This is a genomic window from Ruegeria sp. CJ6, from assembly GCF_056536665.1.
Map to the genome: position 1 here is coordinate 1 of NZ_JBQFQB010000002.1, position 57,352 is coordinate 57,352.

A 57,352-nucleotide genomic window follows, 5' to 3' on the forward strand; every position below is an offset into this window, starting at 1 on the left:
CAAATCCTGCTCCCGCAACCAACTTTAGAAAATCCCAGAGCAGCCCGCGCAGACTACAATTGATCACCCCGATCAATTGCTTAACGATCAAGCACTTTATAGCGTCACGCCCTTAAATCGACGCGTGAGGAAGAATGGGAGAATAGGGATGACCCTGAATCTATCGCTCTACGTGCTTCTGATCCCAACCCATTAATGGCGCGATATTGGTATTCTTCACCAAGCGTTCCGATCGCTTAAGGCCAATGCCGCGTTCAAACGCAGTCTGTTGGCGTGAAAGCCCTATGATCAGCTTGATCCGTCTCGCAGCAGAGACGAATCAATCCGTGCGCTTCATTCCCATATTCAATCTCCTTTGCGGCAAAATGCCTTGAAAGGAGCGGCATCAACCAATCACACGTCCTAGTTTGTTCAAACCTGTAAAAGCAGTTTTGCGACGTCCAATAGTCCTGCCTGCCCAAAAAGCTCATCAGTGCTCGGTGCAGTATATGAGTTCATGGCATCTGGCTGCAAAGATGACCCTGCATCTAACCAATACCAGTGGTCTAGATTTAGTTTATTGGTATCAGCCGAAAAACCTTCGAAAATGTTCTTGACGTCAACACCTGACACCTTTGAAGTCGACTTACGCTGCATCATCGCGATTGCTCCGGCGACCAAGGCAGCAGCACCCGATGTGCCTCCAAATTCAGCATATAATCCCGAAGGATCGTCGCGCGCACTTTCTCGTTTCTTCACAGGGCCAGCGAATGTTCCTTCCACGTAGCCCCGCGGTCCTGGAACATCCAAGGAAAGCAACCGCTGTGAGGCAAATGAAATTTCAGGGATATCATCATAAGGTGGTTCGCGCTTTTTGTGCACGTTCTCTACCCAGAAGTCGCCTGCTGAAGCAGCGCGACGGTCCAAACGGATTTGGTACCGGTTATATACTTCTCCGTCATCTGAAGGTGCGACTACGGTCAGATCACCCGAGTAGTTGGAATAACCCGATCGGTAGCCGTTGTAATTGACGGCGCCTACTGAAATGACACCGTTTGCGGGATTGGATGACAAACTAGCCGGGTAAATCAGTTCACTCCTGCCCTCATTACCTGCGGCGCATACAACAGGCGTCTGCTTGCTTACCCATTCTATGACTTTCTCAAGTAGAGCCCAGGATTTTTGGATATCCAAAATATCTTCATGAACTTCTCCCGCCTTGCTTTTGTGAAGGCGGGTCTCTTCATCATCGTCAAAAGAGGTTGGATAGCCGGGCCAATACGAAGGGTCAGCGGCATCGCGCGGAAATAGAATGACATCCACACCTTTCGCTTCTGCATAAAGAAAGGCCGCTATCAGTTCTTCAGGGCTAGGAGATATTGAAGTTGTGATAGGAACTACTTTGCTTAGCGGGTCTACGCCAAAGTAAGGGGCAATATTACCCGCATTGCCGAACTGATCCAATTCATAACTGGTACCGCTCGTCAGGCCGGCACATCCAGTCCCGTGAGCGGCATACCGATCATCATAGGCATCGACGTAACGCTTGACGCCAAAACCGTTACTAATTCTGTTAATTATCTCGGTTTCTTCGGGGTCGAGACCAGGTATGACCAAAGCGCTGATTCCGGTCAAATGTTGTTCTGGTAGCTCGCGGTGTCTGTTTGTTGCAGGATATGCCGATAACTCCTCGTACTTTGCTCCATATGGGTGACTCGCTAAATCAATTGCGTCATTCCAAATAACTTGATCTGGAGGGGGAAGGGGGGCCTCTGGCGCTTCTAAGTTTGGATGATGCCGGGCCACCCCCATATCAATGAGGCCAATTTTTACATCCCGTCCTGCAAAATCCCATTCGACACCAGTTATCGTCGGGCAAACCTCACCAGATGAGGTGCCAGTTGGTACGGAAATCGCATTGATCGCCACCAGATGCCAAAGATAGTAGTAACGTTTATATAACTCATCGCCAACAGGCATTGGCTCACCTCCCCTTTGTAGCTATCCCAGCCATTCGTCCTGGGCTTCATCCATCAGTTCATCGAGAGCTTCTGTTAGATAAACCACTGTTTTCTTTGCGAGACTTCGTCCTGCAGCTGTATCACTTGGGTAGTGTAGACCTGCCCATTCTCGGTTCTCGGCAATACGCTGGGCGCGATGGAAAAGCGCTATCGTTCCCGGATGCTCTGGAACCAGCCGAGAGAACAGCTCTGCAATCGCGAATGATTGATAAGAATGGTTGGATGGATATGCAGCGTGATAGGGTACGGGGATGTAAGGACGGATAAGCGGCTGCACGATGTTTGGTCGAGGTCGGCTGAACCTATTCTTGTAAGTAAGGCCGATCTCGTTGGTGATTTCCAGCAGGATGACCATCAAGGCCTTCGTCGCATCAAATCCGCCCTGCTCGTCAATCCCTAAAGGGGTCAGGTAATCGTCAATTCCGAACTGCGCTTGCGCAACAATTTCGTCGCGACGGCGCACTTGATCTGGCTGTTTCAGTTGCTCCTGAAGCTCCAGCAGATGAGTGGTTTCGTTCAGGCTTTCATCGGGTCCTGGAGGTGGTAGAAGATCAATATTCTCCCAGATTTTCCCGAGAATACTTGTATCAATAGGAATGCCAATTTTACAGAGATCACGCATTTCGCGCCACCCAAATGAGGCATCGCTCCCACCGAAATCGAACTCAGTGCGGTTTCTGTTTCTATTTCGATTCCTATTTCTGTTTCTATTTCGATTCCTGTTTCTATTGCGGTTTCTATTTCTGTTGCGGTTCAGGGCAAAGGATGAAGACTGACCCATCGCGATTACAGCGGCTCCGAGTGCAGACCGGCTTCCAATTTCTGTGGCAACCGAATTAGCTACTTGTTCGTTCCGCTGAAGACGATCTACCAGAGTCATCTCATCAAAAAACAAATTCAATTTTTCAAGTGTTGGATCATCAATTATGTCGTCCTTGATCTCACGAATCGCATTGATGTACGCCCAGAATGTTTGCTGCTGTTCGTCATAGATTAGCGATACAAGTTCATCCCTATTTCGCTCAGGATTGTCCTCTGCGCCCAAGTTCGCCAGCTTTAAAACTTTACACGAAATCAATTCCCCACGCCGAACGAGCATACCGAAGTTGTTGAGAAAACTAACGTAATTCAATGAATCCCCCTCCCTTGATCGAAATACTAAATTTGTTTTGGTAGCCCGATACGGCTCAGACCATCCTCCATAAGTTTTGCGCTGAAGCGGGTTGGAACCGGAAACCAGTCTTCTCGAATACTTGTGAGAGACATGTCTGGCTCCAATTCGACAAGTCGATGTAACGCTTTCTCACCTTTGGTGTGATCGCCCAAGTGACCGTAAGATGCCGCCAGATAGCGCATAACTGCTTTAAACTGTGGTTGTACCGCCATTACGTTTTCGCCAAATTTGACGGCTTGTTCGAAGTCGCCATTTACCAACGAAGCTACGCAGCTTGCGCCGTCGAATAGATGACGATAAGGGCTGTGCCGTCCGATAACCCTAGCTTTGTTCGCGGCCTCCACTGCAAGCCTCGGACGATCGGTATAGCAATAGAGCATCGCAGCAGAATCCCAACACATTGCACGATATGGGCTCAGCTCCAGGGCTCTGTCAGAAAGGTCCTGAGCAATCGAAAACTCGCGGAACACGTAGGAATAGACGTGAGCGACAAGCCCTAAAACGGTCCCGTTATCTGCGTCAGCTTCGACTGCTCGCCTCGCAAGCTCTCGTGCTCTTTCTTCAAGCTCAATGTCCCACGTTCCGTAACGTTCGCCGATTTGGAACGTCGTAAAATATGCTAGCCAGGCCAAGTAAACAGGCTTGGGGTCGATTTCGTAGGCTGCCAATATGTCTGCCTGCAAATGGTCCAAACCGGGTCCGGACATTGTTAGCAAGTGATGGACTGCGGAGATCGCCGTCTTTGCAGCATGATGGGCAGCGGGGTCGCGCATATGACGCCCGTTCACCAATGCCGTGAGGAGCGCATCGGTAGCGTAGCTTACAAAAGCTGCAACGCTGGAGGTTGAGAGCCCAAGAAAGTCGCCCTGATCAGCCACCACATTCTGATTCCAAATAACTTTCCGGTCCTCGGGGCGCATTGCAGTGACAGAAACTTGAAGCATGCTTTCGCAGGCTGACGCTCTGCACTGAAGAAACAAGTCGGGACCAACACCGTGACTGGGGCTAGAGTTGTATGGCCCGGGCACGTTCGGGGTGCGATAGTCCTGAACAATCAGGGCCTCGGTTTCCGAAAGAGATTTTGATAGCTGCTCTGCGACGATATTTGCTACGAAAGAGGCTTTTTCCGATCCCGCTCCCACATCTGAGGCTAGAAGGCCAATTACGAAATTTGTTCTCGTAGTTTCTACCCATGATGCATTAGGCGTTGGCTGAGTTGTGAGATCGGTTTTACTTACTAGACTAGTACCATCTTGGTTGATGCATCGAACCGCAGACCGTTGATGCTGGAGCCAATCCATGAAAGCAGCACTGCGGCATTTGAAACCCTCCAACAGCCTATTGTTTGATGGTTCTGCTGTTGGCTCTGTTACGTCTATTTCCAACTCTTGTTGATTGAGGTAAATGAGATCTTTGTCGCGAACTAGACTGATTAGGGTTGCCAAACCGGTGTGTTCATTGGTGGCGTCGACGAGCCGCTCCAATAAAGCAGACCTTTCAGAAGTAGACTGGTCCTCCCAAATAATTTCGCCAGCCCGATGCGCTGAAAAAACACCTTGAGAGCAAGCTAAGAGCGAGAGAAGCATTGTCTGCTCGTTGCTTAGGTCCAGCAAAGTGTTTTGGGAGCCCCAATACTTCGGATACCCAATCAATTCGAGACGGGCCTTTGTCAGCGACCCTTGGTCCGAAACTCTGATCACCTTGAATAACTCGAGAGAGTTTCCCAGATTTTTTAGTGTTGGGTAGCCGATGGAGACAAACCGAAAGTCGTTTCCACCCCGAAGCGAATTTCGGACCGCACTGGAGACCAGGACGTCACCGGCCGATCCAGCACTTTCGATACGGGCCGCAGTGTTCACGGTGTTCCCTATGATTTGGCGGTCTATTTCAAATGTATCACCAACATGTACACCGATCCTGAACCCGCGATCATAGTTTCCGACTTGTTCAGAAAGAGTTTCCTGTACCCTCAACGAGGCTTCTACCGCGACTGAAACACTTCTGAATGTCGCGCAAAAACCATCACCAGCAATACCCGTGACTTCACCTCCAAGTGCGACCACTACTTCACTGGCTAGATTCAGATCCGCGCGAATAGTGGATAGGGTTCGCATTTCAGTTTCGCGAACCGCTAACGAGTACCCACATGCATCAATGAACACGATGGCCATTAGGCGGGCTTCGGGTGTTTTAGTCTTGGAAAACTTTGTCTGGTCTACCCCATATCTTGACCTCAAAGTAAATAGATTAAATGTTTCTAATGCCTAAAATTCGACACCCTGATCGATTGTTTTAAATAAAAATAACCCCACAGCTAGGGTCAGTAGTACACTAATCTCAGTAACTCGTCGACATTAAACGCGCTCGACATTTGCAATTGAGAACGCAGGTATTTGTTAAGTTCCAGATATAAATAAATAAATTTAGTGGTGGGTGATATGAACTGATACTTTCCGGTCATTGGTAGGTGTTAAAGAGGGAAAGCTTCCGCATTACTTCATAAGTGCTTGATTCCGGTGAATAAGAATGAAACGCACCGTCGCAGCGCGAGATAAGGATGCACATTAAGAGGTCAAAGAGTGAATGCCACTTGAATATCGACAAAAGGCGTTTCTTGACATCTTGTCATTGGCTTCAATTTTTGCATCAACACGTACCAAGACTTCAAGCGCTGCTAATTCATCTTTCTCTATGACAACACAACGGTAAAACCCAAGCGTCGTGTTATAATTGAATTAGATCTTTGGATTTCTACCAATTGAAGCATTGTACTATATTTCGTCAAAATGGATGCTTATCAGTTGAAGTATATTGAACTAACCTAGAACTCCCTCGTTTTTGTTTACAACAAATTTTGCTCCCAAGGTTTGATGACTTGACCCGTTCTCTGGAACGAAGGATGCGCGATGGGCACAGATGGGGAAGCAAGATGCATTCCAGTTTAAAGTGTCAGTTCAGTAGCTCGGGAAGTGCCCATCCAGTGTTGGCCGTGCTATTTGGTTGAAGCTTGATGAGGCTATCCCTCATCCAATGAGAGGTATCGTAGTTTCTGCTGAGAAGGACACCATGCAGCGATGGTCCGCTTATCGAGCCATCTTCATAGGTGGAGAGAGTGACGTCATAGAGTTATCTTTCGAATTCAAACTCTCATCACTGAGCACCTTCGAAGTGCAGGGTTCTCAGTGGCCCCGAGAATCTTTCCGAAACATCTTGTTTCCAATTCACGAACTAAGAGTTTCGAATTTAGCCGTGGACACATTTTTGCCATAATGCCATCCTGCCACAGAGGGCGGCATGTCTTTATTTTTAGCACTTTCTAGTTTTTCCAACTGGATTTGAGGGGGTTACCTAGTTCGATATGCCGCCCCACGAGCAATCTTCTGATCGTCCAATGAATGAAGCGCATTCTCGGTGGCGTTGATACAATGCGCGTTCAAACCTTTTGTATCGCGCATCTGGGTGTAGTTATGGTGTACCTCGACAGCGCCATTAGTTTCTATGGGCGCAGTTTCAGGTATCTTTCCATTGATCGTTGCACGCCGAATGATGTGCAATCGGCGATGCAGAGGTGCAACAGGTCAAGATAGAAATGCCATCAAAACGACCCCAACTAACGTCCTGAGAGCGGTATCTGAGCAAGTAAGCGCTACCTGGATAGCAAGTTTCCGCAACGTAAACATAAGCTCACTTTTCGCCTTTCAAGACTTGCTCTATGCCGGGTGCAGCATTCCGGTGGGGGCCGATATGAAACTCAGTGCGTTGGAAATCCTTTGCGTCATTTTGGCAAGTGTTGTGGCAGTGGCTGGTTTTGCCGGAGCCGTGAATGCGCTTGTTTCAGCGATCTAATGTAGCACCGCAAAGCTGTAGGGCCTTTAAGCGCATGTTGTCGCGCTCGTGACAACTGTTCTCTAGGGGTGCCGAAGGCTTTACGATAAGGTTATGAAATTAAACAATTAAAGAAATACCATACACTTCTTTGTCGTCCATCGGTGACGCCGTCGTCGCGCAAAGTGAACAGGTCTAAAGCCCGCTTCGTCCAAATCTCGCGATAGCGGTATTAGATTGAAAGCGTCGCCTCGTATTCCATCTAGCAGAGGGGTTGGCGAGGGGGTCGAGCCAACCCCTCTGAAGGGGATACACGGATCAGTGAAAGTGGTCCGTTGAGCTCAGGTTATGCGATGCGTGTAGGCCCGTATATTGGGGGTTCCCCGTAGTTGGGAAAATTAATCTTTCAGACACATTCCGGACATCTCGCCCAGATACCAAAACGATACGGCGCGCCTAGAAGATGTCTGATGATTTCTTGAGGGGGTACGAGTTTGGCGCGTCGTACCTTGACCCTCATTCAGTTTCCCAAAGCATTATATGAGGTTGATGACGGTGCCCTGTTTCAGGGATGCATCTGCTGCATCGGCCAGAACCTGCGCGCGCAGCCCATCGATGATACCGGGCGCAAGCTGTCCTGATCCGGACACGGCGGCAACGAAGTGGGCCATCTCGGCCTGATAGGCGCCCTCATAGCGTTCAAGAAAGAAATGCTGTGCGGGGGCTTTGCGGAAACCTGACGGAGTCGCGACTTCAACGGCGTTTTCCAGCATGTTTTCAGCCCTCAACATGCCTTTTTCACCATGCACCTCGATGCGCTGATCATAGCCATAGCTGGCGCGGCGCGAGTTGGAGATCTGGCAAATCTTGCCACTGGCTGTCGTCAGGGTTACGGCTGCGGTGTCGACGTCTCCGGCTTTGCCGATCTCGGGATCGACGAGCGATGATCCAACAGCGTAAACGATGATAGGTTCTTCGCCCAGCAAGAAACGTGCCATATCCAAGTCATGAATCATCATATCGCGGAACAACCCACCCGAGCTTTCGATATAGCTGATCGGTGGCGGCGAGGGGTCGCGGGACAGAATGGTAACAATTTCGACCGCGCCGATCTCACCTTCGGCGATGCGGGATTGAATATTGGCAAAGCTCGGATCAAAGCGGCGGTTGAAGGCCGTCATGAAGGGCACGCCGGTGGCTTCGACCACCTTGATGCAATCGCGGATGCGGTCAGCGGACATGTCCACCGGCTTTTCGCAGAAGATCGCTTTGCCGGCATTCGCCGCTTTATGGATCAGATCGTAGTGGGTGTCGGTCGGAGTACCGATGACGACAGCATCGACATCTTTGCTTTCGATCAGTTCGTCCGCCGACAGGATCTGTGCGCCAGTTTTGTCGGCCAGCATCTGAGCCGGTTCTGTGAATGCGTCCGCCACTGCGCTCACCCGTGCGCCATCAATCTGCCCGATCGAGCGCGCATGAACCTGACCGATCCGCCCGCATCCCAATAGCCCAATATTCAGCATGTCATGCCCCTTTGAACGCTTTCAGTACTCGGCGCGTCGCCTCGACCACCGGTTCATGTGTATCTTTCAGTATTTGAACGCGGTCGAACCTGTCCGGATCGGCATTCACGGCCGTTCGCAGGGCATTCCCAAAGGCCATTCGCAGCTCGGTCCCGATGTTAAATTTGCAGATTTTCGATCCGCGCGCCAGCGCAGCACGTTGCGCAACCGGCACGCCCGAGCCGCCATGGATCACCAGAGGTATCTCGGTCACGGCTTCGATGGCGCGGATACGGGTCTCGTCCAGACCGCCCTCTTTGTTCTGCTGCAAGTGGACGTTGCCGACCGAGATCGCCATTGCATCCACGCTGGTCTCTCGGGCGAATTGCGCGGCTTCCGCCGGGTCGGTTCCGTCCGAACCTTCACCACCCGAATAGCCGACAAAACCGATTTCACCCTCGCAGGAGACACCAGCGGCATGGGCCATCTCGGCAATTGCAGTGGTCTCGGCGATATTCTGTTCCAAAGGCTTGCGTGAGCCGTCAAACATGACAGAGGTGAAGCCGCTGTCGATGGCGATGTGGCATTCGTCATGGGTGTAGCCATGGTCCAGATGCGCCACGACGGGCACGCTGGCACATTCGGCCAGATGGCGGAACATCTTGCCCAGAACCGGCAGCGGCGTGTGTTCGCGGCATGATGGGCCGGCTTGCAGGATGATCGGTACGCCTTCGGCTTCGGCAGCGGCCACGTAGGCACGCATATCCTCCCAGCCCAGCGTCACCAACCCGGCCACAGCATAGCCGTCGCGCAGCGCGGGTTGCAGCACGTCCGATAATGTCACAAGGCTCATTTGAACTTGGCCACCATGTCCATAATGCCCGGGATCGTATGCAGCTGGGCTGCATGGGTCGGTTGGAAATACTGCTTCAGCGAGCGCTGACTGAGCCCGCCGAGGATGGTGAAATAGTACATTTCATACCCCGGCAAAACTGCGCAGGGGTGATAGCCCTTGTCCAGCAGGATCGTCGAGCCATCCATGATGTGATAGGCATCACCCGGCTTGTTGTCTTCGCGCTGCAGCATCTGGACGCCAGAACCATAGTTGGGCCGGAAGCGGAAATTATAGGTTTCGTCATGGCGGGTTTCGATCATTTCGCCATCGTCGCTTTTGCGGTCGGTGTCATGTTTGTGGCTGGGAAAGCCAGACCAGCCGCCCTGACCCACGGTATAAAGTTCAGACACCAGCAAGCGGCCGACCTTGTCGTGATGGTTCGCGCCCAGAATGTGTTTGATTTTTCGATGGGTTTTGGTGTCGTCCGATCCATACTGCACCAGATCCAGTTCGGGTACGCGGACATCAAAGGGTTCAAGCACACGGTCGAATTTTGCGCCCGCGATGAAGGTTTCGGTTTCATCCGTCATGCAGGTTATTCGAACCTTGGCGCCGACGGGAACGTATACGCCCTCGGGCTCGCCATCCCAGACGTCGATGGCGCGGTTGCCAAGGTTGGTATAGATCGCGCCGTCCACATCGACATCCACGGTACCGGTGGCGGGCACGATGCAGGTCTCATAGCCCGGTACGGCATATTCGAACACCTCGCCCTTTTTCAGTTTGACGATGTTGAAATAGTTTAGCGGCACCAGATCATGGTCGGCATCGACGATAGGTTTGTTCTGGTTGTCATGGGGCGCGATATGCATCTGCGGCTCCTTTCAGGTATCGGTTGGGCCCGGGTGTTGGGCCAGAAATTCGTCAAGTTCGGGCGTCGTCGGCATGGCCCCGGCGCAGCCGGGTTTCGACACGACGATCGACGCGCAGGCCGAACCGCGCAGCACCGCATCGCGCAGGTCATGCCCCGCAGCGATCGAGGCCAGCAGTCCGGCCAGAAAACTGTCGCCTGCGCCGTTGGGCTTCACGGCGGTAACGGGGTAGATGCCGGTGCGGACCTCTTGCCCGTCTGCCAGCGTAATGGCCCCCTCATGGCCCATCTTGTAGATCACCATCTTGCCGTTGGCCGCCAATTCGCGGGCCTTGTCTAAACCTTTTTCGATGCCGCCCGCCATAAAGCCGAACTCTTCATCATTGCCAACGATCAGATCGCTTTCATTCCCTGCGCGGGTCAGAACCTCTGAGGCGACTTCGGGTGATGGCCAACTATAGGGGCGGTAATCGATGTCGAAGATCACCGGCAGACCTGAGGCGCGCGCATTTTCAAATGCGCGGAAGGTGGCCGAGCGTGAGGGTTCCGCAGCAAACACCGTGCCCGCCGTGATCAGGGCTGAGAAGGCGCTGTAGTCGACCTCATCCATATCCGCCTCGTTCACCTCAAAATCAGCGGCACCGTTGCGGTAGATAACGTTCTGGAAATCTTCGATACAACTTTCGTAGACAGCCAAGGACGTACGCGCCTCGCCACCCACAGCTCGGACATATCTCGTTTCAACGCCATAGTCGCGCAGCCGGTTCACACAGAACCGCCCCACGGCATCATCCGAGACCGAGGTGACCAGCGCCGCTTGCGATCCCAGCTTCACCAGTCCGGCGCAGATATTGGCGCTTGATCCGCCCAGATCGGCGCGAAACAACTGTGCGTCTTCGCTTTTGGTTCCGACCGGATCCGCAAACATGTCCATTCCGGCCCTGCCGAACACGGCAAAGCGGTTACCTTTTATACCTTCAATCAGAGTCACGTGCGCCCCTCGGTATTGCCTGCCCGCGCGGCATCCAGCACCTCGGGGTAGGGATAATTCAGGCCCAGCAACTGCCGCAGATCGGGACTTGCCTGATCAAGGAAATCCTGCGGTAGCGCAGCGGGCATATCTTCCATCGGTTTAACCCATTTGGGCAGATACTGGATCAGGATCGCGCTGCGGTCGTGATCCGCTTTGTTCGGCATCGCGCAATGCCACGTTACGCCATAGAACAGAGCAACATCGCCAGGCTCACCGGTCATCTGCTCGCATTTGTCATAGAACTTGTCTTCGGGCGTGGGATAACGAAGCTCTTTCTGCGATCCGGGTACATAGCCGGTCGCGCCGCTTTCCTTGGTGAACGGGTCCAGCAAAACCGAGACCTGTGCATTCATCGGAAATGATCCATTCAGACCGACGGGATGCGTTTCGGGGCTGTGAAAGTCCCAATAGGGATAGTCGACATGCGGCTCCTGCCCCGGCCCGCCCGGCAGGATGCGATTGGCAGCGATCGAGCCCATGATGAACTCGGTCCCCAGAAACTTGCGGAGGATCTTCATCAGAACCGGATGCGCAGCCATGCGTGAAAACACGTCGCCCTTGGCCAACAGATTCCAGACCCGCCGCTGCAGGTTCAGTTTGCCAACCTCTTCCGCAGCGCCTTGGAAATGGGTCACTTTCTCGGCCGCTGTTTCGGATTCGGCCATGACGATGGCACGTGCCTCGGCGATCACTTCAGGGGTGAAAAGGCCCGAGATTGCGACGACTCCATCACCGTTCAGCAATTCATCCACAATGACGTCTGGGTCAGCCGTTTCTGCCTTGAACCGTTTCATCAGATGCCCTTGCGTTGTTTTTCGCGGGTCGATTCCCATTCGACATGGGCATCACGAACCCTCTCGTCAGCCGAAGTGTGGGGTGTTCCAACCTCCCACCATGCATGGCCTTCAGTGGTCCAGCCTTCATAGGCGTCCACGTCCATCACAATCACATAAGTCTTGTCGCTGGCCTTGGCGCGCTTGAACGCTTCGGCCAGTTCTGCCGGGTTCGCGACCTTTTCGCTGGTGGCCCCCATCGAGGCCGCGTGGGCCGCGAAATCAACGCCAAAGGCTTCGGGGATGGTGGGGCAGTCTTCCAGCAGGTTGTTGAAGCTTTCGTTGCCTGTGTTGTTCTGCAGCTTGTTGATGACTGCAAAACCGCCATTGTCCAGCACCAGAACAATCATCTTTTTGCGGCTCAGAACCGAGGAATAGATGTCCGAGTTCAGCATCAGATATGAGCCATCACCGCAAAACGTAATCGTGTCCTTATCCGGCTCACGCTCAGATTGGGCAATGCGCGCGCCCCAAGCGCCTGCGATCTCATAGCCCATGCAGGAGAATCCGAACTCAACATCAACGGTGCCAATATCCAGCGTGCGCCAGTTGGCGGTGACTTCAGCGGGCAGACCTCCGGCAGCGGCGACCACGCGGTCACGCGAGTCACAGAGTTCGTTCACAACGCCGATGGCCTGAGCATAGGAATTTGGACGGTTCCCGTAAGACACATTCTCAGCCACGTAGGCATCCCAATTGCGGCGCTCGTCTTGCGCCAGTGAAACCCAATCGGATGCAGCCGTGTAGTCAATTGCCTGTGTTAGAGCCTGAATTGAAAGCTTGGCATCCCCAACAACTGGTAAGGACATGTGCTTACCCGCATCATGCCGCGCAGCATTGATCGAGATGAACTGAGCGTCTTTGGCAAAGGCGGTCCACGATCCGGTGGTAAAATCCTGCAGCCGCGTGCCAACAGCGACGATCACATCGGCTTGCTCCGCAATTGCGTTGGCACTGTCCGATCCAGTGACGCCGATCGGGCCAATGTTCAGCGGGTGGGTCGCCAGCATATTGGCGCGGCCCGCGATGGTTTCGACGACCGGGATCTGAAGCTTTTCGGCGAATTCGGTCAGCTCGGTCACGGCTTTGGAATACTGCACGCCCCCACCCGCGATGATCATCGGGCGTTTCGCGCTTGCCAACGCGGTAGCGGCATCGGCGATTTCATCCGCATCGGGAGATTGGCGACGAATGCGATGCACTTTTTTCTCAAAGAACTTCACCGGGTAATCATAGGTCCAACCCTGCACATCCTGTGGCAACCCGAGGAACGCCGGCCCGCAATCGCCCGGGTCCAGCATTGTCGCTATAGCGGCGGGCAGAGATTGAATGACCTGTGCCGGATGCGTGATGCGATCCCAATAGCGGCTGACCGGTTTGAAGGCGTCATTCACACCAAACGTCGGGTCATAGTAGTTCTCCATCTGCTGCAGAACCGGATCCGGTAAGCGGGTGATGAACGTGTCCCCGCACAACATCAGCATTGGCAGCCGGTTCGCATGGGCCAGTCCAGCAGCAGTCAACAGATTCGCAGTGCCGGGGCCTGCGCTAGCGGTGCAGAACATGAATCGCTGACGCAGCCATTGCTTGGCATAGCCCGCGGCGGCGAACCCCATGCTCTGTTCATTCTGCCCGCGATACAACGGCAGCTCATCCCGGACAGTATTCAGTGCCTCGCCCAGGCAGGTCACATTGCCATGACCAAAAATCCCGAAGCCCCCACCACATAGGCGATATTCCTGACCATCGATCTCGATGAACTGGTGCGACAGCCAGCGAATGATCGCCTGCGCCGTTGTCAGGTAAACAGTGTCGTGTTGCGCGGACATGTCTGCGGGCTCCTTTAGGAAAATTATGATGCAGTGCCGAATGCAGCTTGCGAGAGTCCTATTCTCACGATACAAGTTTTGCAACCGGTTGCAAATGGTTTTCAAGAAAAAGCGAGGGAGGACGTCGGAATGGCAGAGATCGGCATTGGCATTCTAGGCGGCGGATATATGGGCAAGGCCCATGCGGTCGCCATGTCCTCGGTTGGGGCGGTGTTCAACACGGCCTTGCGACCACGGTTAGAGATGGTGTGCGCCTCGTCACCGGAAAGCGCTGAGCGGTATCGTCAGGCCTATGGATTCGCGCGCTCGACGAATGACTGGCGTGTGTTGGTGAACGACCCGAAGGTCGAGGCCGTTGTGATCGCCACGCCTCCGGAAACACATCGCGAGATCGCTCAGGCAGCGTTTGCGCTGGGCAAACCTGTGCTGTGTGAAAAGCCTTTGGGCGCGTCGCTGGAGGATGGTGCGGCGATGTCAGCAGCGGCCGAGGCCTCGGGCTTGGCCAACATGGTTGGTTTTAACTATATCCGCACCCCGGCCAGCCAATACGCTCGCGCTCTGATAGCCGAAGGAGAGATCGGCGACATCACATGGTTTCGGGGTGAGCATACCGAAGATTTCTACGCGCACCCTCAAGCCCCGGCAACCTGGCGTACAACAGGAATGTCGAACGGAACGATGGGTGATCTTGCGCCTCATATGATCAATGCCGCACTGGCTTTGATCGGCCCGATTTCACGCGTGATGGCCGAGGTCGAAACCGTGCACAATAGCCGCCCGGGTGGCGAAGTTGACAATGACGACCACGCTCAGATGATGGTGCGGTTCGCGAACGGAGCAATGGGATCGATCTATATCAGTCGAATCGCGACTGGGCGCAAGATGGGCTATGCCTATGAGATCAGTGGCACCAAGGGTGCGATCCGCTTTGATCAGGAAGACCAGAACGTTTTGTGGCTCTACCGTATGGAGGGTCCCGAAGCTGAGCGTGGCTTTCGTAAGATCCTGACCGGCCCTGCGCACCCGGACTATGAGCCGTTCTGTCAAGGGCCGGGCCATGGCACGGGCTATCAGGATCAGATCATCATCGAGGCGCGAGATTTCCTGCGCGCGATCGAGACAGGTAAACCGGTCTGGCCGACCTTCCACGACGGGCATGAGGTCAACCGGGTCGTCGCTGCGGCATTGGCATCGTCAGCGGATGAAAGCTGGAAAAATATCGAAGATTTCTGAGCATCGGAGACAAGACAAGATGAGCATCAGAATTGGCAATGCGCCCTGTTCCTGGGGCGTGGAATTTGCGCAGGACCCGCGCAATCCGCATTGGAAAACCGTTCTCAGCGAATGCGCTGCGGCCGGGTATAAGGGTATCGAATTGGGCCCGGTGGGCTTCATGCCCGAAGACCCTGCGGTGCTGGCCGATGCGCTGGCCGAGCATGATCTTGAACTGATCGGCGGCGTTGTGTTCCGCAACTATCACGACCCCGACGCGTGGGAAGACGTGCTGGACGCCACCCACCGCACCGCTCGCGCATTGAAAGCGCATGGGGCGAAGCACATGGTGCTGATCGATGCGATCTCACCCCGCCGCGCGCCAACCGCTGGTCGCGCCGATGAGGCTGAGCAGATGGACAAGGCCGAGTGGACGGCGTTCCGGGATCGGATTTCTGAAAGCGCGCGGATCGGGTCCGAGGAATACGGGCTGACCGTTGGGATGCACGCTCATGCTGCGGGCTTCATGGACTTTGAACCTGAACTTATCCGTTTGCTGGACGAGGTCGATGAAAGCCTTCTTAAAATTTGCTTCGATACGGGGCATCACTCTTATGCCGGGTTCGATCCGGTCGGCTTCATGAAGCGCTACGTTGATCGGATCTCGTACATGCACTTCAAGGATATCTCTCCGACAGTGAAAGCGGATGTAATTGCCAATCGGACGGGCTTCTATGATGCTTGCGGGCAGGGGATTTTCTGCAATCTGGGCGACGGCGACGTGGACTTTCCGACCGTTCGCCAGGTGCTGCTGGACGCTGGTTTCACAGGATGGTGCACGGTCGAGCAGGATTGCGACCCAACGCTCGACCCTGATCCTGTAGGGGACGCGCGGAAGAATCGTGAATACCTTGAATCAATTGGTTTCAGTTAAGGAGGTCCAGACCATGACCAAGCTGAAATGGGGCATGATCGGAGGCGGCGAAGGTAGCCAGATCGGACCGGCGCACCGGTTGGGGGCGCTGGCGGACGGGCATTTCCAATTCACCGCCGGAGCGCTGGATCACAGGCCTGACATTGGTCGCGAATACGCCCAACGATTGGGTATCGCGGCAGACCGAGCCTACGGCGACTGGACCGAGATGCTGGAAGGTGAGCGCGGGCGCGAGGATCGGATTGATCTGGTCACTGTAGCCACTCCAAATGCGACGCATTTCGAGATCACCAAAGCGTACCTTGAGGCCGGGTTCAACGTGCTGTGCGAAAAGCCCATGACCATGACGGTGGAAGAGGGCGAAGAGATTGTCAAAGTCGCCGAGAAATCAGGGAAGATTTGCGCGGTAAACTACTGTTACTCGGCTTATCCGATGGTGCGTCAGGCTCGCGCGATGGTGCGCGCAGGTGAGATCGGCAAAATCCGTCTGGTCGTTACCAATTTCAGTCACGGCCATCACGGAGACGCCACTGATGCTGACAATCCACGCGTGCGCTGGCGCTATGATCCTGCGATGGCGGGTGTTTCCGGGCAGTTCGCTGATTGCGGTATCCACGCGATGCACATGGCCGGATTCATTGCGGATGATGAGGTTGAGACCCTGTCTGCAGATTTTGCTTCAACCATTGGCAGCCGTGAACTTGAAGATGATGCCATGGTCAACTTCCGCACGACAAAAGGCGCTGTTGGCCGGTTGTGGACCTCTTCGGTCGCCATCGGTCGGCAGCACGGGTTCGACATTCAGGTGTTCGGAGAAACCGGCGGTCTTCGATGGGCGTCGGAGCAGCCGAACCAGCTTATCTACACGCCTGTTGGTGGTCGCCTGCAGATCATAGAAAAAGGCGAAGGCGGGCTGCATGAAGACGCGCAACGACTCAGCCGGGTGGCGATTGCGCATCCCGAAGGGTTCCCGTTGGCGGTTGCGAATATCTATTGCGATCTCGCAGATGCAATTGCCGGGGAAACCCGCGACGGCTTGCCCAATGCGGCAGACGGCGTGCGGTCGATGGCGGCTGTGCATACAGCGGTCGAGTCGGCGAAACAGGGCAGCGCGTGGATGGATGCCCGGCCACCGATGTTTCGTTAACTCTCAGATACGGGGCGCAATGTGCCCCGTTCCACCACCGAGCATGGGAATATCCGTGCCTCCGGATATCGGTCGGGTTCGTTCAGGGTTGCCACCATCAGCTCGATCGAAGAACTCACGATTTGCCGGATCGGCTGATGGATGGTGGTGAGATCAATATTCTCCCACCGTGCCATTTCCATGTCGTTCAGGCCGATGATGCCGATGTCTTCGGGCACCTTTAGGCCACTATCCAGAATCGCGGACAACACCCCGATGGACAACACGTCATCGCCGCAGAAATATGCATCAGCCCGCTCAGATTGGAGCAAGCGTAGCATTTCCTGACGACCTGCATCGAATGAGTAAGCCTCAGCAAACGAGCAGGTCACATCAATGCTAGGATGCCGGGCCATCTCTGACATGAAGCCCGCATGGCGATCCTGAGTCGAGGTCGCCGCCTCGGGCCCGCCTAGAAAGGCTACTTTCGTATAACCACGCGCGACCAGCTCGCGGGCCGCCATGCGTCCGCATTCCACATTGTCGATCCCGACCACATGAACCTGCGGTGAAGAGGATGACCGGCCAAAGCTGTGCACCACTGGTACGCCAGCATCCCGAAACGCTTTTGCGAACCCGGGCGGCAAGGTCGACGACGCTACGACAACGCCATCGACCGAATATTGGCGCAGCATTCGTACCGAATTTTCGGGTTCAACCTCGTCGGTCAGATTCACCAGCAACGGGCGCAGGCCTCGGTCCTGCAGCCCCCGGGTAAAGAGGTCGAAAACTTCAAGAAAAATCGGGTTGTGGAAGTTGTTCGAGACCAGCCCGATCAGCTTAGTTCGGCCTGTGGTCAGAGATGAAGCCAGTGCATTTGGGCTGTATCCCAGCTCACGCGCGGCCTTCTCGACTTTTCGGCGCATCTTGTCGGATACCGAGGCCCCATCGGTGAAAGTGCGCGACACCGCCGAACGTGAAACGCCGGCGCGTTCTGCAACCTCTTTCAATGTGACAGCCATGATCCGTCTGACCTTCCTGCGTTTAGTGGCAGTCCTTTTACCTGTATTCTTTGGCAGATACAGTATGAAACACATCTGACACCGTTTGCAACCGGTTGCAAAATTTTGACAGATATGCTCTAACTCGAGTCGGAGAGGTGCGAAGGACTGCCTCAATCCGCGATAACATGAGTTTTGGGAGGACATCATGACTTCACTGACGAAGAAGTTGGCGCTGGCGGCGGCGGTAGCTGCGACGCCTCTGATCGCAGCCACGGGCGCTGCGGCGGAAGGTGAGAAATACATTCTGGTCAGCCACGCGCCAGACAGCGACAGCTGGTGGAACACGATCAAGAACGGCATCGCGCTGGCAGGCGACCAGATGGGTGTCGAAGTCGAATACCGCAATCCGCCCACTGGCGACCTTGCTGATATGGCGCGGATTATCGATCAGGCGGCTGCTTCGGGTCCGAACGGGATCATTACCACGTTGGCGGATTATGATGTGCTGAGCGGACCGATCAAATCAGCGGTTGATGCGGGCGTTGATGTCATCATCATGAACACTGGTACGCCGGATCAGGCACGGGAAGTTGGTGCCCTGATGTATGTGGGTCAGCCCGAATATGATGCCGGATTTGCTGCAGGCCAGCGCGCCAAGGGTGACGGCATCGGCTCGTTCCTTTGTGTGAACCACTATATCGTTCAGCCCTCAAGCCAGGAACGTTGTCAGGGCTTTGCAGACGGCTTGGGCATTGAACTGGGTGATCAGATGATCGACGCCGGCCAGGACCCAGCCGAGATCAAGAACCGCGTGCTGGCCTATCTGTCGGCGAACCCGGATACTGATGCGGTTCTGACACTGGGTCCAACCTCGGCTGATCCGACAATTCTGGCGCTGGAAGAAAATGGTATGGCCGGTGACATCTATTTCGGCACCTTCGATCTGGGTGGTGAGATTGTCAAAGGCATCAAGTCTGGCGTGATCCAGTGGGGAATTGATCAGCAGCCCTTCCTGCAGGCTTACCTGCCGGTTGTTGTGATGACCAACTACCACCGCTATGGCGTTTTGCCGGGCAACAACATCAATTCGGGTCCCGGCTTCGTAACTGCTGATGGTCTGACCAAGATCGAAGAATTTGCTGGCGAGTACCGCTGATTCTTACAGCGCGGGCGCCCCGCCAAAGCGGCGCCCGCCAACAACTATCTGACGCAAAATCACTGCTTAACTCGGAGGGGCGTTCTAATGAGCGAGTCTGCTCAAAACACGGCTGTAACCGACGAACGGATTAAAGAAATATCGCCGCTGCGCAAGGCCTTGATCCGGCCTGAACTCGGCGGGATGGTTGGCACCGTTGCCGTCTTCACCTTCTTTCTTTTGTTCGCTTTTGATAGCGGCATGTTCAACGCACAGGGCATGATGAACTGGTCGGTTGTCTCGGCGCAGTTCATGATCATCGCCGTAGGTGCGTGCCTTCTGATGATTGCCGGTGAGTTTGACCTGTCAGTCGGGTCGATGATTGGCTTTTCGGGCATGATGATCGCAATTTTTTCGGTCACGCTGGCGTGGCCGGTCTGGATGGCGATTCTCGTCACGTTTGCAATGGCGGTGGCAATCGGCGCGCTGAACGGTTGGATCGTGATCCGGACTGGTTTGCCCAGCTTTATCGTAACGCTGGCCTTTCTGTTCATTTTGCGCGGCTTTACAATCTTCCTGCCGCAGGTGATCGAGCGCAAAACTATTATCGGCGGTGTGAAAGACGCAGCCGAAGGCGATTGGCTGGCGCCGATCTTTGGTGGTAAAATTTTGCAGGGATTGTTCCAATGGCTCGGGGATGCCGGGATCATCGCCGTATTCGAGCGTGGCACCCGCGCCGGTCAGCCAGTTGTGGATGGTATTCCAATGCTGATCGTCTGGGCGATCGCACTGATCATCTTTGGTCACGTGCTGCTGACCAAAACGCGGTTCGGCAACTGGATCTTCGCCTCGGGCGGGGATGCTGAGGCGGCGCGCAACTCGGGTGTGCCTGTGAACCGGGTCAAGATTCTGATGTTTATGTTCACGGCCTTCTGCGCCACCGTCTTTGCGGTCTGTCAGGTGATGGAGTTCGGATCGGCTGGTGCTGACCGGGGTCTGCTAAAAGAGTTCGAGGCGATCATCGCCGTGGTCATCGGCGGCGCGCTTCTGACCGGAGGATACGGCTCGGTACTGGGCGCGGCGCTGGGCGCGTTGATCTTTGGCGTGGTGCAACAGGGGTTGTTCTTTGCCGGTGTCGAAAGCTCGCTGTTCCGGGTCTTCCTAGGGGTGATCCTGCTTGGGGCTGTGATCCTCAACACCTATATCCGCCGCATCATCACGGGGGAGCGTTGATATGAATCCCGAACATGAACCCATCATCCAGATGAAAAACATCGAAAAGCACTTCGGCAGCGTGATCGCGCTGGCGGGTGTCTCGGTGGACGTGTTCCCCGGTGAATGCCACTGCCTTCTCGGCGACAACGGTGCGGGAAAGTCGACCTTCATCAAGACCATGTCGGGCGTGCACCAGCCCACCCACGGAGAAATTCTGTTCGAAGGCCACCCCATGCATTTCGCCGACCCGCGTGATGCCATCGAGGCCGGGATCGCAACCGTACACCAGCATCTGGCCATGATCCCGTTGATGTCGGTCTCGCGCAACTTCTTCATGGGCAATGAGCCGGTAAAGAAGGTCGGACCTCTTCACTTTTTTGATCATGACTATGCCAACAAGGTCACGATGGAAGAGATGAAGAAAATGGGGATAAACCTGCGCGGCCCTGATCAGGCGGTGGGCACGCTGTCAGGTGGTGAACGCCAGACCGTCGCCATCGCGCGGGCGGTGCATTTCGGGGCGAAGGTTCTGATCTTGGATGAACCGACCTCGGCCCTTGGGGTGCGCCAAACAGCCAACGTTCTGGCGACCATCGACAAGGTGCGCAAGCAGGGGATCGCGGTGGTCTTCATTACTCACAACGTCCGCCATGCACTGGCGGTTGGTGACAGGTTCACGGTTCTCAATCGCGGGCAGACGCTGGGTACGGCGCAGCGTGGCCAGATCACCCCGGAAGAGCTGCAGGACCTGATGGCCGGTGGTCAGGAGATGGTCGAGCTTGAAGGCAGTCTGGGCGGAACCGTCTGATACTTTTTTGCCCCGCTGGCTGTGCTGGCGGGGTGACTACTTCTTCTCGAAGTACAATATGATTTCACCCAGCCTTACGCCAAAACGCGAAACATAGGCTCGGTTCAATAACCGGTCATCCGACAACAACCACATCCAGTCATCGAAATTGACACGCATGGTGCCGTCTTTGACGGGCAGGTCGATTTTGTACTTCCAGTTAAACGTATCGCCCCTTTCGACCCCACTGGCTGTGCCCAGCACACCGGGAGCGGTGCCGGTCCAAGTGTCATCGCCGGTCTTGGTCAGGGTCCAGATCCGTTGTTCGGTCGCACCATCGTCATAGACGAAATCTTCGACAAGCGTCAGAGTCTCTCCGTCCCATGTGCCGTCAATATCGACCTGGAAGCGACGCGGGACATTACCTAGTACATCCTGAAACTGACCATAAGCGACAGTCCTACCTTCGAAGAACTCTTCAAGGTTCAGTTGACGATCTGACAGAAACGTTTTTGGTATACGCGGTTTGGCCGAGCATGCGGCGAGAGTGGCCAACCCCGCGATCGCGACCCCTGCAATAAGGGTACGGCGGGCGATCATTGCAAAACCCTCAGTTCAGAGTCTGTATCGTGGCCGTTTGCGCCATGCAGATGGGCGGATTTCACTTCAGGCGCAGGGCGCATCGTGGCGACCAGCTCGGCCACCTTGATCCCGAATTTTCGCATCTCGGATCGGTTCATGATTACACCGTTCTCCGTCAGATACATCCAGTCGGTCACATCCAGTGTATGCCCGCCCGCGTCCTCGGGCAGGATGATGCGATAGGTTAGCTTGACGGTTGAGCCCGAAATCACGCCTTTGCCCTCGCCGACAATATCGTCCGCTGTTGCGGTGAAAGTGTTGCCCGTGCCCAACGTCAGATGCCATTTGCGGGTCATCTGTTTGCCGTTGGAATAGGTGAAATACTCGGACAGCGTACCGGTATTGCCGTCCCATTCGCCCACCATGCGTGCGACAAAGCTGTTCGACATCTTGCCGTTGGGGCCATAGATCAATCCTTCGGACAGGATTTCGCCATTCAGGTTCTTTTTGAGTGAAAACTCAGGTCCGGTTCCGCTGTAGTCGGAGGGTGATTGTGAGCGGAAACTGAGGAACCGGTTCTTCACAGCAAACAGCGCAAAAATCGCAAGCAGACAGATCAGGAGCGTTTTCATTTGGCAGAGACCTCTGTCGGGAGGGTCAGGACCATGCCAAACGCTCCGAGTTTCAAGATGCAGGGCAGCACCGCATAGGCGAGGGTGAGTGTATTCAAAGCCTCGGCAGAATTGGCCTGTCCAGGTGTAAAGCCGCTGCGTTCCAGTAGCGGCAGTGTGAAAAAGGCGGCCAGAGCTAGACCCAGCTTACCTGCGAAAGACCAGATGCCGAACGCAGCAGATGCGTTCAGCCCGGCCCGGGTCAGAACGACCGAGAACATTGCTGGCAGGACAACCATGTCCGCCCCAAGCGCCGCGCCGGATGCGAGGCATATGATGGCGAAACCGACGAGACTCCCAGGGGCTAGAAGAGCGGCCCCGACAAAGCCGAGAATGGCCAGCGGCATGGCGATCATCAGAGTCTGTTTCGGGCCAATCCGATTGCTGAGCCTGGCCCAGAATGGAACGCTGAGCCCGGCGCTGAGGAAGAACAGGATCAGCAATGGCCCCGCTTTGCCTGGCAGTTGCAGCCGATCTTCAACAAAGAACAGAAACAGGGTCGAGGTGATGGCGACGGGCAGGCTGTTGACCAACGCAAGGGCAAGCAGACGTAAAGCCCCAGCCTGTCCTAGGCCTGCAAAGGACAGCCCTTGACCGGTGATCGGCGTGCGTCGCCACATTGGCAGGGTAACAGCCAGAGTCACAACGCTCAGAAGCCCGAGAAACATTCCAAAGGCCGGATACCCCTGCGCGGCTGCGCCAAGCGCCACGAACACAGCGGGTGCTGCGGCTGCTATGATAACTCCGGTCAGTTGTCCGCCTTCGCGGAAGGCGGCCAGTGTCATCAGTTCCTTCGCGCTAGCCTGTTTCGCCAGCGTGGCGCTGCGGCCGTAAAGCAAGATGGTCCCAAGGCTGTAGGCCGAGAATAACAGGATCAGAATAGACACTAATGCGGCGATACTTACCCCTTCTGGCAAACCAAACAGCAATGGAAATCCAATTGCGAGACCCAGCGCAGCGGCGGCGGCAAATAACATCTGCCCACCGGGCCAGCGATCAATGGCCCAGCCAATCAGTGGATCTTGCACCAGGTCGACCAGCCGGATGACCAGCAGAATGGTGCCAATGACCCCCAGCCCGATACCGAGATTCACGGCGGCAAAGCGCGGTAGGTGGATGTAAAGCGGGATACCTGCTGCAGCAAGCATTAGCGCATAGAGGCTGACACGCGGGTACAGCATCACTGCCCCTTCAACTGCTGTGTGAACGAGGCGGATCGTGTATTGTTACCCAGAAAAATTGACATGAAGCTGCGTGTGATACCCGGATTTGTCAGGGTGCAGGTTTTGCTTCCGTTGCGCCAGAAGCTGACGCTGTTGGGGCCTTGCGCGATGGCCAGATAGCTATCGCCTTTGCTGACCGCCTGAAAACAGCTCTGCAATTGGGCTTCCGTCGGCGCAGAATTGCCTTGTCGGGCCATCTCTTCAAGCGTCGACTCGACCAGTGCTTTTTGTTTCAGGTTTTTTCGATAGGTCAATTGCAGTCCGAAATTCTGATTCCAGCTGAATGCGGCACCGCCGGGCGTGTAAAGCTTGGCGTCATAGAGCGGAAGCCCCAGAAAACGGAATGTCCCGGTGCCGCGCAGCTTAGGGTCTTTGATTGCATCCGACAAAGGCGAAGCCGCCAGTCCGCCAGGGACCATCAGCGCCAGTGACAGCAGCGCAGCGCAACAGGTTCTATATGCTGGCCGAAACAGCGAGGTCCGTTTCAGGGATACCATTGTCAGCTCCGATGCTCTGCGGGATGGCGGTGAGGCGCTCGACAACATGCATTGCGCTGGCAATCCCGTCTTCGTGGAAACCATGCCGATTATACGCCCCGGCAAACCAGGTTCGGTTCTGTCCCTGCATCTCGCGGATTTGCCCTTGCGCGCGCAGGGCGGCTTTGTCGAACACCGGATGGGCGAACTCGACCTCGTCATAGATTTTGTCCGCGGGAATGTCTGATGCGGCGTTCAGGGTCACAAACAGTGGGTCACTGTCGGGGATATTCTGAAGCCGATTCATCCAATATGTAACCCCAACATTGCCCTTTTGCGATCGATAGGTCCAACTGGACCAGCAAGCACGCCGCCTGGGCATTTGGCGAGGATCACAGTGCAGGATAGCTTTGTTCGGTTGATATCTAATCGCGCCGAGCGCCGCTTTTTCCGCTTCGGTCGCTGCATCGCCCAGAATGGCGAGGGACTGATCGGAATGGGTTGCCAGTATGATTTCGTCAAACAGAGCGGCCTCACCTCCTGCATGGACGGTGACGCCCAGATCATGCCGCTCGATCCGCTGCACGGGTGCGGACAGTCTGATGTCAGCACCGCGCGCACGTAGCGCAGTTTCGATCCGGCGGACATACTCGATGCTGCCGCCTTTCACGGTGTACCACTGGTGCTGATTGGCACGGCCCGAGGCCAGCAGCGCGTGATTGCGGAAGAACTGCACCAGCGAGCGGGCTGGGAACTGATCGACGAACTCGACCGGAGTTGACCAGATCGCGCCGCACATCGGCATCAGATAATTGTGCCGGAACCAGTGGCCGAGACGCAGCTGATCCACAAGCTCACCGATCGTGGTGTCGTCGTCCTGCGCGGCTTCGGGGGCCTCTTTGCCAAACCGCAGGATGTCGGCGATCATCTTGTAATAGGCTGGACGCGCGAGGTTGCGCTTCTGCGCGGTCAAAGTGCGCAGATTGTTCAACCCATATTCAATGCGGCCATCGTCGATAGTTGCACCAAAGCTCATCTCACTTTTGGTGACCGGCACGTTCAGCTCATCAAACAGCCGGGTCAAATAGGGGTATGTGACATAGTTGAAGACGATGAAACCGGTATCTACCGGCTGATCTCCGTTCTTTCCGGCCATCACCGTGCGGGCGTGGCCGCCCAGTCGGGGCTCAGCCTCGAACAAGGTTATATCGTTGTCTTCGGAAAGGTAATAAGCTGCGGAGAGACCTGAAATGCCTGCGCCTATGACTGCGATTTTCTTGCGTACGCCCCGGGTTTCGTCGAACATTCCATCCTCGTTATTCGGTATTTACAACAAGATACGCAGGGAATGAGCCTTTGGATCAACCGCGTTAGAAGTTTTTTTCCGACGCGCTATGTAGTGTTATCTGGCCGAATGCTACGAGCGCTGGGCGTGATCCATTGCTGCTGTCAGAACGTATTCGACCTAGTAGTACGAAAAAAGACTTACGCATGAGCAGTTTTGACGGAAAAACCTATTGGATCATTGGCGCCAGCGAAGGGTTGGGCCGTTGCTTGGCCGAAAAGCTGAGCCGCGAAGGCGCGCATCTGATCCTTTCTGCTCGCAATGCCGAGCGATTGGATGAAATCTGTGGCACCTTGCCCAATGCACGTGCTGTACCGATGGATGTGACTGATCTCGACACTGTGCGCCGCGCTGTGGTGGAGGCTGGCTCAATTGACGCGCTTGTCTACAACGCAGGCGCCTATGAGCCGATCAGTACGTCAGATTGGGACACCGATGCCGCTTTGGCGATCAGCGATGTGAACTATTCCGGTGCGCTTCGGGTGTTGGGTGAAACCGTCCCAGGATTTGTGGGCTCAGGCAGTGGTGATATCACGCTGATTGGGTCGCTTGCCGGGTATCATGGGCTTCCCAATGCGATCTCGTACGGGGCCAGCAAGGCTGCGCTGATCTCGCTGGCCGAGACCATGCGGCACGATCTGGCAGGGTCAGGCGTGACGGTGCGCATTGTCAATCCGGGGTTCATCAAGACCCGTCTGACCGACAAGAACAGTTTCAAAATGCCGATGCTGATGACACCCGAAGATGCGGCCGATCGCGTAGTGCGCGCCATGTCCCGTCGCCGGTTTCGAACCGATTTCCCGGTACCGTTCTCATGGGTTGTGCGCCTGATCGATTATTTGCCCGATATTCTGGTGTACCGGGGAAAGTGACCCTATCCGCAGGTAAGCCTCTGAATTGTGCCTGCGCCGTTCACATAAACGTTCAGCCGGTCGATGCGATAATCCTGCGTGGCAATATCATCCGGGCCCAGAACGCGCGACCGTTCAGGCAGTTGGGCTTGTATGGTTGAAACCGGCTCACCAATGGTGTTCGCAAACGGTTCTCCCTTACAAAATGCAAGATCAACCGGTGCCTCCTCTAGTTCAAGCGCCGCGTCCTGCGGTGCAGAGGTCTCAGAACATGCGGTCAGAAGAATTAGGATCGGAAATAAACGGTACATTGGCGCAGGGCTTTCTGGTGATGTCGTTTCTGAAATATCAAAGATTTAGCCAACCTGTCATGAAAGCGCAGTTGAAAAAACCCTGTATTTGACGCAGGGTCGGGCAAAACAGACAGGGAGACAAGCACCATGCGTACCCGTGCTGCCGTCGCCGTTCAGGCAGGCAAACCTTTGGAAGTGATGGACGTAAACCTTGAAGGCCCCAAAGTGGGCGAGGTTCTGGTCGAGATCAAGGCGACAGGCATTTGCCATACCGATGAATTCACACTGTCGGGCGCCGACCCTGAAGGCTTGTTTCCCGCCATTCTGGGCCATGAAGGCGCAGGTGTCGTGCTTGAGGTCGGCCCGGGTGTAACCAGCCTGAAACCCGGCGATCACGTCATCCCGCTTTATACGCCCGAGTGCCGTGAGTGCGAATACTGCCTGCATCCCAAGACCAACCTGTGCCAGGCAATTCGCGAAACCCAAGGCCAGGGCCTCATGCCGGATGGCACCTCGCGTTTTTCTACGTTGGATGGCGATCCGATCCTGCACTACATGGGCTGCTCGACCTTCTCGAACCATACGGTTCTGCCTGAAATCGCGCTCGCCAAAGTGCGTGAGGACGCGCCCTTTGACAAGATCTGCTATATCGGCTGCGGCGTGACCACCGGAATTGGCGCGGTGATCAACACTGCCAAGGTAGAAATTGGCAGCCGTGCCATCGTGTTCGGCTTGGGCGGTATCGGCCTGAACGTGATTCAGGGCCTGCGTCTGGCTGGCGCGGATCAGATCGTGGGCGTTGATTTGAATCCAGCCAAGGTGGAAATGGCGACCAAGTTCGGCATGACCGATTTCGTGAACCCCTCTGAGGTCGAAGGTGATCTGGTGCCGTATCTGGTCAACCTGACCAAGGGCGGCGCGGATTATACCTTTGACGCCACAGGCAATGTCGGCGTAATGCGCGCAGCGCTGGAATCGGCTCACAAGGGCTGGGGTGAATCGATCATCATCGGTGTGGCTCCTGCGGGTGCCGAAATCTCGACCCGACCGTTCCAACTGGTAACAGGCCGCTCATGGCGTGGCACCGCGTTTGGCGGAGCGCGTGGACGCACCGACGTCCCGAAAATCGTGGATTGGTACATGGACGGGAAGATCGAGATCGACCCCATGATTACCCACACCATGGGCCTGGATGACATCAACCACGGTTTCGACCTGATGCATAAGGGCGAGAGTATCCGATCAGTGGTCGTCTACTGATAAAACCGAGATAGAAGAGGAGGGCGGGCTTTTGCCCGCCTTTTTTTGTACATACGTTCCTCTTTAAGAATTAAATATTGAGTTGAGGGATGAAGGTGACAATTGGGAATACAGACCGCCTGGCGGTGCTGATCGATGCGGACAACGTGCCCGCAAAACATGCCGCAGAAATTTTCGAAGAAATCGCCACATTGGGCGAAGCCGGATTAAGACGAGTTTACGGTGACTTTTCTAATGGTTCGCCTCAGGGTTGGGACGGTAAATCCTTGGCGGAATATGCCATCGTTCCCCATCAGCAATTTGCCAATACGTCTGGAAAGAACTCCAGCGATATCGCACTGGTCATTGATGCTATGGATATTCTGCACTCTGGACGGTTCGGCGGGTTTGTTTTGGTATCTTCGGACAGCGATTTCACGCGCCTTGCCAGTCGGATTCGCGAACAGGGACTGGATGTGTATGGAATTGGAGAACTCAAAACCCCACAGGCGTTTGTCGCAGCGTGCAACCGGTTCATCTACATTGAGAATATTGAAAAACCTCAAGCGGGTATGCCGCAAGCCAAATCGGTCGAGAGTACTGTTCCGAGACAAAATCTGAACCATGCATATCAACTAATTCGTAATGTGGCGCAGAACACAAACGAGCCTGATGGCTGGGCAAGCCTTGCGTTTGTCGGAAGCCAATTGAGTAAAATTTATCCGGACTTCGATGCCCGTACCTATGGTCACAAAAGACTGAGTGATCTTGTTCGCGCTATAGACCGCTTTGAAAAGTGTGGAAAAAATGGCGATCTCAAGATCAAATGCAAGGAAACTTGAAGGCCGGGGTTCTAGTCCCCAGGCCTCGTCGCTCCAGTATCTGACCGGGGCGACCTGACGCGCAGCACAGGCGTATTAGCAGAGGTAGTGTTTGATCGGCTCTCTCGCCAGACCACAAAGACGCCGGATGCAATGATGACGCTCGCACCAACCGCGACCCAGATATCCGGATGCTCGCCAAAGAAAATCACGCCGAAGATCGTGGCCCAGATGATCTGGCTGTATTGACTGGGCGCAATGACGCCGGCGGGGGCGGCGCGATAAGCAAGGATGATCAGGTGCTGTGCGATTACCGAGAACACCCCGACAAACGCCATCATCGCCAGATGCAGCAATGATGGTGGTTGATAGACTGCCGGTTGGGCGACGCTCATGACGGCGATGGCCAGCAGCATAGGATAAAGGATCAGGACGGCAGAGCGTTCTTCATTCCCGATTTTGCGGACAAGAACCGAAGCAAATGCGCTGCAGAAGGCTGCTGCCAGAGCCGCTAAATGGCCCAGGGTGATTTCGGTTGCGCCAGGGCGCAGGACGATCAGGACGCCGATCAGGCCGACGCCCACGGCCGCCCACCTTTGGGCACGGACCACCTCACCCAGAATCGGAATCGACAGAACAGTTACGATCAGCGGGAAGGAAAATAGCAGGGAATAGACTTCGGCCAGCGGCAGCACCGAAAAAGCGTAGAAGGCACAAGACATGGCCATGATCATCGTCGCTGATCGCAACAGCACCAACCACGGATGCCGCGGCAGGAAATTCCCAGTGGTCCGATCGGCCAGAATTGTTACTGCCATAGGGACAAAGGAAAACAATGTTGCAAAAAAGATGATCTGCAAAACCGAATAGGTGCCACCCAGCACCTTGATCAGCACGTCATGCGTCGCGAAGACGGCAAAGCCTAAGAACGCAAAGGCAAGCCCACGAAGGGTGGAGTTCTGAGCGCTCATGACAAAAGCCTCAATCATAGATGGATCGTTTGGGGTGTTTGATGTTTGCTTAGACCCAAATTGGTCTGACGGGTAGCCCTTATTTTATCGCTAACATTCTTTTGCAAGCAGGGTTGCAGATTTTGCAATACGCAGGAAACGGGTCGAGTCCAAAACAAGCGATTGCCATGATCATCTCAAATCAAGGAGAAACATCATGCACGGAATTTCAGCCCTCCCAACACAGCAGGTTCAGGCATATCGCGCCGGTGCGCCGGATGGATATGGAAACCCACCAGAGCGTGCGATTTCCAATGGGGCCGGCAACCCATGCCGTCATTGTTTGAAATACATACCGGAAGGCAAAGAGATGCTGGTGTTGGCGCACCGACCCTTCCCGGAAACGCAGCCTTATGCAGAGACTGGACCGATCTTCCTTTGTGCCGACCCCTGCGCACGCTATGAAAGTGAGGATGTGCTGCCCGAGGCGTTGACCGACTCGCCCAACTACCTGATCAAAGGGTATGGTCCGGACGACCGAATTGTCTATGGAACCGGGATCATCACCCCACAGGCGCAGTTGCATGAGGCGGCTGAAAAAATCTTCTCCCGCGCTGAAGTCGCTTACATCCACATCCGATCTGCTCTGAACAACTGTTATCACGCACGGATCGATCGTGTCTAAAGCTTGACGCGGTGCATCCCCCGATGTGGTTGGTTCGGGTCGTTGACAGTTGCGTCGTCGACCCGACTGGAGGTCAACGCAAGGAACACATCCTCAAGATCAGCTTCTTCAGTGCGGACGTCCTGGATGCGAATATCGGCCTGACGTACAGATTCCAGCACCTGCTCGGCTGTAGTTAGGTTGCTGTGGTATTGCAGCACAAGGTCGCCGTTCTCACGTTGCGCTGCAATCACGTTATCCGCTACAGGCAGAGTCTGTATGGGGCTATCCGGCACGATCACCATGGTTCGGCTGTCCATGCGGCCCAGCAGATTGGCCGTGCTGTCTTGTGCGACCTTTTCGCCGTGATTGATAATGGCGATCTCGTCACACATCTCTTGCGCTTCTTCCAGATAGTGCGTGGTCAGGATGATGGTCATGCCCTGTTCGTTCAGCTTGCGCACATTGGCCCAAAGCATCTGTCGCAGTTCAATATCCACACCCGCCGTGGGTTCGTCGAGCACCAGAATCTTGGGATGGTGCACCAGCGCTTTGGCCAGCAGCAGACGCCGCCGCATTCCGCCCGAAAGCGTGCGCGCATAGGCCTCGGCCTTGTCGGCAAGGCCAACGAGGTCGAGGATCTCATCGCTTCGCCGATCAGACTTGGGAACACCGTACAGCCCGGCCTGAACTTCTAATGCGCCTCGAGGTGTAAAGAACGGATCAAGGTTCAATTCCTGAGGCATCACGCCGATGGCGGCGCGGGATTGGCGCGGGTTTTGATCCTGGTCGAAGCCCCAGATCGAGACGCTGCCAGACGTTTTGACCACCAGCCCCGCCAGAATGTTGATCAGGGTCGATTTGCCGGCTCCATTCGGGCCAAGCAGACCGAAAACGGACCCCTGCGGTACCGTCAGATCGATCCCTTTCAAAGCCTGTTTCTCGGGCTGGCCCTTGCCGCCGCGATAGGTCTTGCGCAGTGATCTGATTGTGATTGCTGCATCGGACATGTGGCCCTTGCCCCCGGTTTGCTCATCGCCCATAAACGCACCTAATACATGCCCGCGAGGCCGACAACCAAAGAAGGATCGCCAGCCGTGACCATCGAAGCGCCGGAAACCAAGATTGTCGAAAATACCCGCGTCGCCTGCGATGGTGGCGAGGGTGCGCTGGGTCATCCGCGCGTCTGGCTGCAGATTCCCGAAGACACTGGTTGGGTCGAGTGCCCCTATTGCGATTGCAAATACGTGCTGCGTGGTGAGGACTCTGGTCAGGACGCGTAAGGGCGATCAGGACGGCAGGCGGTCGTAACTGGCGAGGATGGATAATGCTGTTCACAGCCAAAACGATTGACCTTTCCGACAGCCAGCCAATCGCGAACGGGACTGTGCGCAGTGTCTATGACTTTCCCGGTCATCCTGACCTTCTGATCAAAGTTTTTACCCGGTCCCAAGATCGTGTCTCGCACAGGCTTGGCAAGCGACTGGCATGGAAACTGTTCCCCGAGGCGCAGTATCGCAGCACGCTAAAAGAGCTGGAATGCGAGCTGCGGGTATCGCTGAAACTCGGGACGGAAATTGAGCGTTCACCCCTGTCCAGGATGTTGGGCGTGGTTCAGACGACGCATGGGGCGGGGGTTGTGGTTGAGCGCATTTCTGGCCTTGATGGCGGGCTTGCACCAAAGCTGTATGAAGTCTGCCGTAGTGGATTGGACGCCCCGGTTTTAGATGCGCTGAATGCATTCGTCGGGCAGATGTTTGACCTTCACATCGTCGCGCGCGACGTCAAAAGTTCGAATATTGTCTACGGGACAAGGGGCGCTGGTCCGGCCTGCTTCCTGATCGACGGATATGGAGAACGGAACCTCATCCCACTGCGCAGCCTGTCCCAACGTCTGAATGATCGCTCGCTGAACAAACAGTTCTCGTTGATCGCGCAAAAAGCAGGCTTGGCTTGGAATGCGGATAAGCGCACCTTTTCGAATAGCTAAGGCCAGACCACGGGCAAATTAGGTCGCAACGAATTGGCCGGGTGGCCTCGTCTTTCGTGCAGCCCTTCTGTACAACTTGGCGCAACCCAGCGCAGGAGCCTCATATGACCACCACCCAATTCGGAAAAGGCTGCCATTTGCATCTGATTGATGGATCAGCCTTTATCTTCCGCGCCTATCACGCTTTGCCGCCGTTGACGCGGAAATCAGATGGGCTACCGATTGGGGCCGTGTCGGGCTTTTGCAACATGCTGCAGAAATATGTCGAAGGAAACGCCGGGCCGGATGCGCCGACCCATGTTGCGGTGATCTTCGACAAGGGCTCGCATACGTTCCGTAATGATCTGTATGATCTCTACAAGGCCAACCGTGAAGCGATGCCCGAGGATTTGCGCCCGCAAATGCCGCTGACGCGCGAAGCCACCAAAGCGTTCAACATCGCCTGCAAAGAACTTGAAGGCTATGAAGCCGACGACATCATCGCGACCCTCGCCGTTCAGGCGCGTGAGGCCGGTGGGCGGGTGACCATCGTCAGTTCTGACAAAGACCTGATGCAGCTTGTGGGTGGCGGTGTCGAGATGCTGGATGCGATGAAGAACAAGCGCATCGATCGCGACGGGGTGGTTGAGAAGTTCGGCGTCGGGCCCGAGCGGGTTGTCGATGTGCAGGCTTTGGCCGGGGATTCGGTGGATAACGTACCGGGCGCTCCGGGCATTGGTGTGAAGACGGCAGCGCTGTTGATCAATGAATATGGCGATCTGGAAACCTTGCTGGATCGCGCTGAAGAGATCAAACAGCCCAAGCGCCGCCAGACCCTGATCGAAAAGCGCGACCAGATCGAGCTATCGAAGAAACTTGTGCAATTGGACGAAAACACACCGTTGGATTTCACTCTGGATGACCTTGAGGTGAAGGATCCCGATGCTGAGACTTTGATGAAGTTTCTGGCAGAGATGGAATTTCGTACGCTTACCAAACGCATTGCTGACAAGCTGGGCGTCGAGTCCCCCGCCATCCCCGAGATATCCACGCCTGAGGCGGAGTCACAGGCCGAAGACGTCCCATTTGATGCAACGAAATACGAATGCGTGCGCGATGCTGCGGCTTTGCAGAAATGGATCGATCAGGCATACGAGCGCGGCTGGGTTGCGGTGGATACCGAGACCACCGGCTTGAATGAGATGATCGCCGATTTGGTCGGGATTTCGCTATGTGTCGAGGCGGGTGAGGCTTGTTACATCCCGTTGACTCACCGTGAAAGCGCGACCGATGATCTGTTCGGATCGGATGCGCTGGCCGATGGACAGATGCCGCTGGATGAGGCTCTAAACTTTCTGAAACCGATGTTTGAGGATCCGTCGATCCTGAAGATCGGACAGAACATGAAATACGATGCCAAAATCTTTAAGCGATACGGCGTCGACGTTGCCCCCATCGACGACACGATGCTGATGTCCTACGCCATGCACGGCGGTGAGCATGGGCATGGCATGGATACGCTATCTGAACGCTATCTGAGCCATACGCCGATTCCCATCAAACCTCTGCTTGGCTCGGGCAAGTCTGCAATCACTTTCGACAAGGTGCCGATTGACAAGGCCACAGCCTACGCTGCCGAGGATGCGGACATCACCCTTCGCCTGTGGAAATTGTTCAAGCCGCAGTTGCATCAGGTGCAGGTGACGACGGTGTATGAAACACTTGAACGTCCATTGGTGCCGGTTCTCAAAGAAATGGAGATGCATGGCATCAAGGTCGATCGCGATGTTCTCAGCCGAATGTCAAATGCATTTGCGCAGAAGATGGCCGGATTAGAGGCTGAAATCCACGAATTGGCGGGTGAGAACTTTAACGTCGGTTCGCCAGCGCAACTGGGTGAAATCCTGTTCGACAAAATGGGGCTTGAGGGCGGCAAGAAGGGCAAGACCGGTAAGTACTCGACCGGGGCGGACATTCTTGAGGACCTCGCGACCGAACATGAACTGCCGCGCCGGGTGCTGGACTGGCGGCAACTCTCCAAGCTGAAATCGACCTATACGGACGCGCTGCAGACCCATATCAATCCTGATACGGGCCGGGTGCATACGTCATATTCGATTACGGGGGCGAATACGGGCCGTTTGGCCTCGACCGATCCGAACCTGCAAAACATTCCGGTGCGGACTGAGGAAGGTCGGCGCATACGTGAGGCGTTCATTGCCGAGCCGGGCAATGTGCTGGTCAGCCTTGATTACAGCCAGATTGAGCTTCGGATTCTGGCCCATATCGCCGATATTCCGACCCTGAAACAGGCGTTTGCGGATGGTTTGGACATTCACGCAATGACCGCGTCCGAGATGTTTGATGTTCCGTTGGACGAGATGACGCCGGATATCCGTCGTCAGGCCAAGGCGATCAACTTTGGTGTGATCTACGGCATTTCGGGCTTTGGGCTGGCGCGCAATCTGCGCATTCCCCGGGCGGATGCGCAGGGTTTCATCGATCGCTATTTCGAACGTTTCCCGGGCATCCGGCGCTATATGGACGACACGATCGCGTTTGCCAAAGAGAATGGCTATGTCCAGACCCTGTTCGGCCGGAAAATCCATACACCCGAGATCAATGCCAAGGGGCCGCATGCGGGGTTCTCGCGTCGTGCTGCGATCAATGCTCCGATCCAAGGGACGGCAGCAGATGTGATCCGGCGCGCGATGGTGAGGATGCCGGATGCGATCAACGGCTTGCCCGCTAAGATGCTGTTGCAGGTGCATGACGAATTGCTGTTCGAAGTGGCCGAAGAGGCCGTGGATCAGACCATCTCGGTCGCGCGCGCGGTGATGGAAGGGGCGGCTGATCCGGCAGTGAAGCTGGATATCAAGCTGGTCGCGGATGCCGGACAAGGCGCGAACTGGGCCGAGGCCCATTAGGGGCGGCGCTGCTCATCAAGCCCTGCGGGCCCTCTTTGCAGCGGGTCAGGCTTCTGGCCTGACCAGGCGGGCGATCAGGCGTTTTACGAAAGGGCCCAGCGTCAGGATGACGGTAAAGGCGATAGGCCAGCAAAAGGCCCAAGAGGCCATCCAGTCTCCGAGTGTTGAAGGGCTGAAGCCGATAGCTTTTAGCGTGGCTATGCCGGTGACGACGCAGGACATCAGGCCGGACATGATCAAGGCGAACAGGGCATTGGCATAGCGGGCAGATATCATGCGAGGCATCCTTGGCGTGTCGATGCCCTCAATTGCGCCATTTCAGTCTGAAAATCCAGCGTTCATATAGGGTTTAATACTGTATCCAAGCCAGTGAGTCCTCAGTCCGCCGAGTTGAGGGGTTGTATTCGGCGCTGACCCAGCCGCTGTAATCCGACTGGTCCATCGCAGCAAACAACGCGGCAAAGTCCATTGTACCCAGCCCGGGTTCCGAGCGATCCGGCGCAGCCCCGATCTGTGCATGGACAATACGGGGCTGAAAACGGTGCCAAATCGCCAGCGCATCGCCGTGGATCATCTGTGCATGAAAACTGTCATATTGTAGGCCGACATTTGCGCGGTCGACGCGGTCCAGCACTTCGGCGGCCAGATCATAATTGTTCAAGAAGTAACCAGGTTGCGATACGGGGTTGAGCGGTTCGATTGTAAACCGCTGTGCCGGCGCAAGATCTGCCGCCCATTGCAGGTTCTCGACAAAACAACGCAGGGCCTCGGGACCAGAAGCAAATCCGGACATAACGTGAATCATCTCTGGCCGCAGCACATCCGCGTAGCGCAGAACGCGCCGGATATCGGACTTAAACCGGTCGGAGCTGCCGGGCATGGCGGCGTAACCCGGTTCACCGCCGGTATAATTCGGGGGCGGGGCGTTGATCAGCACCAGATCAAGCCCGCTGGACAGCAGCGCGCGGCGGGTCTCTTTGGCCGCGAGGTCGTAGGGGAAGAGAATTTCAACAGCCGTAAACCCGGCCTGCGCGGCGGCTTGAAACCGGTCGAGATAGGGCAGTTCTGCAAACAGCAGTGAAAGATTGGCGGCAAATCTGGGCATCGGGCATCCGGTGTCGAACTTTGCAGAGCCTAACGATCACGACGGCCACGTGAAAGAGACTGAAAACGACAGATTGTCGAAAATCGGCCAGATAAAGGCTTTCGAATCAGGGACCATCAGGCTCAAGCGGTATCCCGTTGCGAGGGCCGCGCCAACAATAAGGTCTGATCACGATGGCCATGAGCCCTGAACCCGCGCGCGGGACCGCTATAGCTGTATCTGACGGTCGACAGACCGCGTTCACCGGAAATACGCTGGCGGTGGCTTCGATGCTGACGTGGGCGGCGGGTTTCCCGGCGGCTGAGATCCTATTGCAAAGCTGGCCACCTATCGCCCTGTTCGCAGCACGGATGTCTCTTGCGGTGTTGGTCATGGTACCAATCTGGCTGATTCTGGACGGACCGGCTCAGGTATTGCGCGCCCGTTGGGGCCATGCCCTCCTGGTTGGAGGTTTGGGGCTAGGGTCGGGGATGTTCCTGATCCTTGTAGCGCAGAAGCTGACCGACCCAGTTACCGTTGCCATTATCGCCTCGTGTGCGCCTTTGATCGCTACGATAATGGAGCTTGTGGCGGGAACGCGGCGATTGCGCTGGAGCTTTGCGCTGGGATTGGTGATTTCAATCATTGGCGGCCTGATTGCCACCAGCGCGGTGGCACCGGCACAATTAGGACTGGGCGCGATGTGCGCAGTGGTGTCTACCGCGCTGTTCTGTTGGGCCAGCATGGCCACTGCGCGCGACTTCCCCGAGCTTAGCCAGTTGGGCCGTAGCACCATTACCTTGGTCGGAGGATTGTCGACCGCAGCCATTCTAGTACCGTTAGCCGGATTGCTGGGGCTAGAGGTCATGCCTACACGCCCCGTAGATGTGGCGCAGATGGGTATGTTGGTGTTCTACGCACTGTTCTCACTGGGCCTGAGCCAATTTTTCTTCATAGCATCAGTGGGAAAACTAGGGGTCGCCCTGGCGTCATTCCACATCAATATCGCGCCATTTTATGTGATGGTGATCATGATGGCGCTGGGCGAGGACTGGAACTGGACCCGCGCGCTGGGCGCGTCGCTGGTGGCGCTTGCGGTCGTGCTGGCGCAGGACCGCAAACCGCGACCGGTTCAATCCTCTAGCACATCAGATGCGATCAGTGGGAAAAACTGGCCGTCCGACCAGACACCAAACCAACCGTCGTGATGTCTGGCGATCTCGACCAACCGGTAAAAGCTCTTGCGATCAATGCGCGCCTCAAGATTCGCGCGCACCAATATGTAGGGTGAGGGCTCATCAGTTTCCGTATTTAGGACAATGCGGATCGGGTGATCGGGCCCGGCGATGGCGGTATCGCCCACTTGCGTCGTAAAAGTCAGACGTTGGGCTTCGCCTTGTCCCTCATGCTCAAAATCAACGGCAACAAACGGCGCATCCTCGACGGTGATTCCCACCTTTTCAGCGGGAGTGACGAGAAAGTACCTACCCTCTTCCTTCTTAAGAATTGAGGAAAATAGCTTAACAAGCTCGACCCTGTTGATCGGTGACCCTAGATAACTCCAAGTGCCATCTTTGGCGATCCGAATGTCCAGATCGCCACAAAACGGAGGATTCCATAGGTGAACGGGCGGCAAACCCCGCGTTTTGGCCGCTTTGACCGAAGCCGCCAGACCGTCTGGCGAAGGGGTCACGGGTTTTTGTCCGCTCATTGCTTTTGCCATTTCCTCTCAGCGCGATACACTTCAATCATAACAGTCCACGGAAGGGAACCTCATGTCCGAACCTGCCGACCTCGTGTCCGAGATCGAAGCGCTGGAAAACAAGCTGCAAGAGGCCAAATCCTCGATCACCCGCCGCTTTATCGGGCAGGAGAAGGTCGTGGACCTGACCCTGACCGCGCTTTTGTGCGGTGGTCACGCGCTGCTGATCGGTCTGCCGGGGCTGGGCAAGACGCGGTTGGTCGAGACGCTTTCGACCGTGATGGGCCTGCATGGCAACCGCATCCAGTTCACGCCGGACCTGATGCCTGCTGATATTCTGGGCTCGGAAGTGCTGGATACTGCCGAAGATGGCAGCCGCCATTTCCGCTTCATCTCCGGCCCGATTTTCTGTGAGTTGCTGATGGCGGATGAGATCAACCGTGCCAGTCCCCGGACTCAATCGGCACTGTTGCAGGCGATGCAAGAGCGTACGGTGACAGTCGCGGGCGAAGACCGCGAATTGGGCGTACCGTTCCATGTGCTGGCAACGCAGAACCCGATTGAGCAGGAAGGGACCTATCCATTGCCCGAAGCTCAACTGGACCGGTTTCTAGTGCAGGTCGACGTGGAATATCCGGATCGCCAGACCGAGCGAGATATTCTGCTGGCTACCACGGGGGTCGAGGAAGCCGAGGCGCATCAGATTTTCACCAAAGAGGAATTGCTGGCCGCACAGGTTCTGTTGCGCCGGATGCCTGTAGGAGAGTCGGTTGTCGAACTGATCCTCGATCTGGTCCGCGCCTTCCGCCCGGATGAGGCAGGTGTGTCAGAGCGAGTGAAGGAAACTGTTGCCTGGGGTCCCGGACCGCGCGCTGCGCAGGCTCTGATGATGACCGTGCGCGCAAATGCGATGCTGGAAGGCCGTTTGGCCCCCAATGCCGAGGATGTTCTGACCATGGCCCGTCCGGTTCTCAGCCACCGTATGGCGTTGAACTTCGCGGCGCGGGCACGTGGTGACAGCCTCTCTGACCTGATTGAGTCCACCGCTACAGGGCTGGTCCGAACTGAGGCCGCGGCGTGAGCGCCGCCCAGACCCTTCGCGAACGCTCCGAGGCCGAAGCGTCCCGGTTGCCGCCGTTATTGGCGCGTGCCGAGCATCTGGCCGGAACCGTGTTATTGGGCGATCACGGGCGGAGACGCTCGGGTCTGGGGGATGATTTCTGGCAGTACCGCCCTGCGCAGATTGGCGACAGTCGCCGGTTGATCGACCATCGCCGTTCGGCGCGTGGTGATCAGCAGTTTGTACGTGAGCGCGAATGGCAGATTGCACAGTCGATCATGCTTTGGGTCGATCAGGGCGCGTCGATGCGGTTTGCTTCGGACAAGAACTTGCCGACCAAGGCCGATCGTGCGCGCCTGCTGGGGCTGTCGACCGCTATCCTGCTTGTGCGTGGTGGCGAGCGCGTTGGTCTGACTGGCACGACGCTGCCCCCGCGCAGGGGGAATGCTCAGATCATTCGGCTGGCCCAAGCCTGGTCTGAAGATGCGCAAACCGATTACGCGCCACCCGAACACCGCGCCATGATCCCGCATGCGCGTGCGGTGTTTATCTCGGATTTTCTTGGGCCGCTGGACGAGGTCGAGCTGGCCCTTACCAAAGCCGCTGACCGGGGCGTGCGCGGCGTGTTGCTGCAGGTTCTGGACCCCAGCGAGGAGTCCTTTCCCTATTCGGGACGTACCATTTTTGAAAGTGTTGGTGGCACCGCTCGACATGAAACCTTGAAGGCCGCTGATTTGCGCGATCGTTATCTGGATCGCTTAGCGGCGCGCAAGGATGCGCTGACCCACCTGTGCCGCGCGACTGGCTGGCAGATGGGGCTCCATCACACCGATGACAGCGCTCAATCGGCTCTGTTGTGGCTTTATCGCGCCTTAGATGGGGGTGCGCAATGACGGTTCTTGCAGGAATCGGATTTACCGCGCCTTGGGTGCTGCTGGGTCTTCTGACCCTTCCGATTTTGTGGTTGATCCTGCGTGCCGTCCCACCTGCACCGATCCGACGTCTTTTTCCGGCGGTCACCTTGCTGCTGGGATTGAAGGATGATGAAAGCGTTTCGGACCGTACACCATGGTGGTTGCTGCTACTGCGGATGCTGGCAGCCGCAGCGATCATCATCGGGCTGGCAGGGCCGGTGATGAACCCCTCACGCGATGAGACTGGATCCGGGCCGCTACTGCTGGTGCTGGATGCAAGCTGGGGGGGCGCGACACGTTGGTCCTCGACACTTGATCAGATTGATGCGCAATTGACGGAAGCCGGGCGGGCGGGTCGTCCTGTGTCGATCTTGCGTTTGACTGAGCCTGAGGCACCTGTGTTTCAGGCCGCCGAGGCGTGGCGTGGGCGTCTGCCGGGCCTTACACCGATGCCGTGGCAACCAACCCAAGCGCAGATTGACCAAACTCTGATCGCGTTGGGACAGGTTGAAGGTGGTTTCGACACCCATTGGTTCAGCGACCGTCTGTCCTATGTCGGCCATGATCGTTTGACTTCTGCCCTTCAGGCGCGTGGGGACGTGATTGTCTACCAATCCTCTGCACCTGTCACCGCGATCTTGCCCGCCACCTATCAGGACGGCGCAATCCGACTCAGCGTACAGCGCGCTAATCCAGGACCAGAGGAAAGAGTCACCGTTCTGGCGCAAGGGCGCGACCCGGCAGGAGCAATGCGGGTGCTGCAATCGACCAATCTTGAGTTCGAAAACGGCTCTACGCAGGCGGAAATTGATCTTGCGCTTCCATCGGAACTGCGCGCACGCATTACACGGTTCGAGATTCAAGGCCAGCGCTCTGCCGGTGCCATTACACTGACAGATGACAGCCTGCGTCGGCGCGAAGTGGCATTGATCGCAGGTACCCTGAACCGCGAAGGGTTAGAGTTACTGTCGCCGCTTCACTACCTGACACAGGTGCTGATTCCGACCGCTGATTTTGTCGAAGGCGGCCTGGCCGAGGTTCTCCCCGCTAACCCGGATGTGATCGTATTGGCGGATGTGGCCAAGCTGTCCGAGTCGGAACAGGCTGAAGTCGTCGAATGGGTTGAACAGGGCGGCCTACTGCTGCGCTTTGCCGGCCCACGCATGGCCGCCAGCGATCTGGGGCGCGATACTGAGGATGCACTGTTGCCGGTTCGACTTCGTAGCGGTGGCCGCTCGGTCGGCGGCGCCATGAGCTGGGGTGAAGCGAAGGGGCTTGCTCCGTTCACTGAAAACTCGCCGTTCTATGGGTTGGAGATTCCTGCGGACGTCTCTGTGACCACTCAGGTCATGGCACAACCAGATCCTAATTTGGCGGATCGGGTCATTGCGTCACTGTCGGATGGCACACCATTGGTGACCCGAAAACCGCTGGGGCTGGGGCAGGTGGTTCTGTTCCATGTCACGGCTGATGCGGAATGGTCCAGCCTGCCGCTGTCCGGGCTGTTTGTCGAAATGCTCGACCGGCTTGCCGTTGCCTCTGCTGCCAAATCGCGTCAAGAGGCTCAGATGCAGGGCACCGTATGGGAGCCGATTCAAATAATGGATGGCTTCGGTGTTTTGACTGACGCAGGAACGCTGCCCGGTGTCGATGGAGTCGAACTGGTTTCTGGGCAAATCGGGCCGGACCTGCGCCCGGGGCTTTATGAAAACGGCAAGCAGAAACTGGCGCGGAATGTTCTTGCCGAGGATGCTGTACTATCCCCGGTGGTCTGGCCGTCTGACGTCCCAATCCGGGGTCAGGAGATCAGCAATGAGACTCCGTTGGAAGGGCTGTTGCTTGGCCTTGCACTGTTGTTGCTGACAATCGATGTGATTGCGTCTTTGGCGTTGTCGGGGCGCTTGGCCAAGGCAACCCCTGTTGCATTTGCGCTTGCTGCCCTGTTCCTTGCCCCCGAGGCGCGGGCGCAGACCCCTGAAGACACCGATTTTGCATTGAACGCGACGCATGAGCTTGTGCTGGCCCATGTACTTACCGGGAATGCTCAGGTCGACGATATCGCGCTGGCCGGGCTGCGTGGGTTGGTGCAGACGCTGCATTTTCGCACTTCGGTCGAACCCGCCGACCCGATTGGCATCGACCTTGAACGTGATGAGCTTGCATTCTTTCCGCTGCTCTATTGGCCTGTCACTCCGGACCAGCCGCAGCCCTCGGTTGAAGCTTATGCAAAGCTCAACGCCTATCTGCGGTCGGGTGGGATGATCCTGTTTGACACGCGCGATGCCGATATCGCCGGTTTCGGGGCCTCCAGTCCCAATGGGCGCAAGCTACAACAGCTGGCGGCACCGCTGAATATCCCCTCGTTAGAGCCTGTTCCGCGTGACCACGTGCTGACTCGCGCCTTCTATCTGTTGCAGGATTTTCCCGGACGATATTCTGGCACCGAGGTCTGGGTCGAAGCCGCGCCACCCGATGCCGAGCAGATCGAAGGAATGCCCTTCCGAAACCTCAACGATAACGTGACCCCGGTGGTGATCGGCGGTAATGACTGGGCCGGGGCCTGGGCGGTGGATCGCAACGGTCAGTCCCTGTTGCCCGTGGGTCGCGGTTATGCCGGAGAACGACAGCGCGAGTTGGCCAATCGGTTTGGGGTTAATCTGGTAATGCATGTGCTGACCGGGAATTACAAATCCGATCAGGTTCACGTGCCCGCGCTTTTGGACAGGTTGGGACAATGACCGGAACCGTCATATTTGACCCGCTAATCCCGTGGCCGTTTCTGGCAGCCGTGGCATTGATTGCCATGTCAGGTGTGGTTCTGGCGCTTTGGCGCGGTCTGTCGGGCTGGGCCCTGCGCGGCTTGGCGGCCTTGGTCATCCTCGGGGCGCTTAGCGGTCCTGTTTATCAGGTCGAAGATCGCGCGCCGCTTACCGACATCGTGTTGATGATTGAAGATGAAAGCGCCAGTCAAACCCTATCGGATCGTGCCGAACAGACTGCTCAGGCTGCCAACGACCTCGCGACCGAGATCGAAGCTCGAGACAATACCGAGCTGCGCCGCATCCAGGTTGGTGACGGCGATGGTGACGAGGGCACGCAGGTCATGGCTGCGCTGAACGCGGCGCTGGCCGAAGAACCCCGTGCGCGGATTGCGGGCATTGTCGTGGTGTCAGACGGCATCGTTCATGATGCAGACCTGGCACCCGACCTGCCTGCTCCAATGCATCTGTTGCAGACCGGGCGGGAAGGCGATTGGGATCGGCGCCTGATCGTGCGTAACGCCCCAGCCTTCGCCATTATCGGTGAACCCGTGACCCTGACCCTGCGCGTCGAAGACACTGGCGCTGCGCCTGCCGGAGTTGCAAACGCTCCGCTTGAGATATCCGTCGATGGAGGTGAACCCGAGCAGTTCACTATTCCAATCGGTCTGGACGTCGAGCTCCCGATCACGCTGCCGCATGGTGGTCGGAACGTCATCCAGTTCACGGTCCCGCAGGCCGAGGGTGAACTGACCGACCGCAACAACACGGCTCTGATCCAGATGAACGGTGTGCGGGATCGCCTGCGTGTTCTGCTGGTATCGGGCGAGCCGCATCCGGGCGGGCGTACTTGGCGCAACCTGCTGAAATCGGACAGCTCGGTTGATTTGGTCCATTTCACCATCCTCCGGCCGCCGGAAAAACAGGATGGCGTACCGGTGGATGAGCTCTCATTGATTGCCTTCCCAACGCGAGAGTTGTTTCTGGAGAAGATCAATGATTTCGACCTGATCATCTTTGATCGCTACAAGCGGCGCGGCATCCTGCCTGCGATCTATCTGGACAATGTTGGCGACTATATCGTCAATGGTGGCGCGGTGCTGGTCGCTGCTGGCCCTGATTTTGCCACGGCTGACAGCCTGTACCGATCCCCGCTTGGGCCGGTCCTGCCCGCAAAACCCAGTGCGCGGGTTTACGAGGAACGGTACGTGCCCATGGTCACCGATCTGGGCCAGCGTCATCCGGTTACCGCTGATCTGGGCGATGCTGAGACTTGGGGCGCTTGGCTGCGCCAGATCGATGTCAGCCAGCTGTCCGGCAATATGCTCATGACCGGCGTGGATGATCGTCCGTTGCTGCTGTTGGATCGCGTGGGTGAAGGCCGTGTGGCGCTGATGGCATCAGACCACGCCTGGCTATGGAGCCGCGGCTTTGAGGGTGGTGGCCCGCAGCTGGAACTACTCCGCAGGCTGGCGCATTGGATGATGAAAGAACCCGAGCTTGAGGAAGAGGCGCTGTGGGCCGAAGCGAACGGCCAGTCCATGCGTATTATCCGTCAAACGCTGGAGGATAAGGTTGGCCCGGTCACCGTCACCCTCCCCAACGGCGACACCTTGGAGATTACGCTAAACGAAGTCTCGCCCGGTCGGTTCGAGGCGCAGTACTTCGGCCCTGAAATTGGCCTGTACCGTCTGGAAGAGGGTGCGCATTCTGCCGTGATCGGTCTTGGTCCTGCTGCACCAAAGGAATTCGAGCGCACGATCGCGACCGATGAGATTCTAAGCCCCGTTCTGGCCAGCCTGCGCGGGGGAACGATCCGGTTGGAAGAGGGTCTGCCCTCAATCCGGAATGTCCGTGCGGGCCGGCCGGCAGCAGGTCGGGGCTGGATCGGTCTGACCCCGCGCGACGCCTATGAAACCCGCGATGTTACACAGGCCGGGTTGCTTCCACCCTGGCTGGTGCTGTTGCTTGCCGGTGGGTTCCTCTTGGCCGGTTGGTTGCGTGAGGGACGTCGCTAACGCTGCTTAAGCACTTTTTCATGCTCTACCGCGATGCTCTGAGCAGATTATCGCGGGAAAACTTTACATGAGTCTTGCTGAGAAACTGGCGCAGGAACGGCGCGCACGACTGGCGGCCGAGCGGTTGTTGCATCTGAAACAGGCCGAGTTGTCTGCTGCCAACCGCAAATTGGGACGCCATGCTATCGCATTGACACGTCAGATCGATGAGACTCAGGCCGAGGTTGCGACGGTTCGCGATGAAAACGAAAAGGTCAAATCCGATCTGACCGTAGCCAATGCCAAGATCGAAGTGGCTGAACGCCGCCTGTGGCATTCGATCCAGACTATCCCTGACGGGTTTGCCTTTTTCGACGGCAACAACACGCTGATCGGTGCCAACGCCGCTTACCTAAGCGTTTTCGATGGGCTGGAAGAGGTCGCGCCGGGGATCAGCTACACACGTATTCTCGAAATTCTGACCCATGAAGGGATCGTGGACATCGGCGCGGAAAATATCGCGGACTGGCAGGCGCGCATGCTTGCACGCTGGGTGCAACCGCACCCCGAACCCGAGGTGATCCAGTTGTGGAACGGCCAGTATATCCGGCTGATTGATCAGCGGGGTCACGGCGGTGACGTGCTGAGCCTTGCGTTGAACATCACAGCCTCGGTCCGGCATGAGGCCGAGCTGAACGCCGCGCGTGAACGGGCCGAGGCCGCAAACCGCGCCAAATCCGCCTTTCTGGCCAATATGAGTCATGAGATTCGCACGCCAATGAACGGGATCGTCGGTATGACCGAACTGCTGACCGAAACCCCGATGAACGAAGAACAAAGGCTCTATGTAAGCACAATTCGCAATTCGGGCGAGGCTTTGCTGGTCATCATCAACGATGTTCTCGACTATTCCAAGATCGAGGCCGACAAGTTGACGCTGCACCCCGAACAGTTCGATTTGGAGCGCTGTATCCTTGAGGTCGCGATGCTGTTGCAACCCAGCGTACGCGACAAGGGCCTGACCCTGCTGGTGGACTATGACCTGTTCCTGCCGACGCTTTTTGTGGGTGATCCGGGGCGGATTCGGCAGATTCTGACCAACCTTGTCGGCAATGCAGTGAAGTTTACCGCGCAAGGCCATGTCCTTATCCGGGTGACCGGTGTTCCTGACGCGACAACTGAAACCTGCGACATCCACGTGGCCATCGAGGATACGGGTATCGGAATCAAAGCCGACAAGGTCCCGCACATCTTTGGTGAATTCAATCAGGTTGAGGATGCTCAGAACCGCCAATTCGAAGGCACCGGTTTGGGGCTGGCAATCACCAAGCGGCTGATCTCGATGATGGGCGGTGCCGTCTGGGTCGAAAGCGACGCGGGCAAAGGATCTTGCTTTGGTTTCCGTATCACACTGCCCACGGCTGAGGGTCCGCAGCCCGTTCCGCCTGATCTGGCGGGGCAGTTGGGCCGTGTTTTGGTGGTCGAGGATATGGCCGTCAACCGCGCCATTTTGACCAAGCAACTGAGCCGCCTTGGGTCTCAGGCGCTCACGTGTTCAACAGGGGCTGAAGCGCTTTCTGCAATGGACAAAACTATTGATCTGGTGCTGTGCGATCACGATCTGCCGGACATGGACGGTCTGGAACTCGCCACAACACTGCGCGACAAAGGATGGGGTGATCTGCCAATTGTGGTGATGTCGGCCAATCCGGGTGTGATTCATGCCGACCCGGCCCATCGCTTGATTGACGGCGTGTTGCAAAAGCCCATTCCTCGCGCCGAGCTGTATTCACGGCTGATGGCGCTGGGTGCACCTGTATTCAAGTCGGATCGCAGTGACGACCGCGTCCCTGATCCCGAGACTCATGCGCAAGTTCCGCAGAATCAGAGGCTGATGCGGGTTCTGGCAGCCGAGGACAATCGAACCAATCAACTGATCCTTCAAAAGATGATCAAAGATCTGAATATCGATTTGAAATTCGTCTCCAATGGGTTGGAGGCGGTCGAAACCTTCGCCAGTTTCGACCCGGACCTGATTTTCATGGATATCTCGATGCCCAAGATGGATGGGAAAGAGGCGACGGGTGAAATCCGGCGGCGCGAGATCGGAACGGATCGACATGTTCCCATAGTGGCCCTGACGGCCCATGCCATGACAGGGGATGATCAGGGCATACTGGCAGCCGGGCTTGATCATTACATGACCAAACCGTTGCACAAGAAACTGATCCACAAGATGATACTGGAACATCGTCCAGCCGATGCCCAATTGGTCGGTGCAGAAGGTGAATGTACGGAATAGGATCGATTTATGTCAGATGAGCGCGGTTTTCGCCCCCGGGGATTGGGTGAGATTGCAATTCGCTGCGCCGATATGGCGGCAATGGTGTATTTCTATGAGAAGGTGATCGGGTTGCAGCGATTGCAAGGCGACCATAACAGCGCCATCACCTTTTTTCGGATTGCCGAAGGGTTTGGTGGACATACACAGGTGCTGGCCCTGTTTCACCAATCTGTTGGCTCTGAGCGTGGATCGGGCCAGACTGGCGCGGCAGTGCCAGTAACAGGGGGCGCCTCGGCCCTGCACCATATCGCGCTGTCGCTGCCCTTTGTCGAACAGGATGCTGTCATGCGCTGGTACGACCAGATCGACCAGCCTTATCGGGTCGAGCATTTCGGCTGGATCGGCTGGCGCGGTATCTTCACCCAAGACCCCGAAGGGAACACCGTTGAGCTTGTAGCCTACGACCCTTCACTGCTTGATCAGGCCTGATAGGGGCGAACAAACACAGGTTTGTAGTCGTCAGACAGATCTGCCCTGTATTCATAACCACCGCTGTCGAAATCCAACAGGCCACTGGGATCGGTCAGGCGGTGCTGGATGATGTAGCGTGCCATCGCACCGCGCGCTTTCTTGGCGAAGAAGCTGACGATCTTGGGGGTGCCGCCCTTGTCCTCCATGAAGACCGGGGTCACAACGGGCAGCTTCAGTGCCTTCAGGTCGACCGCGCCGAAGTATTCCTGACTGGCGCAGTTCACCAGAACCTTGCTTTCAGTTTCGGCGGCCTGCGCGTTCAGCACCTTGCTTAGCTGATCGCGCCAATATTCGTACAGGTTTTTTCCGCGTCTGGTTTTCAGTTTACTACCCATCTCAAGCCGGTAGGCCTGTATGGCATCCAGCGGGCGCAATACGCCATAAAGCCCGGACAGAATGCGCAGGTGATCCTGTGCCCAGGCCATTTCGTCGGCATCCAGCGATGCGGCTTCAAGCCCTTGATAGGTATCGCCCGCAAACGCCAGTGCGGCAGGGCGCGTCGTCTCCGCATCGGGCGCGTCCGAGAACATACGATACCGGTCGCGGTTCAGGCGGGCCAAGTCGTCGCTCAGGTCCATCAGTTTTTTCAGATCGCCCAATGTCAGATTGCGTGCTGTCTTCGACAAGCGGATCGCGTCATCCTGAAAATCGGGTTGGGTTAATTCGACGTTTCGTTCTGCCCAATCCAGCCGCTTGGCCGGGGAAATCACTACCAGCATATCCGCCCTCGTTTCTCGCCTGTTCAGGCGTATCTAGCCCGCCTGTTGCAGCACGTCCAGAAACGCCGCGCCAAACCTTTCGTGACGACGGTCACCCAGAACCTGCTCCATCGCTCGTGGATCATCCGGGTGCAGTTGCGCCACTTTCGCCAGTTGCGAGGCCGTACAGCTTAGCGGTTTGTCGATCCCGTCGGGGCCACGCGACAATTGCGATTGAACCTCAAGCAACTGATCGTAAATGTCGCCCTGATTGCGGCCGGCAAGTTTGCGCCTTGCGGGGTGCAGCTCTTCTACCGCGCCGGTCAGCACCTCAAGGAAAGTGGAACCATAGCGTTCCAGTTTCTTTGACCCGATACCGCTGATCCGCGCCATGTCATCCAGATTTGCAGGTCGGGTTTCTGCCATCTCGATTAGGGTGCGATCAGGAAAAATGACATAAGCCGGGACCCGAGCGGCCTCGGCCAGTGCGCGCCGCTTGGCCTTGAGCGCCGAGAGCAGCGGCGCGTCTTCCTCGGACACCATCGATTTGACAGCGGGTCGTCGGGTGGCTTTGCGGATGGTATCCTTGCGCAGATCGATCTGCGCCTCACCTTTCAGGATGGGTTTGGCGGTTTCTGTCATACGCAGCGCGCCGTGGCGTTCAGGGTCGGGGCGCACCAAATCATGGCCCATCATCTGCCGGAAGATCGCTTGCCATTGTGGGCGCGACCAGTCCTTGCCGATGCCGTAGGTGGACAGATTGTCGTGTCGCCGTGCGCGAATTTTATCGGTCTCGTTGGCAAGCAGAATGTCGATCAGATGACCTGCGCCGAACCATTCCTCGGTGCGTAGAATGGCGGACAGAGCCATGCGGACGGGCGTAGTGCCGTCGAAGACTTCAGGCGGGTTGTCGCAGAGATCGCACTTGCCGCAGGGTTCAGTCTGTTCCCCAAAATACCCCAGCAAGCTCTGGCGGCGGCATTTCAGTGCTTCGGCCAATCCCAGCAGCGCGTTAAGACGCGCATGATCCGCCATGCGCCGTTCAGGTGGGGCCAGCCCTTCGTCGATCTGTGAGCGTCGTAGTCGGATATCGTCAGGCCCGAACAAGGTCAGGGTCTCGGCTGGTCCACCATCGCGCCCGGCGCGACCGATTTCTTGATAATAGGCCTCGATCGATTTCGGCAAATCCGCATGGGCGACCCAGCGGATGTCCGGCTTGTCGATACCCATGCCAAAGGCGACCGTAGCGACGACAATCAGCCCGTCCTCGCGCGCAAACCGAGCTTCCACGATGCGGCGATCCTCGGCCTCCATCCCGCCGTGATAGTGGCAGGCCGTGTGACCTTCGGCGCGCAGGGCTTGCGCCAGCACCTCGGTCTTGTTGCGGGTCCCGCAATAGACGATGCCGGATTGGGTTTTGCGCGCGGCAGCGAAATCGAGGATCTGTTTGCGCGGTCCATCCTTGGCGGCAAAAGCCAGATGGATATTGGGCCTGTCGAACCCCCGCAGGAACTTGCGCGGCTCAACACCGTCGAACAGTTTTTCGACGATCTCGTCCTGCGTTTCCGCATCCGCTGTCGCGGTGAACGCGGCGAGGGGCACATTCAAAGCGCGCCGCAGCTCTCCGATCCGCAGATAATCAGGGCGGAAATCGTGGCCCCATTGGCTGACACAATGGGCCTCATCCACCGCGATCAGATTGACGTTAATCCTGCGCAGCATCCCCAGCGCCGACCCGGCGGCCAGACGCTCGGGCGCCATATACAGAAGCTTGAGCCGTCCAGCCTCTAATGCGTCCCACACCGCATCAGTTTCTTCGGGGGTGTTGCCCGAGGTGAGCGCGCCCGCCTCGACACCGGCTTCCTGCAGCCCACGCACCTGATCGCGCATCAAGGCGATCAGCGGAGAGATCACAACAGTCACGCCGTCTCGCAGCAACGCAGGTAACTGAAAACATAAGGACTTGCCCCCACCAGTGGGCATGATCGCCAGCACGTTTTCACCTGCGGTCACGGCGTCGACGATCTCTTCCTGACCGGGGCGGAAGTCGTCGAATCCGAAAACGTCTCGCAACAAGGGTGCGGAGTCGAACATGCGACGGAGGGTCCTGTTTTATGGTTTATCTGCTCTTAAGACAGGACCATCACATACTAAGATTCGGTGAACAAGAGGTCAGTAGAAATAGACCGCGTTGTTGATCAGAATGATCCGCAACGCATAGACCCCGATCAGCACCACCAGAGGGGTCAGATCCAGACCGCCCATGGCGGGTAGAATGCGGCGAATGGGGCCGTAGATCGGCTCTAACAAACGGTTCAGTCCGTACCAGATTTGCGCCACCAGTTGCTGGTGCAGGTTCAGCACCTGGAAGTTGATCAGCCAGCTCATGATCACATGGGCAAGGATGATGAACCAGACAATGTCCAGGATCAGCAGAAGGATTTGGATCAGCGACAGCATGGGCACTCCGTTCGTCAATTGCCCTGAGACCTAAGCGTCACAGCCGCAAAGAGCAAGTGCGCCCCAACAGAACGCTTGCGAATTGACCCAAAGCCCCGTCTTATGATCGCAACAATAATAATATGGGGCAGAGATGGCGGAGATTTCCAAGCGTAAGCGCATCTGGGGCTGGTGGTTTTTCGACTGGGCCAGCCAGCCGTTCCATACATTGCTGGTGACCTTTGTCTTTGGCCCCTATTTCGCCGGGGTGGCGGCACAATACTATGCGAATACCGGATTAGACACCGATGCTGCGGCGGCGCAGGCGCAGACCGTCTGGGCGAATTGCCTGACCATAACTGGGCTGATCATCGCGTTCGGAGCGCCCCTGTTGGGCGCGATGGCGGATGTTTCGGGTCGGCGCATCCCGTGGATTCTCGGGTTTTCGGTGATGTACGCGGTGGGGTCTGCCGCGTTGTGGTACACGATGCCCGATGGCTCGAACATGTGGTTGATGCTGTCGGCTTTTGGTCTGGGCTTTGTGGGCGCAGAATATGCACTGATCTTCATCAACTCTCAGCTGCCCGATCTGGGTGACGATAGAGAAGTGGGCGAGATTTCAGGTTCGGGCTTCGCCTTCGGCTATTTCGGAGGCCTGCTGTCGCTGGCCATCATGCTGGCGCTGTTTGTTGAACAGCCCAACGGCAAGACCTTGATTGGTATGGATCCGTTGTTCGGGCTGGATGCGGCAACGCGTGAAGGGACGCGGTTTGTCGGCCCCTTCACCGCTGGATGGTTCGTGTTGTTCATGGTGCCGTATTTCCTGTGGGTTCGGGATGATCCTGAGACCAACAAACAGGGTAGCGTGGGTGAGGCGCTGCGCTTGCTGGGCAAGTCCGTGGCGGCGCTGCGTCACCGGGTCAGTCTGGCGACCTATCTGGGGTCGTCGATGTTCTATCGCGACGCGTTGAACGGGCTATACAGTTTCGGAGGCGTCTACGCGCGGCTGGTGCTTGAATGGGACCTGATAAAAATCGGCGTATTTGGGATCGTCAGCGTTCTGGCCTCGGCCATCTTTGCATGGATCGGCGGCAAGATGGATTGCAAATACGGCCCTAAACCGGTGATATTGGTTGCGATTTGGGTTCTGATCTTTGTCTGCGTAACGGTTGTGTCGATGGATCGAACACAGATCTACGGAATTTCATTACCCGTAGGCTCGGGCCTGCCGGACATGGCGTTCTTCGGGTGCGGAGTTCTGATCGGCGGCATGGGAGGTATTCTGCAATCCGCCAGCCGTTCAATGATGGTACGCCATACTGATCCCGCCACCCCGGTCGAGAGTTTTGGGCTGTACGGGCTTTCGGGTCGGGCGACCGCCTTTGCAGCGCCGCTATTGATCGGAATAGCAACAGCAGCAACCGGTAGTGCAAGACTGGGGGTGTCACCGATCATTCTGTTGTTTATTCTGGGCCTAGTCCTGATGCGCTGGGTGAAACCGGAAGGGGATCAGAGCAGATGATTTTACTACGTTTTTTGGCCGTTCTGGCCGCAATAGCACTGGCAGGCGTGGCTACGGCACAGCCCTTGGCCAAACAGTTATTCGGAGCCCAGAAGGTTGGGTCGCAGCAAAAATCTGCCGCATTCGGCAGTTATTCGCGCGGGTGCGCCGCCGGGTCGGTGCAACTCCCTGAAACCGGGCCAACTTGGCAAGCCATGCGCCTGTCGCGCAATCGCAATTGGGGGCATCCTCAGGCGATCGACTATGTGCAGGATCTCAGCCGGTTTGCCGCGAAACAACCGGGGTGGAATGGTCTCTATATCGGGGATATCAGCCAACCGCGGGGTGGGCCGATGACCTCGGGCCATCGTTCGCACCAGTTGGGTTTGGATATCGATATCTGGATGCTGCCGGGCGATAACATGCGCCTAAGCCGCAAAGCACGCGAGAATATCTCGTCTATATCCTTGCGCCGCGCGAACGGCGCGTATGTAAACGGCAACTGGACCAAGCAGCACCATGCGGTATTGCGCGAAGCCGCCAAGGACAAGCGCGTTGCCCGGATCTTCGTATTCCCGGGTGCAAAGGTGCAGATGTGCAATGACGAGAAGGGCAACAAAGCCTATCTGCGCAAGATCCGGCCATGGTGGGGACATCACTATCATTTCCACGTGCGGCTGAAATGCCCGAAAGGATCGAAAGGCTGTGTAAATCAGGACCCGCCACCCAAGGGTGATGGTTGCGCCGAGGCGCAGCAATGGGTGCGCAATATTCTGAACCCACCGCCACCTGATCCAAATGCGCCGCCGCCCAAGAAACGTCGTGAATATCGAATGGCGGACCTTCCCCAGCAATGCGCCGCAGTCTTGCAATCCAACTGATTGTTGCAACGCTGTTGGCCAGTGCCGTTTCGGCAGTTGGTACCAGCCCGGCAACGCTTCTAGCCCGATTTGACTGGAACAACAGTGCCGGTTGGTTTGGCGGGTTCTCGGCCCTTCATTTGTCGGAAAACGGCCGGCAAATGATCGTGCTCGGCGACCGGTCGAGGCTTGTGACCGCGCGGATCAACCGGGATGGAGACCAAATCAGGAATATCCAGATACTGAGATACGGACCCATCTTCTCGAGCAAAGGGCGCAGCCTGAGCGGTCGGGCAGGGGATTCCGAAGGGATCGCTGTCGCTCCGGATGGGAGCCTATATATCTCGTTCGAAGGTGTGCACCGAGTGGTCCATTATTCCACACCGGGGGCCAAAGCCAAGGTATTGCCCCGCCCGGAGGCTTTTCATGATTTAGAGCGCAATGGCTCGTTCGAAGCATTGGCGATCGATGATCGGGGCAGGCTTTACACCCTGACCGAGAAATCCCGCACCGCAGACGGTAAAATCCTCGTCTATCGGTGGGATGGCCACCACTGGACAAGGCCGTTTGTTTTGCCGCCGAGTGGAAGGTTCCTGCCGGTTGCGGCAGATTTTGGGCCCGATGGGCGTTTGTATGTGTTAGAGCGCGCGGTGTCATTTTTCGGCTTCCGCTCGCGACTGCGGCGCTGGGTGATCGCAGATGATGCACCCGTGTCACAAGAGATTCTGTTCGAAACCAGCACCGGGACGCATGACAATCTCGAGGGCCTTTCTGTCTGGCGCGATGTGCAGGGGCGGCTGCGCGCAACGATGATTTCCGACGACAACTTCTTCTTTCTGCAACGCACTGAATTGGTCGAATACTTGCTGCCTGATTGACAGGCGGCAGACAAAGGTCTAAACGCACGGCCTGCCTCGGGATGAGCCTGGGGCCAAGTCGCCGCTACCTTGTCAAAACGGGCATCTGAAAATGCAACGCAGCTTTATTCCCGGCATCCTTGCCATGGCCTCGATCGTCGTGGCCTCAAACATCCTGGTCCAGTTCCTGATCCTTGACGGCCTGTTGACCTGGGGTGCCTTCACCTATCCGTTGGCCTTTCTGGTCACCGACATCATGAACCGCGTCTACGGCGTGGGTCCGGCCCGCAAGGTCGTATTCGCCGGATTTGTCACCGGTATCATCTGCTCGCTGATCGGCAGCCAGATCATGCTGCAGGGTGACGGCTTCACCTATGCCGCCGTGCCGCTGCGCATCGCAGTCGCTTCGGGCACCGCCTTCCTGATCGCGCAATTGACCGACGTCACTGTGTTCAACTCACTGCGTGGTGGCCGCTGGTGGCGCGCGCCGCTGGTGTCGACACTGGTCGGTTCAGCGCTGGACACCGCGATCTTCTTTACGCTGGCGTTCTCGGCCTCGGTTACCGTCTTTGGTGCCAATGCAGACGCTGCGATCAACTGGGCGTGGGAGCCTGTGCCCTTCATGCTGTCCGGCCCGATGGCCCCGCTGTGGGTGACGCTGGCCTTCGCTGACTGGCTGGTGAAACTGTCGCTGGCACTAATCGCCCTGATTCCGTTCAAGGTGATCGTCGCCCGTCTGACCGCTGCACAGCCTGCGTAAAAAAGTTCTTTGAGATTGGCACAACTTGTGTCACGCTCCTTGTTAACCGCAACAGATAGAAAAGGAGGTGATCCAGTGTCGAGAAAGAGATTGGAGAGAGGTGTTGGAACAACCGGGGGGATCGCCTGTTAAGGCAGCCCTTGGCGGAGCGCTCGCTCCGGCTGGTCGATTGATCTAACCGACCCAACCTCCTGAACTTTCGAAGGGCCGTCCCTCCGGGGCGGCCCTTTTTGTTTTCAACTGCGCCCTGTAAGGTCCGATCCATGTTGCGCATCACCGACGATATCGCCCTGCAAGACTGGGAAATGACCGAAAGCTTCGTGCGGTCCTCTGGTCCGGGTGGGCAGAACGTCAACAAGGTCTCCACCGCCGTTGAGCTGCGGTTCGAGGCCGCGCGCTCACCTTCCTTGCCTGATCCGGTCAAGACACGTCTGAAACGGCTGGCCGGACGTCGCTGGACCAAGGACGGCGCCATCATCATTCAATGTGAAGAAACACGCTCTCAGGCCCGCAACCGCGACATCGCGCGCGCCCGGTTGGCTGAACTGATCACGCGGGCTTTGGTCAATCCCAAGCGCAGGATCGCGACCAAACCCACTTATGGTTCGGTCAAGCGAAGGCTTGCTGCTAAGAAAGCCCGCGCGGATGTCAAAGCCCTGCGAGGCAAAGTGTCCGAAGATTGATCTGGCAGTTTCGCTGCACGTTGCTACTCTGCCGGTGCAAGACGCAGGGGAGGTAAAGCCATGAGGCTTGAGGGAAAAACCGCCATCGTAACCGGCGGCGCATCCGGGTTCGGCGCTGGGATTGCGCAAAAGTTCCTGACCGAAGGCGCCCGCGTGATGATCGCAGATATCAATGGCGAAGCGGCTTCCGACATGGCGTCCGCGGAGGGCACGAATGCCATCGCACAGCACGTTGATGTCTCGGATGCGGCATCGGTTCAGGCCATGGCACATGCGGTATCGGAAGAATTCGGAAAACTTGATATTCTGGTGAATAATGCGGGCGTGACGCACCTGCCGGCCCCACTTGAGGACGTCGATGACGATGAATTCGACCGCGTCTTCGCCGTGAACATGAAATCCGTCTACCTGACCGCGCGCGCCTTTGTTCCGCAGATGAAGATACGCGGCGCGGGGACGATCCTGAACGTGGCCTCAACGGCAGGCCTGTCGCCGCGCCCTAATCTGAACTGGTACAACGCCTCCAAAGGCTGGATGATCACCGCGACCAAGACGATGGCCGTCGAACTTGCCCCCTCGGGCCTGCGCGTTAACGCGATCTGCCCGGTGGCGGGTGAAACCCCGCTGCTGAAATCCTTCATGGGTGAAGACACCCCGGAAATCCGCGCCAAATTCCTGTCGACGATCCCGCTTGGTCGCTTCTCAACCCCCGAAGACATGGCAAACGCCGCCTGTTTCCTCTGCTCGGACGAGGCCAGCATGATCACCGGCACAGCCCTAGAAGTGGACGGAGGCCGATGCATTTGATCCGCCCTTCATCTGGCCATAAATATCTCCGCCGGAGGCAGTGCGCCCCAGCGCGCTTTCCGGCCCAGTGCGCGAGACGAAAATGAACCCCGGACCCAGAAACCTGATCACTGATGTCGCTGGCCTCATGGTTGGCAATGCGCACGATGATACGCTTAAATCAGGCACAACTGTCCTGACGGCGGACGACCCGTTCACAGCTTCGGTTCATGTGATGGGCGGCGCCCCCGGCACGCGTGAGACCGACCTTCTGGCGGTCGACAAAACTGTTGATCGGGTCGACGCGATTGCCTTGTCCGGCGGCTCGGCCTTTGGACTGGATGCGTGCTCGGGCGTTTCAGACGCATTGCGCGCTCAGGGGCGCGGATTTCAGGTCGGTTCGGCCGTCGTGCCCATCGTGCCGGGCGCGATTCTGTTCGATCTACTCAATGGTGGAGATAAGAACTGGACCGAAAATCCTTATCGCGATCTGGGGAAGTCTGCGTATCTCACCGCCTCACCAGAATTTGAACTGGGCTCGGTGGGGGCTGGTACCGGCGCATTGGCCGCGATGCACAAGGGTGGCTTAGGCTCGGCTTCGTTAAAGCTTGAGGGTGGCGTAACCGTCGGTGCGCTGGTTGCGGCCAATCCGCTTGGCAGCGTAACCACACCGGGTGATCGGCATTTTTGGGCTGCGCCGTTTGAGATCGATGACGAGTTCGGTGGATTGGGGCCAGACCCGGCCTCGGGCCTTGGTTCCTCTCTTGTCAGCCGCAAGGCGCAAATGATGCATTCTGTTCCGCCAGATCGCGCAAACACCACGATTGCTATAGTTGCAACTGATGCAGCGCTGACCAAACCGCAATGCCAGCGTCTGGCGGTAGCAGCCCATGACGGCATCGCCCGCGCCATCGTGCCTGCGCACACGCCTGGCGATGGAGATCTGGTATTCGGTCTCAGCACCGGCGCGCGCACGGTTGGCCCCGAGGCGATGGCGATGATCGGCCATGCGGCCTCGATCTGTCTTGCGCGCGCGATTGCACGGGCTATCTGTCTGGCTTCCCCCCGCACTGGCGACCTGCTGCCCTGCTGGTCGCAGTTACATGAC

The 57,352-nt window shown here is 56.8% G+C and carries 51 protein-coding genes (1 of these 51 cut by a window edge); 27 read left to right on the top strand and 24 right to left on the bottom strand.

Annotated elements, in window-relative coordinates:
* Positions 1–411: 411 nt before the first annotated feature.
* From ACR0BT_RS05685 to iolD, 9 genes are all read right to left on the bottom strand, one after another.
* Positions 412–1,959 (bottom strand): S8 family serine peptidase, encoded by a 1,548-nt coding sequence (locus tag ACR0BT_RS05685; protein ID WP_480762695.1) that lies wholly within the window; start codon positions 1,957–1,959, stop codon positions 412–414.
* A 21-nt stretch (positions 1,960–1,980) separates the two neighbouring features.
* Positions 1,981–3,132: a phosphatase PAP2 family protein gene (locus tag ACR0BT_RS05690; protein ID WP_170395034.1), complete on the bottom strand. Its 1,152-nt coding sequence runs from the start codon at positions 3,130–3,132 to the stop codon at positions 1,981–1,983.
* 26 nt (positions 3,133–3,158) lie between these two features.
* Positions 3,159–5,345: an adenylate/guanylate cyclase domain-containing protein gene (locus ACR0BT_RS05695; RefSeq protein ID WP_480762696.1), complete on the bottom strand. Its 2,187-nt coding sequence runs from the start codon at positions 5,343–5,345 to the stop codon at positions 3,159–3,161.
* A 2,190-nt stretch (positions 5,346–7,535) separates the two neighbouring features.
* A complete protein-coding gene (gene iolG, locus ACR0BT_RS05700; RefSeq protein ID WP_480762697.1) occupies positions 7,536–8,525 on the bottom strand; it encodes an inositol 2-dehydrogenase in 990 nt (329 codons plus the stop codon).
* A 1-nt stretch (position 8,526) separates the two neighbouring features.
* The gene (locus ACR0BT_RS05705) at positions 8,527–9,357 is read right to left on the bottom strand and encodes a class II fructose-bisphosphate aldolase (RefSeq protein WP_480568970.1); all 831 of its coding nucleotides are present in this window, start codon (positions 9,355–9,357) and stop codon (positions 8,527–8,529) included.
* On the bottom strand, positions 9,354–10,211 hold the full coding sequence (locus tag ACR0BT_RS05710) for a 5-deoxy-glucuronate isomerase (protein WP_170408595.1): 858 nt from the start codon (positions 10,209–10,211) through the stop codon (positions 9,354–9,356). Before ACR0BT_RS05710 ends, ACR0BT_RS05705 begins: the two co-directional genes overlap by 4 nt.
* 12 nt (positions 10,212–10,223) lie before the next feature.
* Positions 10,224–11,201, bottom strand: a complete 978-nt coding sequence (gene iolC / locus ACR0BT_RS05715; RefSeq protein ID WP_480762698.1) for a 5-dehydro-2-deoxygluconokinase — start codon at positions 11,199–11,201, stop codon at positions 10,224–10,226.
* On the bottom strand, positions 11,198–12,037 hold the full coding sequence (locus ACR0BT_RS05720; RefSeq protein WP_480762699.1) for a phytanoyl-CoA dioxygenase family protein: 840 nt from the start codon (positions 12,035–12,037) through the stop codon (positions 11,198–11,200). The genes iolC and ACR0BT_RS05720 overlap by 4 nt, the downstream gene beginning before the upstream one ends.
* Complete coding sequence (iolD, locus tag ACR0BT_RS05725) at positions 12,037–13,905, bottom strand: 3D-(3,5/4)-trihydroxycyclohexane-1,2-dione acylhydrolase (decyclizing) (RefSeq protein WP_480762700.1); 1,869 nt, start codon at positions 13,903–13,905, stop codon at positions 12,037–12,039. The genes ACR0BT_RS05720 and iolD overlap by 1 nt, the downstream gene beginning before the upstream one ends.
* A gap of 129 nt (positions 13,906–14,034) precedes the next feature.
* Here iolD and ACR0BT_RS05730 point away from each other — a divergent pair, with 129 nt between their 5' ends.
* The 3 genes from ACR0BT_RS05730 to ACR0BT_RS05740 are packed head-to-tail and all read left to right on the top strand — an operon-like array spanning position 14,035 to position 17,198.
* Entirely contained in the window at positions 14,035–15,138 is a 1,104-nt protein-coding gene (locus ACR0BT_RS05730) for a Gfo/Idh/MocA family protein (RefSeq protein ID WP_170566823.1), read from the top strand.
* 19 nt (positions 15,139–15,157) lie between these two features.
* Positions 15,158–16,051: a TIM barrel protein gene (locus ACR0BT_RS05735; RefSeq protein WP_480762701.1), complete on the top strand. Its 894-nt coding sequence runs from the start codon at positions 15,158–15,160 to the stop codon at positions 16,049–16,051.
* A gap of 13 nt (positions 16,052–16,064) precedes the next feature.
* Positions 16,065–17,198, top strand: coding sequence for a Gfo/Idh/MocA family protein (locus ACR0BT_RS05740; protein ID WP_170408589.1), 1,134 nt, complete (start codon positions 16,065–16,067; stop codon positions 17,196–17,198).
* Here ACR0BT_RS05740 and ACR0BT_RS05745 read toward each other — a convergent pair.
* Complete coding sequence (locus tag ACR0BT_RS05745; RefSeq protein ID WP_170395012.1) at positions 17,195–18,199, bottom strand: LacI family DNA-binding transcriptional regulator; 1,005 nt, start codon at positions 18,197–18,199, stop codon at positions 17,195–17,197. The genes ACR0BT_RS05740 and ACR0BT_RS05745 overlap by 4 nt on opposite strands.
* A 187-nt stretch (positions 18,200–18,386) precedes the next feature.
* Here ACR0BT_RS05745 and ACR0BT_RS05750 point away from each other — a divergent pair, with 187 nt between their 5' ends.
* From ACR0BT_RS05750 to ACR0BT_RS05760, 3 genes are all read left to right on the top strand, one after another.
* A complete protein-coding gene (locus ACR0BT_RS05750) occupies positions 18,387–19,337 on the top strand; it encodes a sugar ABC transporter substrate-binding protein (protein ID WP_170395010.1) in 951 nt (316 codons plus the stop codon).
* Positions 19,338–19,424: 87 nt separating this feature from the next.
* Positions 19,425–20,549 (top strand): ABC transporter permease, encoded by a 1,125-nt coding sequence (locus ACR0BT_RS05755; protein WP_170408588.1) that lies wholly within the window; start codon positions 19,425–19,427, stop codon positions 20,547–20,549.
* Position 20,550: 1 nt separating this feature from the next.
* Positions 20,551–21,339, top strand: a complete 789-nt coding sequence (locus ACR0BT_RS05760) for an ATP-binding cassette domain-containing protein (RefSeq protein ID WP_170395006.1) — start codon at positions 20,551–20,553, stop codon at positions 21,337–21,339.
* 36 nt (positions 21,340–21,375) lie between these two features.
* On the opposite strand, the gene ACR0BT_RS05765 is transcribed toward ACR0BT_RS05760, so the two are convergent.
* The 5 genes from ACR0BT_RS05765 to ACR0BT_RS05785 are packed head-to-tail and all read right to left on the bottom strand — an operon-like array spanning position 21,376 to position 25,576.
* On the bottom strand, positions 21,376–21,918 hold the full coding sequence (locus tag ACR0BT_RS05765; RefSeq protein WP_480762702.1) for a DUF3833 domain-containing protein: 543 nt from the start codon (positions 21,916–21,918) through the stop codon (positions 21,376–21,378).
* Positions 21,915–22,532 (bottom strand): DUF3833 domain-containing protein, encoded by a 618-nt coding sequence (locus tag ACR0BT_RS05770; protein WP_170408586.1) that lies wholly within the window; start codon positions 22,530–22,532, stop codon positions 21,915–21,917. Before ACR0BT_RS05770 ends, ACR0BT_RS05765 begins: the two co-directional genes overlap by 4 nt.
* Positions 22,529–23,752, bottom strand: coding sequence for an MFS transporter (locus ACR0BT_RS05775; RefSeq protein WP_480762703.1), 1,224 nt, complete (start codon positions 23,750–23,752; stop codon positions 22,529–22,531). The genes ACR0BT_RS05770 and ACR0BT_RS05775 overlap by 4 nt, the downstream gene beginning before the upstream one ends.
* The gene (locus ACR0BT_RS05780; RefSeq protein ID WP_480762704.1) at positions 23,752–24,291 is read right to left on the bottom strand and encodes a hypothetical protein; all 540 of its coding nucleotides are present in this window, start codon (positions 24,289–24,291) and stop codon (positions 23,752–23,754) included. Before ACR0BT_RS05780 ends, ACR0BT_RS05775 begins: the two co-directional genes overlap by 1 nt.
* Complete coding sequence (locus ACR0BT_RS05785) at positions 24,248–25,576, bottom strand: NAD(P)/FAD-dependent oxidoreductase (protein WP_480762705.1); 1,329 nt, start codon at positions 25,574–25,576, stop codon at positions 24,248–24,250. The genes ACR0BT_RS05780 and ACR0BT_RS05785 overlap by 44 nt, the downstream gene beginning before the upstream one ends.
* A 185-nt stretch (positions 25,577–25,761) precedes the next feature.
* On the opposite strand from ACR0BT_RS05785, the gene ACR0BT_RS05790 reads away from it, so the two are divergent.
* Entirely contained in the window at positions 25,762–26,487 is a 726-nt protein-coding gene (locus ACR0BT_RS05790) for an SDR family NAD(P)-dependent oxidoreductase (RefSeq protein WP_170514197.1), read from the top strand.
* A 2-nt stretch (positions 26,488–26,489) separates the two neighbouring features.
* On the opposite strand, the gene ACR0BT_RS05795 is transcribed toward ACR0BT_RS05790, so the two are convergent.
* Positions 26,490–26,777, bottom strand: a complete 288-nt coding sequence (locus ACR0BT_RS05795; RefSeq protein WP_170394986.1) for an I78 family peptidase inhibitor — start codon at positions 26,775–26,777, stop codon at positions 26,490–26,492.
* 129 nt (positions 26,778–26,906) lie between these two features.
* Here ACR0BT_RS05795 and ACR0BT_RS05800 point away from each other — a divergent pair, with 129 nt between their 5' ends.
* A complete protein-coding gene (locus tag ACR0BT_RS05800; RefSeq protein WP_480762706.1) occupies positions 26,907–28,019 on the top strand; it encodes an S-(hydroxymethyl)glutathione dehydrogenase/class III alcohol dehydrogenase in 1,113 nt (370 codons plus the stop codon).
* Between the two features lie 89 nt (positions 28,020–28,108).
* Positions 28,109–28,840, top strand: coding sequence for an NYN domain-containing protein (locus tag ACR0BT_RS05805; protein ID WP_480762707.1), 732 nt, complete (start codon positions 28,109–28,111; stop codon positions 28,838–28,840).
* An 11-nt stretch (positions 28,841–28,851) separates the two neighbouring features.
* Here ACR0BT_RS05805 and ACR0BT_RS05810 read toward each other — a convergent pair whose 3' ends face one another.
* Positions 28,852–29,790, bottom strand: a complete 939-nt coding sequence (locus ACR0BT_RS05810) for a DMT family transporter (protein ID WP_480762708.1) — start codon at positions 29,788–29,790, stop codon at positions 28,852–28,854.
* 196 nt (positions 29,791–29,986) lie between these two features.
* Between ACR0BT_RS05810 and ACR0BT_RS05815 the strand changes: the two genes are divergently transcribed.
* Positions 29,987–30,454 carry a DUF1203 domain-containing protein gene (locus ACR0BT_RS05815; protein ID WP_170394977.1) on the top strand — a complete coding sequence of 156 codons (468 nt, stop codon included), beginning with the start codon at positions 29,987–29,989 and terminating at the stop codon, positions 30,452–30,454.
* Here the strand turns inward: ACR0BT_RS05815 and ACR0BT_RS05820 are convergent.
* A complete protein-coding gene (locus ACR0BT_RS05820) occupies positions 30,451–31,443 on the bottom strand; it encodes an ABC transporter ATP-binding protein (protein ID WP_480763027.1) in 993 nt (330 codons plus the stop codon). The two genes, ACR0BT_RS05815 and ACR0BT_RS05820, sit on opposite strands and share 4 nt — an antisense overlap.
* Before the next feature lie 87 nt (positions 31,444–31,530).
* Here ACR0BT_RS05820 and ACR0BT_RS05825 point away from each other — a divergent pair, with 87 nt between their 5' ends.
* From ACR0BT_RS05825 to polA, 3 genes are all read left to right on the top strand, one after another.
* Positions 31,531–31,716: a zinc-finger domain-containing protein gene (locus ACR0BT_RS05825; protein ID WP_170426216.1), complete on the top strand. Its 186-nt coding sequence runs from the start codon at positions 31,531–31,533 to the stop codon at positions 31,714–31,716.
* A gap of 44 nt (positions 31,717–31,760) precedes the next feature.
* Positions 31,761–32,423 carry a YrbL family protein gene (locus tag ACR0BT_RS05830; protein WP_170408578.1) on the top strand — a complete coding sequence of 221 codons (663 nt, stop codon included), beginning with the start codon at positions 31,761–31,763 and terminating at the stop codon, positions 32,421–32,423.
* Positions 32,424–32,527: 104 nt separating this feature from the next.
* Positions 32,528–35,329, top strand: a complete 2,802-nt coding sequence (gene polA / locus ACR0BT_RS05835) for a DNA polymerase I (RefSeq protein ID WP_480762709.1) — start codon at positions 32,528–32,530, stop codon at positions 35,327–35,329.
* 45 nt (positions 35,330–35,374) lie between these two features.
* Here the strand turns inward: polA and ACR0BT_RS05840 are convergent, their stop codons facing one another.
* Positions 35,375–35,605: a DUF2798 domain-containing protein gene (locus ACR0BT_RS05840; protein WP_170408576.1), complete on the bottom strand. Its 231-nt coding sequence runs from the start codon at positions 35,603–35,605 to the stop codon at positions 35,375–35,377.
* Between the two features lie 73 nt (positions 35,606–35,678).
* Entirely contained in the window at positions 35,679–36,434 is a 756-nt protein-coding gene (locus ACR0BT_RS05845) for a hydroxypyruvate isomerase family protein (protein WP_480591614.1), read from the bottom strand.
* Positions 36,435–36,613: 179 nt separating this feature from the next.
* Here ACR0BT_RS05845 and ACR0BT_RS05850 point away from each other — a divergent pair, with 179 nt between their 5' ends.
* On the top strand, positions 36,614–37,621 hold the full coding sequence (locus ACR0BT_RS05850) for a DMT family transporter (protein ID WP_480454488.1): 1,008 nt from the start codon (positions 36,614–36,616) through the stop codon (positions 37,619–37,621).
* Here ACR0BT_RS05850 and ACR0BT_RS05855 read toward each other — a convergent pair.
* A complete protein-coding gene (locus ACR0BT_RS05855) occupies positions 37,546–38,124 on the bottom strand; it encodes a DUF1285 domain-containing protein (protein WP_255611964.1) in 579 nt (192 codons plus the stop codon). The genes ACR0BT_RS05850 and ACR0BT_RS05855 overlap by 76 nt on opposite strands.
* A gap of 64 nt (positions 38,125–38,188) precedes the next feature.
* On the opposite strand from ACR0BT_RS05855, the gene ACR0BT_RS05860 reads away from it, so the two are divergent.
* The 6 genes from ACR0BT_RS05860 to ACR0BT_RS05885 all read left to right on the top strand — a co-directional run bounded on the left by ACR0BT_RS05860 (position 38,189) and on the right by ACR0BT_RS05885 (position 47,618).
* Positions 38,189–39,196 (top strand): AAA family ATPase, encoded by a 1,008-nt coding sequence (locus tag ACR0BT_RS05860; RefSeq protein ID WP_170394959.1) that lies wholly within the window; start codon positions 38,189–38,191, stop codon positions 39,194–39,196.
* Complete coding sequence (locus ACR0BT_RS05865) at positions 39,193–40,068, top strand: DUF58 domain-containing protein (RefSeq protein ID WP_170408573.1); 876 nt, start codon at positions 39,193–39,195, stop codon at positions 40,066–40,068. The genes ACR0BT_RS05860 and ACR0BT_RS05865 overlap by 4 nt, the downstream gene beginning before the upstream one ends.
* Positions 40,065–42,827 (top strand): DUF4159 domain-containing protein, encoded by a 2,763-nt coding sequence (locus ACR0BT_RS05870; protein WP_480762710.1) that lies wholly within the window; start codon positions 40,065–40,067, stop codon positions 42,825–42,827. The genes ACR0BT_RS05865 and ACR0BT_RS05870 overlap by 4 nt, the downstream gene beginning before the upstream one ends.
* On the top strand, positions 42,824–44,866 hold the full coding sequence (locus ACR0BT_RS05875) for a hypothetical protein (RefSeq protein WP_480762711.1): 2,043 nt from the start codon (positions 42,824–42,826) through the stop codon (positions 44,864–44,866). Before ACR0BT_RS05870 ends, ACR0BT_RS05875 begins: the two co-directional genes overlap by 4 nt.
* A gap of 67 nt (positions 44,867–44,933) precedes the next feature.
* Positions 44,934–47,147 carry a response regulator gene (locus ACR0BT_RS05880; protein WP_480762712.1) on the top strand — a complete coding sequence of 738 codons (2,214 nt, stop codon included), beginning with the start codon at positions 44,934–44,936 and terminating at the stop codon, positions 47,145–47,147.
* Positions 47,148–47,156: 9 nt separating this feature from the next.
* Positions 47,157–47,618: a VOC family protein gene (locus ACR0BT_RS05885; RefSeq protein WP_170733948.1), complete on the top strand. Its 462-nt coding sequence runs from the start codon at positions 47,157–47,159 to the stop codon at positions 47,616–47,618.
* On the opposite strand, the gene yaaA is transcribed toward ACR0BT_RS05885, so the two are convergent.
* The 3 genes from yaaA to ACR0BT_RS05900 all read right to left on the bottom strand — a co-directional run bounded on the left by yaaA (position 47,609) and on the right by ACR0BT_RS05900 (position 50,818).
* Positions 47,609–48,379, bottom strand: a complete 771-nt coding sequence (gene yaaA, locus ACR0BT_RS05890) for a peroxide stress protein YaaA (protein ID WP_480762713.1) — start codon at positions 48,377–48,379, stop codon at positions 47,609–47,611. The two genes, ACR0BT_RS05885 and yaaA, sit on opposite strands and share 10 nt — an antisense overlap.
* 33 nt (positions 48,380–48,412) lie before the next feature.
* Positions 48,413–50,452 (bottom strand): DNA helicase RecQ, encoded by a 2,040-nt coding sequence (gene recQ, locus ACR0BT_RS05895; RefSeq protein WP_480561901.1) that lies wholly within the window; start codon positions 50,450–50,452, stop codon positions 48,413–48,415.
* A 78-nt stretch (positions 50,453–50,530) separates the two neighbouring features.
* Entirely contained in the window at positions 50,531–50,818 is a 288-nt protein-coding gene (locus ACR0BT_RS05900) for a YggT family protein (RefSeq protein WP_170394943.1), read from the bottom strand.
* A 133-nt stretch (positions 50,819–50,951) separates the two neighbouring features.
* Here ACR0BT_RS05900 and ACR0BT_RS05905 point away from each other — a divergent pair, with 133 nt between their 5' ends.
* The 7 genes from ACR0BT_RS05905 to ACR0BT_RS05935 all read left to right on the top strand — a co-directional run.
* A complete protein-coding gene (locus ACR0BT_RS05905) occupies positions 50,952–52,319 on the top strand; it encodes an MFS transporter (RefSeq protein ID WP_480436581.1) in 1,368 nt (455 codons plus the stop codon).
* Positions 52,316–53,179, top strand: a complete 864-nt coding sequence (mepA, locus tag ACR0BT_RS05910; RefSeq protein ID WP_170394937.1) for a penicillin-insensitive murein endopeptidase — start codon at positions 52,316–52,318, stop codon at positions 53,177–53,179. Before ACR0BT_RS05905 ends, mepA begins: the two co-directional genes overlap by 4 nt.
* Complete coding sequence (locus ACR0BT_RS05915; protein ID WP_170394933.1) at positions 53,152–54,036, top strand: esterase-like activity of phytase family protein; 885 nt, start codon at positions 53,152–53,154, stop codon at positions 54,034–54,036. Before mepA ends, ACR0BT_RS05915 begins: the two co-directional genes overlap by 28 nt.
* 91 nt (positions 54,037–54,127) lie before the next feature.
* A complete protein-coding gene (locus ACR0BT_RS05920; RefSeq protein WP_170394930.1) occupies positions 54,128–54,775 on the top strand; it encodes a queuosine precursor transporter in 648 nt (215 codons plus the stop codon).
* Between the two features lie 263 nt (positions 54,776–55,038).
* A complete protein-coding gene (arfB, locus tag ACR0BT_RS05925; protein WP_170394928.1) occupies positions 55,039–55,458 on the top strand; it encodes an alternative ribosome rescue aminoacyl-tRNA hydrolase ArfB in 420 nt (139 codons plus the stop codon).
* Between the two features lie 60 nt (positions 55,459–55,518).
* Complete coding sequence (locus ACR0BT_RS05930; protein ID WP_170613402.1) at positions 55,519–56,265, top strand: SDR family oxidoreductase; 747 nt, start codon at positions 55,519–55,521, stop codon at positions 56,263–56,265.
* Between the two features lie 82 nt (positions 56,266–56,347).
* Positions 56,348–57,352, top strand: the 5' portion of a protein-coding gene (locus ACR0BT_RS05935) for a P1 family peptidase (protein WP_480763028.1). Its footprint extends 9 nt past the window's final position; the window shows 1,005 of its 1,014 coding nt (coding positions 1–1,005); its start codon is at positions 56,348–56,350; its stop codon lies beyond the right edge, outside the window.

What these genes read in the sequence shown, in the direction of transcription:
- ACR0BT_RS05735 (WP_480762701.1), top strand. Translation starts at nt 15,158, where the DNA reads ATGAGCATCAGAATTGGCAATGCGCCCTGTTCCTGGGGCGTGGAATTT.
- mepA (WP_170394937.1), top strand. Translation starts at nt 52,316, where the DNA reads ATGATTTTACTACGTTTTTTGGCCGTTCTGGCCGCAATAGCACTGGCA.
- ACR0BT_RS05885 (WP_170733948.1), top strand. Translation starts at nt 47,157, where the DNA reads ATGTCAGATGAGCGCGGTTTTCGCCCCCGGGGATTGGGTGAGATTGCA.
- ACR0BT_RS05730 (WP_170566823.1), top strand. Translation starts at nt 14,035, where the DNA reads ATGGCAGAGATCGGCATTGGCATTCTAGGCGGCGGATATATGGGCAAG.
- ACR0BT_RS05775 (WP_480762703.1), bottom strand. Translation starts at nt 23,752, where the DNA reads ATGCTGTACCCGCGTGTCAGCCTCTATGCGCTAATGCTTGCTGCAGCA.
- ACR0BT_RS05900 (WP_170394943.1), bottom strand. Translation starts at nt 50,818, where the DNA reads ATGCTGTCGCTGATCCAAATCCTTCTGCTGATCCTGGACATTGTCTGG.
- ACR0BT_RS05820 (WP_480763027.1), bottom strand. Translation starts at nt 31,443, where the DNA reads ATGTCCGATGCAGCAATCACAATCAGATCACTGCGCAAGACCTATCGC.
- ACR0BT_RS05740 (WP_170408589.1), top strand. Translation starts at nt 16,065, where the DNA reads ATGACCAAGCTGAAATGGGGCATGATCGGAGGCGGCGAAGGTAGCCAG.
- recQ (WP_480561901.1), bottom strand. Translation starts at nt 50,452, where the DNA reads ATGTTCGACTCCGCACCCTTGTTGCGAGACGTTTTCGGATTCGACGAC.
- arfB (WP_170394928.1), top strand. Translation starts at nt 55,039, where the DNA reads ATGTTGCGCATCACCGACGATATCGCCCTGCAAGACTGGGAAATGACC.
- ACR0BT_RS05770 (WP_170408586.1), bottom strand. Translation starts at nt 22,532, where the DNA reads ATGAAAACGCTCCTGATCTGTCTGCTTGCGATTTTTGCGCTGTTTGCT.
- ACR0BT_RS05805 (WP_480762707.1), top strand. Translation starts at nt 28,109, where the DNA reads ATGAAGGTGACAATTGGGAATACAGACCGCCTGGCGGTGCTGATCGAT.
- ACR0BT_RS05870 (WP_480762710.1), top strand. Translation starts at nt 40,065, where the DNA reads ATGACGGTTCTTGCAGGAATCGGATTTACCGCGCCTTGGGTGCTGCTG.
- ACR0BT_RS05745 (WP_170395012.1), bottom strand. Translation starts at nt 18,199, where the DNA reads ATGGCTGTCACATTGAAAGAGGTTGCAGAACGCGCCGGCGTTTCACGT.
- ACR0BT_RS05810 (WP_480762708.1), bottom strand. Translation starts at nt 29,790, where the DNA reads ATGAGCGCTCAGAACTCCACCCTTCGTGGGCTTGCCTTTGCGTTCTTA.
- ACR0BT_RS05920 (WP_170394930.1), top strand. Translation starts at nt 54,128, where the DNA reads ATGCAACGCAGCTTTATTCCCGGCATCCTTGCCATGGCCTCGATCGTC.
- iolG (WP_480762697.1), bottom strand. Translation starts at nt 8,525, where the DNA reads ATGCTGAATATTGGGCTATTGGGATGCGGGCGGATCGGTCAGGTTCAT.
- ACR0BT_RS05695 (WP_480762696.1), bottom strand. Translation starts at nt 5,345, where the DNA reads ATGGCCATCGTGTTCATTGATGCATGTGGGTACTCGTTAGCGGTTCGC.
- iolD (WP_480762700.1), bottom strand. Translation starts at nt 13,905, where the DNA reads ATGTCCGCGCAACACGACACTGTTTACCTGACAACGGCGCAGGCGATC.
- ACR0BT_RS05785 (WP_480762705.1), bottom strand. Translation starts at nt 25,576, where the DNA reads ATGTTCGACGAAACCCGGGGCGTACGCAAGAAAATCGCAGTCATAGGC.
- ACR0BT_RS05905 (WP_480436581.1), top strand. Translation starts at nt 50,952, where the DNA reads ATGGCGGAGATTTCCAAGCGTAAGCGCATCTGGGGCTGGTGGTTTTTC.
- ACR0BT_RS05760 (WP_170395006.1), top strand. Translation starts at nt 20,551, where the DNA reads ATGAATCCCGAACATGAACCCATCATCCAGATGAAAAACATCGAAAAG.
- ACR0BT_RS05685 (WP_480762695.1), bottom strand. Translation starts at nt 1,959, where the DNA reads ATGCCTGTTGGCGATGAGTTATATAAACGTTACTACTATCTTTGGCAT.
- ACR0BT_RS05855 (WP_255611964.1), bottom strand. Translation starts at nt 38,124, where the DNA reads ATGAGCGGACAAAAACCCGTGACCCCTTCGCCAGACGGTCTGGCGGCT.
- ACR0BT_RS05830 (WP_170408578.1), top strand. Translation starts at nt 31,761, where the DNA reads ATGCTGTTCACAGCCAAAACGATTGACCTTTCCGACAGCCAGCCAATC.
- ACR0BT_RS05930 (WP_170613402.1), top strand. Translation starts at nt 55,519, where the DNA reads ATGAGGCTTGAGGGAAAAACCGCCATCGTAACCGGCGGCGCATCCGGG.
- ACR0BT_RS05780 (WP_480762704.1), bottom strand. Translation starts at nt 24,291, where the DNA reads ATGGTATCCCTGAAACGGACCTCGCTGTTTCGGCCAGCATATAGAACC.
- ACR0BT_RS05840 (WP_170408576.1), bottom strand. Translation starts at nt 35,605, where the DNA reads ATGATATCTGCCCGCTATGCCAATGCCCTGTTCGCCTTGATCATGTCC.
- ACR0BT_RS05850 (WP_480454488.1), top strand. Translation starts at nt 36,614, where the DNA reads ATGAGCCCTGAACCCGCGCGCGGGACCGCTATAGCTGTATCTGACGGT.
- ACR0BT_RS05915 (WP_170394933.1), top strand. Translation starts at nt 53,152, where the DNA reads ATGCGCCGCAGTCTTGCAATCCAACTGATTGTTGCAACGCTGTTGGCC.
- ACR0BT_RS05845 (WP_480591614.1), bottom strand. Translation starts at nt 36,434, where the DNA reads ATGCCCAGATTTGCCGCCAATCTTTCACTGCTGTTTGCAGAACTGCCC.
- ACR0BT_RS05710 (WP_170408595.1), bottom strand. Translation starts at nt 10,211, where the DNA reads ATGCATATCGCGCCCCATGACAACCAGAACAAACCTATCGTCGATGCC.
- ACR0BT_RS05815 (WP_170394977.1), top strand. Translation starts at nt 29,987, where the DNA reads ATGCACGGAATTTCAGCCCTCCCAACACAGCAGGTTCAGGCATATCGC.
- ACR0BT_RS05705 (WP_480568970.1), bottom strand. Translation starts at nt 9,357, where the DNA reads ATGAGCCTTGTGACATTATCGGACGTGCTGCAACCCGCGCTGCGCGAC.
- polA (WP_480762709.1), top strand. Translation starts at nt 32,528, where the DNA reads ATGACCACCACCCAATTCGGAAAAGGCTGCCATTTGCATCTGATTGAT.
- ACR0BT_RS05800 (WP_480762706.1), top strand. Translation starts at nt 26,907, where the DNA reads ATGCGTACCCGTGCTGCCGTCGCCGTTCAGGCAGGCAAACCTTTGGAA.
- ACR0BT_RS05790 (WP_170514197.1), top strand. Translation starts at nt 25,762, where the DNA reads ATGAGCAGTTTTGACGGAAAAACCTATTGGATCATTGGCGCCAGCGAA.
- ACR0BT_RS05795 (WP_170394986.1), bottom strand. Translation starts at nt 26,777, where the DNA reads ATGTACCGTTTATTTCCGATCCTAATTCTTCTGACCGCATGTTCTGAG.
- ACR0BT_RS05720 (WP_480762699.1), bottom strand. Translation starts at nt 12,037, where the DNA reads ATGAAACGGTTCAAGGCAGAAACGGCTGACCCAGACGTCATTGTGGAT.
- ACR0BT_RS05875 (WP_480762711.1), top strand. Translation starts at nt 42,824, where the DNA reads ATGACCGGAACCGTCATATTTGACCCGCTAATCCCGTGGCCGTTTCTG.
- ACR0BT_RS05880 (WP_480762712.1), top strand. Translation starts at nt 44,934, where the DNA reads ATGAGTCTTGCTGAGAAACTGGCGCAGGAACGGCGCGCACGACTGGCG.
- ACR0BT_RS05755 (WP_170408588.1), top strand. Translation starts at nt 19,425, where the DNA reads ATGAGCGAGTCTGCTCAAAACACGGCTGTAACCGACGAACGGATTAAA.
- ACR0BT_RS05860 (WP_170394959.1), top strand. Translation starts at nt 38,189, where the DNA reads ATGTCCGAACCTGCCGACCTCGTGTCCGAGATCGAAGCGCTGGAAAAC.
- ACR0BT_RS05765 (WP_480762702.1), bottom strand. Translation starts at nt 21,918, where the DNA reads ATGATCGCCCGCCGTACCCTTATTGCAGGGGTCGCGATCGCGGGGTTG.
- yaaA (WP_480762713.1), bottom strand. Translation starts at nt 48,379, where the DNA reads ATGCTGGTAGTGATTTCCCCGGCCAAGCGGCTGGATTGGGCAGAACGA.
- ACR0BT_RS05750 (WP_170395010.1), top strand. Translation starts at nt 18,387, where the DNA reads ATGACTTCACTGACGAAGAAGTTGGCGCTGGCGGCGGCGGTAGCTGCG.